Genomic DNA, 57,080 nt, shown 5'->3' on the forward strand with positions numbered 1-57,080 from the left:
TCGTGCACGAGCAGGTAGGCGATCTCTTCGAACTCGCAGGTCGTCGCGATGTCGAGAATGTCGTAGCCGCGATAGTGCAGGTCGTTGCCGGTCTTCCCGACCGTGCACAACGCCGTGTTGCCGGCCGTCACGCCCGACAGCGCGACGGACTTCTTGGGTTTGAATGCGCCGCTTTCTGGTGTTGCCGCGGCTTGTGTTGTCTCGCTCATCTCCAGCAATCTCCTGTATGCCCGCTCGTTTGTGATGCGGCGGTATGTCGATTACCTGCGGCCCGACAGTCGCGACGCTCCAGCGGAAAGTCGCGCTTCTGAATGGTTTCGTTGCTTTGATCGCTCACGACACAGCACCCACGGACGCAACAGCAGCGCCGAACAGCGGTTCAGCTTCATCCGGCACCGTGCGGCCCGTCGAGCGCGCGCGACGCAGCACCGACCAGTAGTAGCGATAGCTCGCGCGGTCGTGCAGCGTGTCGTGATGGCGCGTCGGGCCCCACTGCGCGGATTGTGCGGCCAGCAGGATTTCGGCAGCGGTGGTGATTTCTTCGTCACGCGGCGCGAACGCCGCGACGATTGCCTGAATCTGCGCCGGATGGATGCTCCACATGCGCGTGTAGCCGAATTCGTTGCGGGCGCGGCTCGCGTCGCTCGCGACGACGCTCATGTCGCGAATTTCGGTGCTGACATTGTGCGACGGAACCTTGCCATGCGCGTGGCATGCCGCCGAAATCTCGAGCTTGGCGCGCCGTACGAGCGGATGGTCGAACTGGCCGGGCGAACGCATGGCGCTGTCGGGAATCGCGCCATCGTGCGCCGAGACGAAGTCCATCAGGCCGAAGCTGAGCGCCTCGACGCCCGGCAAAGCAGCGAGATCGAACACGCGGGAAAGCGCGCCGTGGGTTTCAACCAGCAACTGAACGGAGACGGGCTGCGCGATGCCGAGTTCGCGGCGCGTGGCTTCGATGAACGCGCACATTTCGGCGGCATCGGGCACGTTGCGGATCTTCGGAAGGGTGATGTACGCCGGCGCGCGCTTCGCGGCGCGCAGGATCAGGCGCACGTCGTCGCGCCAGTGAGGATGCTGGAAATCGTGAACCCGCACGCCGACGCGGCCGAAGCGGTCATGCTCGCTGCCGAGCAGCGACGCGACCAGCTCCGCGTGTTCCGCCTCGCGGCCGACCTGTGCGCCATCCTCGCAATCGAGCGTGATGTCGAATACGGGCCCCAGCTCCTGCTGCAAGGCGAGCGATTTCAGCATCAGCTTTTCGCTGCCGGCGTAGTGATCGCAGGCAGGTAGAACAGCGGGTGGCGCTTCGCCTTCGAACAACACTTCGGCGGGGGAAAGGGCGCGCATCTTCGGCGTCAGGGGCGTGGGTGTCTGTTGATCAAACTGATTCGGGCGCGCTCTGCGGGACAGAAGCCCGGCAAAACGCGTTCGGATCAGGTGCGAAAGCCGGGATTGACGCTGGGTTGGAACAAGCCGTCATTCGCGCATCCGCACGTGAAAAAACCGGAACCCGTCGCACTGCAACGGAGTTCCGGTTCGTCTGCATCAGCGATTAACCAAGCAGATGCTGCACGCCGTCGCGCTCTTCGAGCAGCTCGTTCAGCGTGTGATCCATCTTTTCGCGCGAGAAGGCGTCGATGGCGAGGCCTTCGATACGCTTGTACTCGCCGTTTTCGCACGTCACCGGCACGCCGTAGATGATGTCTTCCGGAATGCCATACGAACCATCCGACGGAATACCCATCGTGACCCACTTGCCGTTCGTGCCCAGCACCCAGTCACGCACGTGATCGATCGCTGCGTTCGCTGCCGATGCTGCCGACGACAGGCCACGCGCTTCGATGATCGCCGCGCCGCGCTTGCCGACGGTCGGGATGAACGTGTTGCGGTTCCATTCCTCGTCGTTGATCAGCTTGGTCAGGTCCTGACCTTCAGCCGTTGCAACGCGGAAATCCGGGTACATCGTCGGCGAGTGGTTGCCCCACACAGCGAGCTTTTCGATCGAAGCGACCGGCTTGCCCGACTTCGCGGCCAGTTGCGACAGCGCGCGGTTGTGGTCCAGACGCAGCATGGCGGTGAAGTTCTTCTTCGGCAGATCCGGCGCCGACTTCATCGCGATGTATGCGTTCGTGTTGGCCGGGTTGCCGACCACCAGCACCTTGACGTCGCGGCTCGCCACTTCGTTCAGCGCCTTGCCCTGAACCGTGAAGATTTCGGCGTTGGCGGACAGCAGGTCCTTACGTTCCATGCCTTTCGAACGCGGACGGGCGCCAACCAGCAGGGCGACGTCGGCATCCTTGAATGCAACCTTCGGATCGTCGGTGATCACGACGCCCGACAGCAGCGGGAAGGCGCAGTCATCCAGTTCCATCACGACGCCTTTGACGGCGGCTTGCGCTTGCGGCAGGTCCAGCAGTTGCAGGACGACCGGCTGATCCTTGCCGAGCAGATCGCCATTGGCGATGCGGAATAGCAGGGAGTAAGCGATTTGACCTGCGGCGCCGGTGACGGCAACGCGCTTTGCGGGCTTAGCCATTGAGAATTCTCCAGGACGATGCGTTAGACGCTAAGGGAAAACGCCATTCTATATGCGCGTTGCTCGAAGCGTCGGTTAAACACAGCGGAATTCGCAGCGCGCGTACAGCCTGTAATGAAGCTGGAAGGCGTGCTGCGGCGAGACCACCATGCCGGAAAACCTGTGCCTGTACGGCCGAGCGGGGAAAACGGGAAGCGGCGTGCGCTGCATCTGGCCGCTGCATGACGCGGGCCCTGCAACAGCGTGTTCCGGAAGCGTCTGACGAAGCACTGACGACGGGCGAATCGAAACCTGAACTGCGTGAGGGAACGGCGTGGTGCAGGGCGGCTTTCACAGCGCGGCGGTCATGCAAAAAAGCGTGGCTCGACCACCCGCAAACCCTTGCTCGACAAGGAGTGTAGGAGTCGGGCGACGCAAAGTCAACATTATCTTATGTCTTATATAAGACATAAGTATTGCTGGGAAATCTCTGGACGAGGAGCGGCGCTTTATGATGAAATGTGTAAATGACTTCGAACCCGGCGAGCACCGCGAATCCGATCGGCCCGGCCGCGGCTGGCCCGGGTGCGCCTGCTTCTGTGTCCGCTTCTGTGCCTGTCTCCGCGCCGGCTTCGTCGCCCACGTTCAGTCCACTCTACCAGCAGATCAAGGGGCTCATTACGCAGAGCCTTGAATCCGGCGAGTGGAAGCCTGGCGAGATCATTCCAAGTGAAGTCGAACTCGCGGCACGTTACAAGGTGAGTCAGGGCACCGTGCGCAAGGCGATCGACGAACTCGCCGCTGATAACCTGCTGGTCCGCCGTCAAGGCAAGGGCACCTTTGTTGCAACGCACAACGAAGACCGCGCCCAGTTTCGCTTTCTCAGATTGCTGGCTGATGACGGTGTCGAGCATCCGCACGTCAGCCGTCTGCTCGAATGCCGGCGGCTCCGCGCTTCGGCCGATATCGCCCGCCAGCTCGACCTGAAGCCGGCCGACCCGGTCGTGCTCATCAAACGCCTGCTGCAGTTCGACGGCGAAACCACTGTACTCGATGAAATCTGGCTGCCCGGCGGCGTGTTCCGCGGGCTGACGCTCGAGCGTCTTTCCGAGTACAAGGGCCCGCTGTACGCGATGTTCGAAACGGAATTCGGCACGCGCATGATCCGCGCGACGGAAAAGATCCGCGCAGTTGCCGCAGACCCGTCGGTTGCGGACCTCCTGCACGTGCCGGCCGGCTTTCCGCTACTCTCCGTCGAACGCGTTTCGTATACCTATGGCGATCGTCCCGTCGAAGTGCGGCGCGGATGGTATGTCACAACCGGGTATTACTATCAGAATGACTTGAACTGAATGACGGCGCTGCGCCGCGCGCGCAGCCCGTATGAAGACGCCTTTATCGCGCGTGTCGCAACAGTGTTGAGCGTTGTTACGCTGCAGCGCGAAAAGAAAAGGCGCTAAAATCGCGGATTAGTGTGACTACAAGTAGGGGTCTAGCATGGCTGAAGCCGTAAAAAAACCGAGGCCGGAGTTCCGGAACATCGGTATCGGGCAGATACTGACGGCATATCGTCTCCCACTAGCGGGGCGCGTGTCGATCCTGCACCGCGTGAGCGGTGGGCTGCTTTTTGTTTTTCTTCCGTTCCTGCTGTACCTCTTCGATCAAAGCCTCACCTCAGAACTCAGCTTCGAAGTCTTCAAGGGTTTCCTCTCCAACATCATCGTCAAGCTCATCACGCTCGTTCTCGCGTGGGCCTTCCTGTTTCACTTCTGCGCCGGTATCCGTCACCTTGTGATGGACATGCACTACGCAGTTTCGAAGGAAGGTGGCAAGCAGACGTCGGTCGTCGTGCTGGTTGTGTCGTCGCTGCTCACGATTGTGTTTGCGGCAAAACTGTTTGGAGCGTTCTAAAAATGGCAGCCAATAACCGGATCGGCTCGAAGCGTCTCGTCGTCGGCGCGCATTACGGCCTGCGCGACTGGCTCGCGCAGCGCATCACTGCCTGCATCATGGCGGTCTATACCGTCGTCCTGCTTGCGCTGTTCTTCGGCGCACACGATTTCTCGTATGACGGCTGGGCATCGATCTTCGCGATGCAATGGATGAAGCTCGCCACGTTTGTCACGCTGGTGTCGCTGTTCTATCACGCGTGGGTTGGCATCCGCGACATCTGGATGGACTACATCAAGCCCACGGGCCTCCGTCTGTTCCTCCAGGCGCTGACGATTGTCTGGCTGCTCGGGTGTGCAGGCTACGCTGCGCAGATTCTCTGGAGAGTGTAAAAGAATGGCTGCAATCAAAAATTCTCTGCCGCGTCGCCGTTTCGACGTGGTTATCGTCGGCGCGGGCGGCTCGGGGATGCGCGCTTCGCTGCAACTCGCGCGCGCGGGCCTCTCGGTCTGCGTGCTGTCGAAGGTGTTCCCGACGCGTTCGCACACGGTGGCTGCCCAGGGCGGCATCGGTGCATCGCTCGGCAACATGAGCGAAGACAACTGGCACTATCACTTCTACGACACGATCAAGGGTTCCGACTGGCTCGGCGACCAGGACGCGATCGAGTTCATGTGCCGCGAAGCACCAAACGCTGTCTACGAACTCGAACACATGGGCATGCCGTTCGACCGTAACGCGGACGGCACGATCTACCAGCGCCCGTTCGGCGGCCACACCGCGAACTACGGCGAAAAGCCGGTGCAACGCGCCTGCGCGGCGGCTGACCGTACCGGTCACGCGCTGCTGCACACGCTGTACCAGCAGAACGTCGCGGCGAAGACGCAGTTCTTCGTCGAATGGATGGCGCTGGATCTGATCCGCGACGCCGATGGCGACGTGCTCGGCGTGACCGCGCTGGAAATGGAAACCGGCGACGTCTACATCCTCGAAGGCAAGACCACGCTGTTCGCCACGGGCGGCGCAGGCCGGATCTTTGCGGCATCGACCAACGCGTTCATCAACACCGGCGACGGCCTCGGCATGGCGGCCCGTTCGGGCATCGCGCTGCAGGACATGGAATTCTGGCAATTCCACCCGACCGGCGTGGCCGGCGCGGGCGTGCTGATCACCGAAGGCGTGCGCGGCGAAGGCGGCATTCTGCGTAACGCGGACGGCGAGCGCTTCATGGAGCGCTACGCACCTACTTTGAAGGATCTGGCGCCGCGCGACTTCGTTTCGCGTTCGATGGACCAGGAAATCAAGGAAGGCCGCGGCGTGGGTCCGAACAAGGACCACGTGCTGCTCGACCTGTCGCACATCGGCGCCGACACGATCATGAAGCGTCTGCCGTCGATCCGCGAAATCGCGCTGAAGTTCGCGAACGTCGACTGCATTAAAGAGCCGATCCCGGTCGTGCCGACCATCCACTACCAGATGGGCGGCATTCCGACGAACATCAACGGCCAGGTCGTGGGTACGTCGAAGGGTCACGAAGATCCGGTCAACGGCTTCTACGCTGTCGGCGAATGCTCGTGCGTGTCGGTCCACGGTGCGAACCGCCTGGGCACGAACTCGCTGCTCGACCTCGTGGTGTTCGGCCGTGCGGCCGGCAACCACATTGTCAAGCACGTGAAGGAAATCAAGGAGCACAAGCCGCTGCCGGCCGATGCTGCTGACTTCGCGCTATCGCGTCTCGACAAGCTGGAGAAGTCGTCGTCGGGCGAATACACGCAATCGGTCGCGAACGACATCCGTTCCACGATGCAGGCGCATGCCGGCGTGTTCCGCACGTCGAAGCTGCTGGCCGAAGGCGTCGAGCGGATTCGCGAAGTGGCTGAACGTGTAGACAACATCCACCTGAAGGACAAGTCGAAGGTGTTCAACACCGCACGCGTCGAAGCGCTCGAAGTGGCGAACCTGATTGAAGTGGCCCGCGCCACGATGGTCTCCGCTGAAGCGCGCAAGGAAAGCCGCGGCGCGCACGCACAAAACGACTTCGAACATCGCGATGACGAAAACTGGCTGCGCCATACGCTGTGGTTCAGCGAAAGCGACCGTCTCGACTACAAGCCGGTTCACATGCAACCGCTGACCGTCGAATCGGTGCCGCCGAAAGCGCGGACCTTCTAAGGCACAAGTCAAAGGAATTCAAAAATGGCCAAGCGTACATTTGAAATCTACCGCTACGATCCGGATAAGGACGCGGCTCCGCGCATGCAAACGTACGAGATCGAAATCGATTCGCACGAGCGCATGCTGCTCGACGCGCTGCTCAAGCTGAAAGCTGTCGACGAAACGCTGTCGTTCCGCCGTTCGTGCCGCGAAGGCGTGTGCGGTTCGGACGCGATGAACATCAACGGCAAGAACGGTCTCGCGTGTCTGCAGAACATGAACGATCTGCCGCAGAAGATCGTGCTGCGTCCGCTGCCGGGCCTGCCGGTTGTGCGCGACCTGATCTGCGACTTCACGCAGTTCTTCAACCAGTATCACTCGATCAAGCCGTACCTGATCAACGATACGCCGCCGCCGGAAAAAGAGCGCCTGCAGTCGCCGGAAGAACGCGACGAACTCGACGGCCTGTACGAGTGCATTCTCTGTGCAAGCTGCTCGACGTCGTGCCCGAGCTTCTGGTGGAATCCGGACAAGTTCGTGGGTCCGGCGGGCCTGTTGCAAGCCTATCGTTTCATCGCAGACAGTCGCGACGAAGCGACGGGTGAACGCCTCGACAACCTGGAAGATCCGTACCGTCTGTTCCGTTGCCATTCGATCATGAACTGCGTCGATGTGTGCCCGAAGGGCCTCAACCCGACGAAGGCGATTGGCAAGATCAAGGAATTGATGGTTCGCCGCGCTGTCTGAGATGGACGGATTACCGCATCAGTCCGACCCTCTTCGCCGCGCGCGCCTTCGCTGGCGCGCGCGGCGCGGTTTGCTGGAAAACGATCTGATCTTCGAACGTTTTTTCGGCCGATATGAGCATGACCTCAGCGATGCCGACGTAGGTGCACTTACGCGTCTGCTCGAGCTGAGCGATAACGACCTGATGGACTTGCTTCTCTCGCGCAAGGAACCAGAAGGCGACCTTGCCGACCCGGATATCAAACGGGTGCTGGAGCTGCTGCGCGCTGTGTGAGCGTCACGCGCGTGCGCACGGTTGTTTTATCCCGGCGTGCAATTATCGAAACCCTGTTTCCATACTTCGATTGAGGATGTGCTATGACCCCGTCAGATGTTAAAGCCACGCTATCGTTCAGCGACAATTCGCCGAGCGTTGAAATGCCGATTTACAAGGGCACGATGGGCCCGGATGTAATCGACATCCGCAAACTGTACGGCCAGACCGGCAAGTTCACGTACGACCCGGGCTTCATGTCGACGGCGGCGTGTAATTCGGCGATCACGTACATCGACGGCGACAAGGGTGAACTGCTGTATCGCGGCTACCCGATCGACGACCTCGCACAGAACGCCGACTTCCTCGAAACCTGCTTTCTGCTGCTGAAAGGCGAACTGCCCACTGTCGCGCAGAAAAAGGAATTCGTCGACACCGTCACGAAGCACACGATGGTGCACGAGCAGATGCACTTCTTCTTCCGTGGCTTCCGTCGCGACGCGCACCCGATGGCGGTGCTGGTTGCAGCAGTTGGTGCGCTGTCGGCGTTCTATCACGACTCGCTGAACATCAACGACCCGCGTCACCGCGAAGTGTCGGCGATCCGCATGATCGCAAAGCTGCCGACGCTCGTCGCCATGGCGTACAAGTTCAGTATCGGCCAGCCGTTCGTGTATCCGAAGAACGATCTGTCGTACAGCGCGAACTTCATGCACATGATGTTCTCGAACCCGTGCGAAGAATACAAGGTCAACGACGTGCTGGTGCGCGCGCTCGACCGTATCCTGATCCTGCACGCTGACCATGAACAGAACGCATCGACGTCGACGGTTCGTCTGGCTGGCTCGTCGGGCGCGAATCCGTTTGCGTGTATCGCGGCTGGTATCGCGTGTCTGTGGGGCCCGGCGCACGGTGGTGCGAACGAAGCCGCACTGAACATGCTGGAAGAGATCGGTTCGGTCGACAACATTCCTGAGTTCATCAAGCAGGTGAAGGACAAGAACTCGGGCGTGAAGCTGATGGGCTTCGGTCACCGCGTGTACAAGAACTACGATCCGCGTGCGAAGCTGATGCGCGAAACGTGCCATGAAGTGCTCGAAGAACTGGGCCTGCACGACGACCCGCTGTTCAAGCTGGCCATGGCGCTCGAAAAGATCGCGCTGGAAGACGAATACTTCGTGTCACGCAAGCTGTACCCGAACGTCGACTTCTACTCGGGTATCGTGCAACGCGCGCTGGGCATTCCGACGTCGATGTTCACGTGTATCTTCGCGATGGCACGTACGGTCGGCTGGATTGGCCAGTGGAACGAGATGATCGCCGATCCGGAACAGAAGATTGGCCGTCCGCGTCAGCTGTTCATCGGCGAAACACCGCGCGAAGCAAAGCCGATCGAAAAGCGTTAATCGGCAGGTCGTACCGGCTGCAGCGGATGGCTATTCGCTGCATCGCACACAAAACGCCCCGACGGAGTTTCCGTCGGGGCGTTTTGTCTGGTGGCGCGTGACGCGACGCGATTGCGGCGGCGCTAGAAATCGTAGCGTGTGCCGATCGTGCCGCTAAAGCCGCTGACGTTTCCGCCGAGCACTGCCCCGAGCTGGGCGCGCACGCGCCAGCGGGCGTTAAGGCGTCCGTTCAGTCCGACGTTGATATCGGCGAGATTGCGCGAGCCGTCGACGGAAACCGTCCGGTTGTTCATCGCGAGCTGCGTCTGTCCGCGGGCATAGCGCCAGGCGGCTTCGATGAACGGCGCGACGCGCGTTGTCGCGGACGTATCCAGCGAGCCGCCAATCCGGACGCCCAGCCGCGTCACGATGCCGTTAGGACTGGAAAAACTCACTGTCGTGCCGGTAGCCTGCTCGAACACTGTGTGGTCGAAATAGCCATTCCAGATGAACTGCGCGAGCGGGGTGACGACAATGCGTCCTCCGCTAAATGGACCAAGCGCGTAACCGCTTTCGAGCGATGCCGACACGGTCTGCGAATGGTAGGACTGGCCGGGAAGCGCGTCGCCCTGCACGCTGTTGTTCTGCGTGCCATAGAGCAGCCAGCTGTCGACATAAGCGCCGAGGCGGCGCACGTCGTCCTGAAACCACGTCGCATAAAGGCCGGCTGCATAGCTGTCGACGCCTCCGGTCGCGCGGTTCACGTTGTCCGCAGCGGTCGCGCGGGTGTCGACGTGGCCATAGCCCGCCATCGCGCCAAGGTGGATGCGGTCGTTGTCACCCCTAAGCGGCCACACGCCGATATCCGAGCCGAGATGCAGCAGCCATCCCGTATCCGACAGATGGACACGGCCGCTGGCGGCATCTGTGGATTGGCCGCTACCCTCGATCCGGACCCACGCGCTCGATGGATGACGCGCGTTTGAGTCCGTATCGGTCGTGTCTGCCATGTCGGCTGTGTCGCCGATCCGGTCGTGCAGCGCATGATTGAAGAGCGTCGCGGCCGCGTGCGCGTTGCTCAGGTAAGCGCCAATCTCAGGTCGATAACGAGGCTGCGGCGGACCGGGCGGCTGCGGCGGTTCGGGTGGAGTTGGCGGCGCCGGTGGCGTGACCGTCGAGCGCAGATACCATTGCCCATCGGATGCATCACGTTCGAGCGCGTACTCGTAGAGACCGGCGACCGCGCGGCCCGCGAGCACGAATGCGGTCGACGTCGATGCCGCACCCTGCGCCAGCGCGACAACGCGAATGCCTACATTCGTCACATCACCGGCGCCGCCGACGTTCGAAACATGCACGGCGGTGCTGCCAGCCGCCTGAGCGCCACTTCCGCTGATGAACAACCGGTCACTCGGCGAGTCATCCCCGCCGAGTCGCGTGTTCAGCAGCAGGTTGCCGGTGCCGGAGTAACCTCCGCCAACCAGCAGACGATTGCCGGGTTGTGCGCCGCGCAGATCGATGGTGCCGTCGTTTCGCAGCGCGCCGGTGATGGTCAGTGTTCCGCCGCCCTGGCCGCGCAACGACGGCGCGGCGTCGGCGGCTGTGAGCGTGCCGAGATTGAGCACGTCCCCCGTGACGAAGCCGTATCCGCCGAGCGTGCCGCCCGCGGCGATCGCGACGCCCGTCGCGGTGACAAGCGAAGCGGCCGGATGCGCGGCATCGCCGACCAGCAACGTCCCGCCGCCGTCGATCAGCACGCCGCCGGGATCGACCTGCACCGTGCCAGTCAGCCGTAGTACGCCCTGCTGGACAAGCAGCGCGTCGGACGCGCTGCCGGTGAGCGTCACAAGTCCGGAGAGTGTCCAGTCATTGCCCACCATGACGAGCGAGTCGAAGCCCGATATCGCGCTGTTTTCGCTGCCACTGTCGGCGAGTGCCAGCTGGTTGCCAGAACCGTTGCTGACGAGCGCTCCGTTCACGACCGAGCCGGGGCCGACCACAAAATGCCGAGCTTCGGCAAATTGACATCCTTGCCGAGGGCGATCAGGTTGTTGTCGCCGGAAAGCTGGATTGCTGTTGTGCCGCCCGTCAGCGTGCCGACGTTGTAGATAGTGTTGTCGTCGCCGGTGAGTGCGAGCGCAACACCGGCATCCATACCGGCGATGATGCTGCCCGCGTTGACGATCACGTTGCCGTTGGCGCTCGCGGATATCGCCGTGCCTTGCGGATTGCGAATCACGCCGTAGTTGAGCGTCTGACTTTGGGCGGCGCTCTTCAGCAATACGGCGGGCTTGCTGGTACTGCCGCCTTCGATAACGCCCGTGGACGTATTGATGATCGAGTAAAGACCGCTGCCGAAGAACCAGATCGCGTAACTGGACGTCGAGATCAGACCAGCGTTCAGCAGGGTGACGTTAAATGCGCCGTTAGACACGACGCCATACGTGCCATTGAGGACGCCCGTCGCGCGGTTCTGGACCCGCGCGCCCTGGCCCGTATAGACGGCGGAAGACAGCGTGCCGGTAATCTGGCCTTCGTTGTAGACATCCATCGACGCCACATCGGTATGCACCCCATCCGGGCCGGAGATGATGCCGCCAGCGTGGTTGTAGATCACGCCTCCGTTGGTGAACTGAACGCCGGAGGGTCCATTGGCGCTGGACGCGTTCGACTGGATCACGCCGAAATTGTCGACGCGCGCGCTACCGGGATCCAGGCTGCCCAGCTTCAGGGCGCTGCTGGGGGGTGTACCTGTTGTGACGAGCAGCGTTCCGTAGTTCGTCAGTTGCCAGTTCTGCGTGGCGCCGCCCGTTATGACTGGCCCTGTGTTGTCGATCGTGGTGCCTGGCGGGACCATGAAGACGGCTTCGCCCGGCCAGGTTGCATCGAGATTGACAGGTATGCCGCTGCTGGCAGGTAACGTCACCGTTGCGCCGACGGGCGCGGCGGCGACCAGAAGCATCAGATACACGTAGTGCCGCCTGCAGCCCGACGCCGGTGCAGACCCTGGTTCGGCCTGCCGGCCGGCGGCTGTGATCGCGAACAGATGCATAGCAACGCCACGCTGTACGTCCGCAGCGGGCGTGGGTCCGTCCGCCTGAACGAAGCCTGGGGGAGGAGCCGGTGAGCCCGTTGCGGAGCTATCTGGAGTTTGTGTTTGCGTCCTGTTGTGCGTTATAGCTCAGGGAGCGATGGCTGTCGACCGGCGCCATTCAGCCGCGTTTCGCCCGCCGCTCCAGCGAAGGCGAGCGCCTGTCCAGCGCCACCGGCGCTTCAGGCTCCGGCGCACGCCCGTGCATTTCGAAGAAGCGTCGCCAGGCGCTCGGTGTCATGCCGCGCGCCGCAAGAAACTGCCGGTTGAAATTGGCGAGGTTCGGAAAGCCGGCTTTCGTCGCAATCATCGCAACAGGCCAGGTCGTCTCCGTGAGTTGCCGCGTTGCATAACCGAGGCGCAACCGGATCAGATAGCGACCGACGCTCTCGCCGACATGCTGGACGAAATATCGATGCAGCGAGCGCTCCGAAAGACTCGCGACTGCGCACAGTTCCGCGATGCGAAGCGGCTCGTTGAAGCGGCGATCGAGCAGATCGAAAACGCGGTTCAGTCGCTCGGCTTCGGACGCCGTGCCGGATGCAGTCACGCGCGCTGACGTGTTCGCGCGGATATGCGCAGAAGACGACGCAAGCGGCACGGCGTCTTCGTCATCGGCGAGTTCGGCGAGCGTGTCCAGCACGGCCGAAAGCCGCGTGCGAGGTGACGCATCGAGCAGCAGAGGCAGCCTCGCGCGCATCGCCGCGGCGCACCCTGCGCCGAAGCTCAAACCCGGCGCGCCGCGTCGCAGCAACTTGCGCAGTGCCGCATACTCCGGGCAGCAATCGGCCATCCGCCGGACCCAGTCGCCGCTGAACCATATGACGAGCGCGACCAGCGGCGCGCGTGTGTCGATGGGTTCCGTCGACGACCACGTGTGCGGCATATCGGGCGGCACGAGCACGAGATCGTCGCCTTCGTAACGGGCGACGTGGTCGCCGATAAACCGCTGGCCGCGGCTGTTCATCGTGAGCGTCAGTTCGTACTCCGGGTGGTGATGCCACTCGAACGGAATCTGCGCAAGCTGCCGGTGGTATACGCGCACGGAGCAGCCGTCGGGAATCGTGACGCGTTCGTATTGCGGCTTCATCGATCGAATCCGGTCACGGTCAAAGACGCCGGGAATGGCTGGATTGTATCGGTAACTGGCCGGATAGCACATCCCGCATTCACCCAGGACGCCTAATCTGGCGGGACACAATCGATAAACCCAGGAGACAGGCCATGCCCCTCATCATCGACAACCTGCCGGACGCGATCCGCTCAACCAAACGCACGCTGCGCGCCGCACTGCCGAACTACCGGCAGGTATTCCAGGAAGTAGAAGGCGCGATGAAGCAGCAGATCGACGCCATCGTGAGCGAGCGTGAGTGCGGTATCGGCACGATCCCGACGCTCGACTATGCGGCGATCGCGGCTGGCAATGTGGATCCGCACATCGTCGCGCAGATCCGGTCGCGTGGCGCATGCGTGGTGCGTCGCGTGTTCGATCCACGGCAGGCGGGCGACTGGAACGATGAAATCGGCCAGTACGTCGAGCGCAATAACCTCGACGAGCGGCTCGCCAATCGTGCGGAAGACAAGTACTTCGGCTCGCTTTCGTCGAGCAAGCCGCAGATCTACGGTGTGTACTGGTCGAAGCCACAGGTCGAAGCGCGGCAGTCGCAGGAATTGACGCGCACGCGCGTGTTTCTCAATCGACTGTGGCGCTCCGAAAGCGAAGGGCGTCAACATTTTGATCCTGAGCGCGTGCCCGTCTACGCCGACCGGTTGCGTCGGCGGCCGCCTGGATCGGAATCGCTGGGGCTTTCGCCGCATACGGATGGCGGCTCCGTCGAGCGCTGGCTCGATCCGAATTTCCGGCAGGTGTATCGGCATGTGCTGTCAGGCAACTGGCGCGAATACGATCCGTTCGATGCTGCGTTTCGTCCTGACGTGCAGGAAATTCCTTCGCCGGCCGTGTGCTCGATGTTCCGCACCTTCCAGGGCTGGACAGCACTGACGCCGCAAGGTCCGGGCGATGGCACGCTTCAGTTGATCCCGATTGCGAATGCGATGGCGTACGTCGTGCTGCGCGCGTTGCAGGACGATGTACCTGACGACGAACTTTGCGGCGCACTACCGGCCCGCGCGCTGTCGATCAATCCGCAGTGGCATGGCCTGCTGCTCGAAGCCGTGACGCCGGTTCCACACATGCAGGCCGGCGACGCCGTGTTCTGGCACAGCGACGTCGTGCATTCGGTTGAAGACGCGCATCGCGGCACGGGTTACAGCAACGTCATGTACATCGCCTCCGCGCCGTGGTGTGCGAAAAACGAGGCCTATCTGAAGCGTCAGTTGCCGAGCTTTCTGCGCGGCGAAAGCCCGCCCGATTTTCCGGCCGATCACTTCGAAACGGATTTCATTGGGCGCGCTCAGGAAAGCGATCTGACGCCGATGGGACGCGATCAAATGGGCTTCGACCGGTAGCGGGTTTGTTTTTACTTCATTGAACCGTCGAGATCGGCACTATCGAGCAAGGCGACAAAGACGGGCCGCATCGCTGACGGCCCGTCATCCCGGGTGTCGCTATCGATCGTCTTTTGTGACCAGTTGCAACGGCGTCTCGATGAATCGGGATAATTCGCGCTGCTTGCGATTTTCGGTAATAGCCTTGAGCGCGAAATCAACGCCGAACACGGCCTGTCTGTCGGCGAACTGGTTCATCGTTGCAACGACAAGGCCCTTGCGAAGCAGGGGCTTTATGGCATCGATATCGTTGTAGCCGGTGATGTACACACCGCCCGTTCTGCGTGCACCACGAACGGCGTCGACCGCCCCCATTGCCATATTGTCGTTGCCGCATAGAAGCGCCCGAAGCCGCGGGTAGGCGTTCAGAATTCTCGACGCGGCCTCGTTACCGTTTCGGTATTCCCAGGCGCCGGATTGTATGGCGACGATCCTGGCGCCCGCCGCGCTCATCGCATCTTTGTAGCCGGCCGTGCGCTGCTGCGCGTTGCGGTCAGCGGATATGCCTTCGATGATCCCGACTTCGTCGCCCGGTTTGAGTTTTGTCGCCAGATAGTCCCCGACTATCCTCGCGCCCTTTCTGTTGTCAGGTCCGACGAAAGGGACCGGGATGCCGGCAGCGTCATCGAAGGGGTTGTCGATCGCAATCACGATGATTCCGGCGTTGATGGCGCGGGTTGCCACAGGTATCAGCGCTTTCGAATCGGTGGGGGCGATGACGATGGCGCTCATCCTGGCGTCGATCAATTCATCGAGGATGCGCATCTGCGCGGAGGTGTCGGCTTCTGTTGTGGTCCCCCGCACGGTAAGGTCAAGTTGCGATGAATAGTGCTTCTGATAGTTCTGCGCGCTGTTTGCCATCGCGACGGTGAACGGGTCGGCGAGCGACTTCAGCACAAGGGCAATCGTCACCTTGCCGACCTGCGTCGCCTGGGCATCTCTTGCCGATATCAGACCGGCCGCTGCGAGCGTGCCAGCGACGAGCATGCGCCGGCGCATCCTCTGAGCCATGGATCCTTTCTCCTCCAGCGCGAAGCCGACTGTACGGCACGCGCATTCGTACACGCGCTTCCCTGTAGGGTCACACGGGCAATCCTGCTCATATTCTTCCATAACGCGTGGGTCACCAGATCGGCTGCGCAATTAACGAGTTCGCGAGGAACCTGAGGAAATGAATCGACCGTTCGAGGCCTCCGCAGTCTGTCGAAGGCGTATGTCGACGGAGCCTGCACGCTGAGGCGACAGAACAGGCTTCATTTGCCAGGAACCAGATCGCCGCAAAGCCTTGCCGGGTAACGTCGATACAGGTATCGACACTACCAGCCAACTCCATGTTTTTTATCGGTTTTCTTCGCGCCTGTGAGCATCGGGTGTCATCTGCGTGGCATAATTGACCGGACACGGATTGCCCTCGCAGTTATTACTACCCCGCATACCATGGCACAGACTCTCTACGACAAATTGTGGAACACGCATGTGGTCCACACGGAAGAAGACGGCACGACGCTTCTCTATATCGACCGTCACCTGCTGCACGAAGTCACGAGCCCGCAGGCGTTTGAAGGCCTGAAGCTGGCTGAGCGTCCGGTGTGGCGCATCAGCGCGAATCTGGCCGTGTCCGACCACAACGTGCCGACCACGGATCGCAGCCACGGCATCACTGATCCGGTGTCGAAGCTGCAGGTCGATACGCTCGACGCGAACTGCGACACGTACGGCATCACGCAGTTCAAGATGAACGACCTGCGTCAGGGCATCGTGCACATCATCGGGCCGGAGCAGGGCGCCACGCTGCCGGGCATGACGATTGTCTGCGGCGATTCGCACACGTCGACGCACGGCGCGTTCGGCGCACTGGCGCACGGCATTGGCACATCGGAAGTTGAGCACGTTCTCGCGACGCAAACGCTCTTGCAGAAGAAGAGCAAGAACATGCTCGTGAAGGTCGAAGGTGCGCTGCCGCGCGGCTGCACCGCGAAGGACATCGTGCTCGCCATCATCGGCAAGATCGGCACGGCAGGTGGAACGGGCTATGCCATCGAATTCGGCGGCTCGACGATCCGCGCGCTTTCGATGGAAGGCCGCATGACGGTGTGCAACATGGCGATCGAAGCGGGCGCGCGCGCCGGCATGGTCGCCGTCGACGACACCACGATCGAATACCTGAAGGGCCGTCCGTTCTCACCGGAAGGCGTCGAGTGGGATCAAGCTGTGGAATACTGGAAGCAGTTCACTTCCGATGCCGACGCGAAGTTCGATCGCGTCGTCGAACTGAATGCCGCTGAGATCGTGCCGCAGGTCACATGGGGAACGTCGCCAGAAATGGTGACGTCGATTGACGGTCGCGTGCCGGATCCGGAACGCGAAAAAGATCCGGTCAAGCGCGACGCGATGGAGCGCGCCTTGAAGTACATGGCGCTCGAACCGAACCTGCCGATTGAATCGATCAAGCCGGACAAGATCTTTATCGGCTCGTGCACGAATGCACGCATCGAAGACCTGCGTGCCGCTGCATATGTCGTAAGGAAGCTGGGCCGCCGGGTCGCACCGAATATCCGTCTCGCGATGGTCGTTCCGGGCTCGGGTCTCGTGAAGGCGCAGGCCGAACGCGAAGGCCTCGACAAGGTGTTTCTCGATGCCGGCTTCCAGTGGCGCGAACCCGGCTGCTCGATGTGTCTGGCGATGAACGCCGACCGGCTCGATCCGGGCGAGCGTTGCGCTTCGACCTCGAATCGCAATTTCGAGGGTCGTCAGGGTGCGGGTGGCCGCACCCATCTCGTGAGCCCCGCGATGGCCGCCGCCGCGGCGATCGAAGGGCATTTCGTCGATATTCGCAAGCTTGGATGAATCGCATGATGAACAGTATCAATCGCCTCACGTTGTTGCGTCGCCTCGCGCTGGGTTCGCTGGTGGCCGTGTTGCTAGGTCTTACGGGCTGCAACACGGTGCACGGATTCGGCGAAGACATGTCGCATCTCGGCAACTCGATCAGCAATCACGCTGAGAAATAAGCGGATTTTGATTTTTTCCGGCGATGGCCTGGCTGCTCTGCGGCCACGCGCATCGCCCGCTTTTGAACAGGCGCAAGCGTCATGGATAAATTCACTGTACACACCGGCGTCGTGGCGCCACTTGATCGCGCGAACGTCGATACCGACGCGATCATTCCGAAGCAGTTCCTGAAGTCGATCAAGCGCAGCGGCTTCGGCCCGAACGCGTTCGACGAATGGCGTTACCTCGATCACGGCGAGCCGGGCCAGGACAATTCGAAGCGCCCGCTGAATCCGGACTTTGTGCTGAACCAGGCGCGTTACCAAGGCGCTTCGGTGCTGCTGACGCGCGAGAACTTCGGCTGCGGCAGCTCGCGTGAGCACGCACCGTGGGCGTTGCAGCAGTACGGCTTTCGCGCGATCATCGCGCCGAGTTTCGCCGATATCTTCTACAACAACTGCTTCAAGAACGGTCTGCTGCCGATCGTGCTGACCGAACAGCAGGTCGACCATCTGTTCAACGAAACGTACGCGTTCAACGGCTTCAAGTTGACGATCGATCTCGAGGCGCAGGTTGTGCGCACGCCGGATGGCGGCGCCGGGTATCCGTTCGAAGTCGCGGGCTTCCGCAAGTACTGCCTGCTGAACGGTTTCGACGATATCGCCCTCACGCTGCGTCACTCGGACCTGATCCGTCAGTACGAAGCGGAGCGGCTTGCAAAGCAGCCGTGGCTGAATCACCGCATCGTCGGATAAAGCGTAAAGCGTCTGGCTGGCGCGCTGATCGATCTGAGTGATCTGACGATCGATCGGGTACGCCTGCGCACTAACGAACACAAGGAATTCGCATGAAGATCGCAGTGTTGCCGGGTGACGGCATTGGTCCGGAAATCGTCAAGGAAGCCGTGAAGGTGCTGAACGCGCTCGACGAAAAGTTCGAGCTCGAAGAAGCGCCGGTTGGCGGTGCGGGTTATGAGGCGCAAGGCCATCCGTTACCGGAATCGACGCTCGCGCTCGCGAAGGCATCCGACGCGATTCTCTTCGGCGCCGTCGGCGACTGGAAGTACGACAAGCTCGAACGCGCGCTGCGTCCGGAGCAGGCGATTCTCGGTCTGCGCAAGCACTTACAGCTGTTTGCGAACTTCCGTCCGGCGATCTGCTATCCGCAACTGACAGGCGCTTCGTCGCTGAAGGAAGAAATCGTGTCGGGCCTCGACATCCTGCTCGTGCGCGAACTGAACGGCGACATCTACTTCGGCTCGCCGCGCGGCGTGCGTGAAGCGCCGGATGGTCCGTTCGCCGGCGCGAAGGAAGGCTTCGACACGATGCGCTATTCGGAACCGGAAGTGCGCCGTATTGCGCACGTCGCGTTTCAGGCGGCGCGAAAGCGCAGCAGGAAGCTGACTTCGGTGGACAAGGCCAACGTGCTCGAAACGTCGCAGTTCTGGAAGGACGTGATGATCGACGTGTCGAAGGAATACGCGGACGTCGAGCTGTCGCACATGTACGTCGACAACGCGGCGATGCAGCTGGTGAAGGCGCCGAAGTCGTTCGACGTGATCGTCACGGGCAACATGTTCGGCGACATCCTGTCGGACGAAGCCGCGATGTTGACGGGCTCGATCGGCATGCTGCCGTCGGCTTCGCTCGACAAGAACAACAAGGGCTTGTACGAGCCGTCGCACGGCTCCGCGCCGGATATCGCCGGCAAGGGCGTGGCGAATCCGCTGGCGACGATCCTGTCGGCCGCGATGATGCTCCGTTATTCGCTGAACAGGGCGGAACAGGCTGAGCGCATCGAAACCGCGGTGAAGAAAGTGCTGGAGCAGGGTTATCGCACCGGCGACATTCTCACGCCGGGTTGCAAGCAGGTCGGTACGGCAGCAATGGGCGACGCGGTGCTCGCAGCGCTGTAAGCCGTATTGACGCGTGGTATCGCGTAGTACAGCGCAGTAAAGGGCTAACGGGGCGCGAAGCGGCCCGTTAGCCTGCAAAACAGCGGGATTTGCGCGGTTTGGCGCCAGATTGCGATTTTCGTGTATATTCATGCGATGGCGAAGTTTCCTCAAATCTCCTCGATTTCGAACCTCCACGGCAAAACGGCCCGTGCGGTTGAGTTCGCCATTACCATCAAAACGCTCGTCAAAACGATTACCCCGAAAACGATCACGAAGCGCTGATCGTCCGTTGTGCCCGCCCGTCTTCCCCGCGCGGTCACTGCGGGCAAAGTTGCGGGGAAGCCTCCACTCGAAGGGTATGAAGTCATGAACGTAGGTCTCGTAGGTTGGCGCGGTATGGTCGGCAGCGTCCTGATGCAACGTATGCAGCAGGAAGGCGATTTCGATCTCATCGAACCGGTGTTTTTCAGCACCAGCAATGCGGGCGGCAACGCGCCGTCGTTCGCCAAAAACGAGACGAAGCTCAAAGACGCGTCGAGCATCGACGACCTGAAGAAGTGCGACGCCATCATTTCCTGCCAGGGCGGCGACTACACGAACGAAGTCTTCCCGAAGCTGCGCGCAGCGGGCTGGAACGGCTACTGGATCGACGCGGCTTCGTCGCTGCGCATGAAGGATGATGCGGTCATCATTCTCGATCCGGTCAACCTCGACGTGATCAAGAACGCGCTGGTCAAGGGCCAGAAGAACTTCATCGGCGGCAACTGCACGGTCAGCCTGATGCTGATGGCGCTCGGCGGCCTGTTCCGCGAAAACCTCATCGACTGGATGACGGCCATGACGTATCAGGCCGCATCGGGCGCGGGCGCGCAGAACATGCGCGAACTGCTGCAACAGATGGGCACGCTGTACGGCGCCGCGAAGGAAGACCTCGCGAATCCGTCGTCGGCGATTCTGGATATCGACCGACGTGTGCTGGAAGCGATGAACAGCGACCGCATGCCGACCAGCAACTTCGGTGTGCCGCTCGCCGGCTCGCTGATTCCGTGGATCGACAAGGATCTCGGCAACGGCATGTCGAAGGAAGAATGGAAGGGCGGCGCGGAAACCAACAAGATTCTCGGCAAGCCGGCCATGGGCGAAGCCGGTTCGATTCCGGTCGACGGCCTGTGCGTGCGGATCGGCGCAATGCGTTGCCACTCGCAGGCGCTGACGATCAAGCTGAAGAAAGACGTCCCGCTCGACGAAGTGAACAGCATCCTCGCGTCGGGTAACGACTGGGTCAAGGTCGTGCCGAACGAACGCGAAGCATCGATGCGCGATCTGTCGCCGGCAGTCGTGACGGGCACGCTGACGGTGCCGGTCGGCCGTCTGCGCAAGCTCGCGATGGGCGGCGAATATCTGTCGGCGTTTACGGTCGGCGACCAGCTGCTGTGGGGCGCGGCGGAACCGCTGCGTCGGATGCTTCGCATTCTGCTCGACAAGTAAAGTAAACTACGCGGTTACGACGCGTAGACATTCAGAAAGCGTCGCGCTTGCGCGGCGCTTTTTTCATTGTGTGCTCCGAATTCCTGTCACCATCCAACCCTAAACATGGGCAGCGCGAAGCCGCGCCAGAGCTCCCGATGACCGTTCGATTTCATTCCCTTCCCGCTATGGTTTCCAGTGTTCGCGCGGGCCGTCTGGCGGCCGCCGTTGCCTTTGCATTTGCATTGAGTGGTGCCGGCGCGGATATCGCGCGCGCAGCGACGACGGACGCGGCCAGCGCGCCTGCCGTCGTCGAGTCCGACGCGCAATACACGGTGCGTCCGGGTCAGTCGCTGAACGACATTGCGATTGCGCTCACGCAGTCGCACGATCGCGCGACTTTGGCGCGCGCGTCGAAGGCGATCTTCGATGCCAACCCGAATGCGTTCATGGGACACGATCCGAGCCGCATGCGGCTGGGTGCGGTGCTGAATGTGCCGTCGCTGGATACGTTGGGTGTCGTGGCCAGTGCGCCGGTTGCCGGGTCGGCTATCGCTGGGGCGTCGGGTTCGGTTGCAGGTTCGGCTTCCGCTGCGGCTTCTGCGGTGTCTGCTTCGCCGGCTTTAGCGGCTTCGGCGTCCACGTCCGCCACGATTACGCCGCCTTCATCGGCGAGTCAGGCCGCTGTGGCGAATACCGCGACTGTGAACGGTGCGAGCGTGCCGACGGGCGCGAGCGCGGCTGTGGCTTCGTCCGTAGCGGCGACCGGGGCATCGCAGCCCGCTGAACCGTCCGCGCAACCGCTTTCGACGGCGAGCGGCGCGCACGTGTGGACCGGGGCGATCCAGTCGGCCAGCACGCCGTCTGAAGGCGCGTCCGCCGCCGTGGCGCCCGCGACGACCGCTGTTGCGCCGCAGGTGGCGTCGCAGGCACGCACGTCGGTTTCCAGTCTCCAGCAACTGCTCGCGCTGAAGAACCGCGTGCTGATGGAATTGCAGAAGCACGGCATCGTGCCGGTAGTGAAGGCACCGCAAGCGGGCGGTGCGGCCGCTGCGCCGGCGAATTCGACGCAGCAGGGCAACCCCGGCGCGGCTTCCGCAAGCGCTGCGACGGCCAGTTCGGCCGTTGTGGCCGGCAACGTCGGCGCGGGTGCGGAGGGAATGTCGCCGGAACTGGTCGCAGGGATCGCGGCTGCAGTGGCGGCGGTCATCGCGCTGATCCTGAGTCTGACGGTGTGGCGCCGGCGTCGGCCGGCAGCGAATGCCGCCGGTGCGTCGCCGGTCGAAAGCGGGGTAGCCCCCAGCCGGGGCGCGGCACCGGCCGCGCCGCGTGCAAAAGAAGATGTGCAGGCCCAGGCCTTCCCGCCGGTGCCGCATGACACGCTCGAAGGCGCAACGGGCTCAGCGAGTCTCGCTGCCGCAGCCGGACTGGGCGCCGAAGCGTTGCCGCTGGAACAGATCGATCCGGCGTCGCATGCGCTGGACGAGGACGAAGGCGCGCGATACATCGGCTCCGGCGCGCGCGACGATGCGGCGTACGACACCGAAGCGGCAGAAGAGGCCCCGCAGCACATCGCGGCTGTTCTGCCAGCCGAAACCGCTCACGTCGAAGCGCCCGGCGAGCACATCGAGCCGGCGGCGCACGCGGAGCCCGTACAACCGGTCCTGGACGCACCGCCTCGTCACGCAGCGGCTGCTCATGCCGAAGCGCCGGCATCGCCGGTTGCCGAACCGGACGCACGCGTCGCACCGGACATGCATCATGACGCGCCGATCCAGCATGCTGCGCACGATGAACCACCGGTCGACCACGAAGCGGCTCGCGCTGTCGACGTAGGCGCACATGCACCGCTGGCCTCTGCGGAGGCCGCCGATTTGGCGCGCGCGGAGCCGCAGTTCGAAGAGAAGCCTTTCGGGTCGCAGCCGCCGGTCCCTGAACTCGACGTCGCTTCGTCGCCGACCTCGCAAACGCCGTTCGACGGTCTGCCGCACGCCACCGAATTCCCGCGCGCCGCTGCAGCGGCGCTCGGCAGCCTCGATATGTCGCTGCCGCCGCGCACGGAACCGTCGTCATCGCAGGCGCCGGCCGCAACCCAGCCGGTTGCGGAGCCGGAAGCCACGGCCCGACAGGCCTTTGCCTCGCCGCCCGTAGCGCCACGTGTCGCAGACGAAATCGGGGCCGGCACGGCTGGCTCCGCCGCGATCGCAGGGCTTGGCGCGATGCCGTTCGGCGCGCTGAAGCTCGATTTCGACCTCGAATTGCCGCCGGGCCCTGCGCAGTCACTTCCGGCGTTCACACAGGAAGATCTCGCGAAAATCGCGCGCAACAAGCTTGAACTCGCCGCCGAGTACATCGAACTCGGCGATCTGTCGGGCGCCCGCGCGCTGGTCCACGAAGTGATCGAGTCGAACGACGCCTCGACGCGCAACGAAGCGCGCGCGCTCCTGTCGACGCTCGCGCCGCTTTCGTAATGCGCATTGCTCTCGGCGTCGAGTACGACGGCACGGCGTTTTACGGCTGGCAGTCCCAGCCGCATGGCAAAACCGTGCAGGACGAACTCGAACGCGCACTGCGCGAATTCGCGCAGACACCGTTGCAGACGGTCGTCGCGGGGCGCACCGATACAGGCGTGCATGGGCTCGGTCAGGTGGTCCATTTCGATACCGGACTGGAGCGCGCGCCGTTCTCCTGGGTGCGCGGCACGAACGCTTTCCTGCCGAAAACGGTCGCCGTGCAATGGGCGCAGCCGATGCCGGACACGTTCCACGCCCGTTTCTCGGCGTTCGAGCGCACGTACTATTACGTGTTGTATGTGCATCCGGTCCGTTCGCCGATGCTGACGGGCCGGGCCGGCTGGATCCACACGCCGCTCGATGTCGACGCGATGCGCGCCGCGGCCGCCTGCCTGATCGGGGAACATGATTTTTCGGCGTTCCGTTCGTCGGAGTGCCAGGCAAAAACGCCGGTCAAGCATCTGTATCAGATCGACATCCGCCAGCAGGGCGACTTCATCCACTTCCGTTTTCGCGCCAACGCGTTTCTGCATCACATGGTGCGCAACCTGATGGGATGTCTTGTCGCGGTTGGCCGTGGACGTCATCCGGCGAGCTGGCTGGCCGACGTGCTCGCCAGTCGCGACCGGAATAACGCGGCGCCGACCTTCATGCCCGATGGCCTCTATCTCGCGCAGGTCGGCTATCCTGAGGCATTCGCGGTGCCGGCCGCGCACGCAGGCAGCGTGCCGTGGAGCACCGTATGGACGCAACCTGAATCATGACAACTCTCCCGCACGACCAGGCTGACCAGGCCAACCCGGCGCAGGCGCCAGACGCCGCGCTCCAGCATCGAACGCATCGCACACGCATCAAGCTGTGCGGCCTCTCGACGGTCGAGCACATCGCCCACGCGATCGATCTCGGCGCGGACGCGATCGGTCTCGTGTTCTATCCGGCCAGCCCGCGTTCGGTGAGCGTCGCGCAGGCCGTCGAACTCACCCGCGATATTCCGCCGTTCGTGTCGGTCGTGGGGCTGGTTGTGAACGCATCGCCGGAATGGATGCGTGAGGTCGCCGCGAACGTGCCGCTGACGATGCTTCAGTTCCACGGCGACGAGACGCCGGAGCAGTGCGAATCGCTCGCGAACATTGCGGGTTTGCCTTGGTTGCGCGCGATACGCATCGGGACCGATACTCAGCGGGCCGATTTGGTAGAATCGGCGCTTAACTATTCAGCAGCCAGCGCCCTCCTGCTCGACGCACTCGTCGACGGTTATGGCGGCGGCGGACAGGTTTTCGATTGGTCACTTATTCCTCCAGAGCTCGCGCGTCGGGCCGTTTTGAGTGGTGGGTTGAACGCGCAAAACGTCAGTGATGCGATTCATCGCGTGCGCCCGTACGCGGTCGATGTCTCAAGCGGCATCGAAGTACCGGGCGCGAAGGGCGTGAAAGATCACGCCCGGATGGCGGCCTTCGTACGCGCAGTGCGCGAAGCGGACGCCGGGTGATTCAGGTAGTGCTCCGGCTCGCAGAGCCGCGAAGCGCTCCATTCTGAGAAGAGTGACGCAATGTACAACTTGCCCGATGAAAGAGGCCATTTCGGCCAGTATGGCGGCGTGTTCGTCGCAGAGACGCTGGTTCATGCACTTGATGAACTGCGCGCAGCTTACGAGAAATTCCAGAAAGATCCCGACTTTATCGCCGAATATGAGCGCGAATTAAAGTATTATGTCGGTCGTCCTTCCCCGATTTACCATGCGCAGCGCTGGAGCCAGATGCTTGGCGGCGCGCAGGTGTTCCTGAAGCGCGAAGATCTGAACCACACGGGCGCCCACAAGGTGAATAACGTGATTGGCCAGGCGCTGCTCGCCAAACGCATGGGCAAACCGCGCGTGATCGCGGAAACCGGCGCAGGCCAGCACGGCGTGGCGACGGCGACGATCGCAGCGCGCTTCGGCATGGAATGCGTGGTCTACATGGGCTCGGAAGACGTGCGCCGTCAGGCCGCCAACGTCTACCGGATGAAGCTGTTGGGCGCGACCGTCATTCCGGTCGAATCCGGCTCGCGCACGCTGAAGGACGCGCTCAACGAAGCAATGCGCGACTGGGTCACGAACGTCGAAAACACGTTCTATATCATCGGCACCGTGGCCGGACCGCATCCTTATCCGATGATGGTCCGCGACTTCCAGCGTGTGATCGGCGACGAATGCAAGGTGCAGATGCCGGAACTGGTCGGCCGTCAGCCGGACGCGGTGATCGCATGTGTCGGCGGCGGATCGAACGCGATGGGCATCTTTTATCCGTATATCGACGACAAATCCGTGCAGTTGATCGGCGTTGAGGCCGCTGGCGATGGCATCGATACGGGGCGCCATGCGGCGTCGCTGATCGGCGGCAGCCCGGGTGTGCTGCACGGCAACCGCACGTATCTGCTGCAGGACGAAAACGGCCAGATCATCGAGACGCATTCGATTTCCGCGGGCCTCGACTATCCGGGCGTCGGCCCCGAGCACGCATGGCTCAAGGACGTTGGCCGCGCGCAATACGTCGGCATCACCGACGAAGAGGCGCTCAAGGCGTTCCACGACTGCTGCCGGATCGAAGGCATCATTCCCGCGCTGGAGTCGAGCCACGCGCTCGCGTACGCAGCGAAACTCGCACCGACGTTGCCGAAGGACAAATACCTTCTGGTCAACCTGTCGGGTCGTGGCGACAAGGACATGCATACGGTCGCTGAGCGATCGGGCATCAAGTTCTGAGCGCCGCGACGATGCGCGACGAGTTCGACGAGCCGCAACCGACCATCGAAGCCCGCGCGGCTGACCTGGTCGGTGCGCCAGCAGCTTTGCCGCAGGTGCCTTCTGCACCGAAAGGCATCGACGTGTTGAACCGCGATTTTCTGACCGATGCAGCGAACCTGCCGGATGGATCGATCGATCTGATCCTCGCCGATCCGCCGTATGGGCTCGGCAAGGACTACGGCAACGATTCGGACATGCGTTCCGGCGAGGATTTTCTCGCCTGGACGCGCGAATGGCTGGATCTGGCGATTCCGAAGCTGAAGCCGTCCGGTTCGCTATACATTTTCTGCACCTGGCAATACGCGCCGGAAATTTTCGTTTTCCTGAAGTCGCGGCTGACGATGGTCAACGAAATCGTCTGGGACCGGCGCGTGCCCAGCATGGGCGGCACGACGCGCCGTTTCACGTCGGTGCACGACAACATCGGTTTCTTCGCGGTATCGAAGGATTACTATTTCGATCTCGATCCCGTCCGCATCCCGTACGATGCCATCACGAAGAAGGCGCGTTCGCGTAAGTTGTTCGAAGGCAGCAAGTGGCTGGAGCTTGGCTATAATCCGAAGGATGTCTGGTCGGTATCGCGGTTGCATCGGCAGCACGCTGAGCGCGTCGATCATCCGACCCAGAAACCTCTGGAAATTGTCGAGCGGATGGTGCTGGCGAGTTGTCCACCGGGCGGGCGCGTGCTCGACCCGTTCATGGGCAGTGGCACCACCGCAGTCGCCTGCGCCCGTCAGCGGCGCGAATTCGTCGGCTATGAGATCAATGAAAGTTACTGCGCGATAGCGCGCGAACGCGTCAGCGCGGTCGTGCCGGTTGCGCCGGTCAAGCCTGCTGCTGCGGCAGCAGCCACCTGAAACGGCCCGGCCACACGATCAATGCGCAGACAACGCGCAGTTAGTGCGCAGTTAGCGATTTTCGAGAAAATTCCATGTCCCGTATCAAGAACACATTTTCGGCGCTCGCCGAACAGGGTAAGAAAGGCCTGATCCCGTTCATGACGGCAGGTGATCCCGATCCGGCCCGCACGGTCGAATTCATGCACGCGCTCGCCGCCGGCGGCGCGGACGTCATCGAACTCGGCGTGCCGTTTTCCGACCCGATGGCCGACGGCCCGGTGATTCAGGCGTCGTCGGAACGTGCATTGGCGAAGGGCGTATCCCTGCGCACTGTCCTCGCGGACGTAAAGCGTTTCCGCGAGAAGGACGATAAAACGCCCGTCGTGCTGATGGGATACGCAAATCCGATCGAGCGCATGGGCGCCGATGCGTTCGCCACGGCAGCAAAGGACGCAGGCGTCGACGGCGTGCTGGTCGTCGATTACCCGCCTGAAGAATCGGCGACGTTCGCCGAAAAAATGCGTGCTGCAGGCATCGATCCGATCTTTCTGCTCGCGCCTACATCGACCGATGACCGCATCGCGGAAGTCGGCAAGATCGCGAGCGGCTATGTCTATTACGTGTCGCTCAAAGGGGTCACCGGAGCGGCAAATCTGGACGTTTCCAGCATCGCAGGTAAAATCCCGGCCATCAAGTCGCGCGTTCCCCTGCCGGTGGGCGTCGGTTTTGGCATCCGGGACGCCGAAACGGCGCGTTCCGTGGCCGAAGTCTCCGATGCCGTCGTGATCGGCAGCCGGATCGTACAGTTGCTGCAACAGGCGTCGCCTGAAACCGCTGCCGACACGCTGAAACGCTTCATCGCGGAAGTGCGTCAGGCGGTCGACAGCATCAGCACGGTCGCGCGATAACAACTACTTTTGTCGTCTTTCGCAAGGCGGCGGGTTCGTCCCGCTGCCTTGCGCATACAAGAAGACCTATGAGGGATAGAACATGAGCTGGCTCGACAAACTGCTGCCGCCGAAAATCAAGCAAACCGATCCGAAGAACCGCAAGGGGATTCCGGAAGGGCTGTGGATCAAGTGCCCGTCGTGCGAAGCGGTGCTGTATCGCAACGACGTCGAGGCCAATCTGCACGTCTGCCCGAAGTGCGACCACCACATGCGCATCGGCGCGCGTGAGCGGCTCGACGGTTTGCTCGATCCGGAAGGTCGCTATGAAATCGGCCAGGAAATCCTGCCGGTCGACGCGCTCAAGTTCAAGGACAGCCGCAAGTACCCGGACCGCCTGAAAGAGGCGATGGAAGATACCGACGAAACCGACGCCATGGTCGTCATGGGCGGTGCGATTCACACGCTGCCGGTGGTGGTGGCGTGCTTCGAGTTCTCGTTCATGGGCGGCTCGATGGGCTCGGTGGTCGGCGAGCGCTTCGTGCGCGGCGCGCAGAACGCGCTCGAACAGCAGGTGCCGTTCATCTGCTTTACCGCTTCGGGCGGCGCGCGGATGCAGGAAAGCCTGCTTTCGCTGATGCAGATGGCGAAGACTACGGCGATGCTCACGAAGCTGGCCGACGCCAGGTTGCCGTTCATCTCCGTGCTGACCGATCCGACGATGGGTGGCGTGTCGGCGAGCTTCGCGTTCCTCGGCGACGTCGTGATCGCAGAACCGAAGGCGCTGATCGGCTTCGCCGGCCCGCGCGTGATCGAGCAGACCGTGCGCGAAAAGCTGCCGGAAGGTTTCCAGCGCGCCGAATTCCTGTTGACGAAGGGTGCGATCGATATGATCGTCGACCGTCGCAAGCTGCGCGAGGAAATCGCCCAGCTGATGGCGCTGCTGACGCGCCAGCCGGCCGACGCCGTTGCCTGATCCGGGTTGAATCTGCAGTAGCCGTCGGTGCCTCTTGCGATATCGCGAAGAGGCTCCGCAAATGTAAAAAAGAAGCGCGCCGCGAGAGCAATCAAGCGGCGCGCTGTCGTTTCCGGGATAATGTCGGCCTTGCTGGTTAACCTGCCTTGTCCGGCTGCAACCGATGACCTCATTCTCGACCCTCGACGCGTGGCTCACGCACCTTGAATCCGCGCATCCTGTCGGCATCGACATGGGTCTTGGCCGCATCAACCAGGTGCGCGACGCGCTGCAGCTTTCGTTTGCCTGCCCGGTGATCACGGTCGGCGGCACGAACGGCAAGGGCTCGACGTGCGCGATTCTCGAGTCGATCCTGCTGCGCGCGGGTTACACCGTCGGTTGCCATACGTCGCCGCATCTGCTGACGTTCAACGAGCGCGCTCGCCTGAACGGCCAGAACGCCACCGACGCCGAGCTTCTGCCGCACTTCCACGCGGTGGAACAGGCACGGAAGAGCCTGCCTGAGCCCGTTTCGCTGACGTACTTCGAATTCACGACGCTCGCGATCATGCACCTGTTCGCGTCGCGCGGGCTGGATGTGGTGATCTTTGAAGTCGGCCTCGGCGGCCGGCTGGACGCGGTCAATATCCTCGATACCGACTGCGCGATCATCACGAGTATCGATATCGATCACACCGACTACCTCGGCGATACGCGCGACAAGATCGCCTTCGAAAAGGCCGGCATTTTCCGCGCGGGCAAGCCGGCGATCTGCGCCGATCCGATTCCGCCGCAGACGCTGATCGATCACGCCGAAAAGATCGGCGCCGATCTGTGGCTATTCGGCCGCGATTTCCGCTACGAAGGGCAGGCGGGCAGCGAGCGGCAGCAATGGAGCTACGTCGGCCGTACGATGCGGCGCTCGGCGCTCGCGTATCCGGCGCTGCGTGGCGCGAACCAGTTGATCAATACCTCGGCGGCGCTGGCCGGGCTTGAAGCGTTGCGCGACCGCGTGCCGGTTTCCGCGCAGGACATCCGGCTCGGGCTTGCGAACGTCGAGCTGCCGGGCCGGTTTCAGGTGTTGCCGGGCCAGCCGGCGATCGTGCTCGATGTCGGCCACAACCCGCACGCGGCCGCCGTGCTTGCGCAAAATCTCGGGAACATGGGCTATTTTCCGTACACGTACGCGGTATTTGGCTCGATGCGCGACAAGGATATCGCCGGGATCCTTCAGCATCTGAAAGGTGAGATCGACCACTGGTGCGTGACCGATCTGCCGACGCCGCGCGGTGCGTCCGCTGTCGAGCTCGAGGCGGCTCTGCGCGAAGCAGGTGTCACAGACGGCCCGGATAGCAGCGTAAAACGCTTCGATTCGCCCGCCGAAGCTTTTCAGGACGCACGAAAACGTGTCGCTGACAATGGTAGAATCGTGGTTTTCGGCAGTTTCTATACGGTGGCGGGTGTGATGGCCTACCGTAAATCGCAGCAACACTGAACGCGCGCAGCCTCGAACCAGGCCATTCATGGGAATTTTCTCGTTCGGTAAGAAAGACGACGCGCCCACCCGGCGCGGCGCAAACTCCAGTTCAAGCAAGGCTACCCGTGGCGAGCGGGTGGAGCGGCGAACCCGCCGCACGGAGCGGTCCAGCGAAGCGGATGCGATGCTGCTCGACCCCACACTTCCTGAGAAGCAGCGCGCACGGCGCCGGCTGGTCGGCGCGATTGCGCTGGTCGTTGCCGCGGTCGTCGTGCTGCCGATGGTGCTCGATTCGCATCCGAAGCCCGTCACCGACGACATCTCGATCGATATTCCGAGCCGTCCCGCGCCCAGGGCGAGCGCGAGCAGCGAAGACACGCAGGCTGGCGTCGCGCCGGACAATCCGCCGGCTGATACGACCGTCGCCGCATCCGGGCTGACGCCGGCCGAACCCAGGACAGATTCCGTCGCCAAAACGCCCGCTACGGCGATTGCGTCCGTCACACCGGTTGCGCCTGTCACGCCGGCTGCGAAGCAGGCTGCAACGGAAGACACGAAGCCCGCACCGGTCGCGAAGCCAGTGAAGCCGCAGGCGAATCCGGCGCCCGCGCCCGCGCCGCAGACAAAACAATCGACGAAATCCACGCAGACAGCGGACAACGCACTCCAGACCGCCGCAGCAGCGGACGCCGATTCTGGCACGCCGGCAGCGCCGCCTGGCAACCGTTTCGCGGTACAGCTCGGCTCGTTCCCGGACGACGCCAGCGCGCATGGTTGGGCGACGAAGTTGAAAGCGGCAGGTGTGCCCGCATATACCGAGCGTCGGAAGCAATCCGACGGTTCGATGCGTACCTTGCTGCGCGCCGGCCCGTTCGCGGACCGCGCGGCGGCATCGGCGGCGATTGCGAAGGTGCGTGAAGCGGGCCTGACGTCGGGCGCGAACAACGGCGCTGCACAGTAAGCCGCCCATGTTCACTGCCTTCGACTACGCTGTAATGGCGGTCATCGGCCTGTCGGCGCTACGCGGGACGTGGCGTGGGTTTCTATCCGAAGTATTCGGGCTGATTGGCTGGATCGCCGCATTTTTGATTGCATGCCGCTTCGTCGGCTATGTCGTGCCCTATATCCCGGCCACGTGGCCGGGCGGCCCGCTGACCCAGTGGCTGATCGCCTTCGCGGTGATCGTGATCGGCGTCGTGCTGGTGGCGAGTGTGGCGAATGCGCTGCTCAGCCGGCTGGTGCAGGCGACGGGCCTCTCCGGCGTCGATCGCTCGCTGGGTTTGATGTTCGGCCTCGTGCGCGGGGTCATTCTGGTGCTGATTCTGGTCGCGCTCGCGGGACTGACCGAACTGCCCCAGCAGCAATTCTGGCAACATGCCTTGCTGCGGCCCTACGCCGAGAAAGGTGTGCAGGAACTGAAACCGCTGCTTCCTGAGACGCTCGCTGCCTACGTCCGTGTGTGACGCTCAAGGCGAATGTCGACGAAAGCCCGCAGCACTCCGGCGTAGTCCGACTGCTTTCCCGGCATCGGTCGCCGCCGTCACGAATTTTGTACCTTTGAAGGACATGCCATGTGCGGCATCGTAGGCGTAGTTTCTCAATCCCCGGTCAATCAGCTGATCTATGACAGCCTGCTGCTCCTGCAGCATCGCGGTCAGGACGCCGCCGGCATCGCGACGGCGAACGGCAGCAACTTCCACATGCACAAGGCCAACGGCATGGTCCGCGACGTGTTCCGCACGCGCAACATGCGCAGCCTGCCGGGCAACACCGGCATCGGCCAGGTGCGTTACCCGACGGCCGGTTCCGCGTCGAGCGAAGAGGAAGCCCAGCCGTTCTACGTGAACGCGCCGTTCGGCATCATCCTTGCCCACAACGGCAATCTGACCAACTGGCAGCAGCTGAAAGACGAGATGTTCCGCGTCGATCGCCGCCACATCAATACGAACTCCGACACCGAAGTCATGCTGAACGTGCTTGCGCACGAACTGCAACTGTCGAGTTCCGGTCTGCAACTTGATCCGGCAGCGCTCTTCAAGGCGGTGTCGGGCGTGCATCGCCGGGTGCGCGGCTCGTACGCGATCGTTTCGCTGATCGCCGGCTACGGGCTGCTGGCATTCCGCGACCCGTTCGGTATTCGTCCGCTGTGTCTCGGCAAGCAGGAAACGCCGGAAGGCGTCGAGTGGATCCTGGCTTCGGAATCGGTGGCTATCGAAGGTATTGGCTTCGAGTTCGTGCGTGACGTCGAGCCAGGCGAAGCGATTTTCATCGACCTCGAAGGCAATCTTCACGCACAGCAATGCGCGACGAACCCGAGCCTGAACCCGTGCATTTTCGAACTCGTGTATCTGGCCCGTCCGGACTCGGTGCTCGATGGCGTGCCGGTCTACAACGTGCGTCTGCGCATGGGCGACTATCTCGCGGAGAAGGTCAAACGCGAACTGCCTGACGTTCCGATCGACGTCGTGATGCCGATTCCCGATTCGTCGCGTCCGGCAGCGATGCAGGTCGCGAAGAAACTGGGCGTCGAGTATCGCGAAGGCTTCTTCAAGAACCGTTACGTTGGCCGCACGTTCATCATGCCGGGCCAGGCCGTACGCAAGAAGTCGGTGCGCCAGAAGCTCAATGCGATGGGCATCGAGTTCAAGGGCAAGAACGTGCTGATCGTCGACGATTCGATCGTCCGCGGCACCACCTCGCATGAAATCGTGCAGATGGCGCGCGATGCGGGCGCGAACAAGGTGATCTTCGCTTCGGCGGCGCCGCCGGTGAAGTTCCCGAACGTGTACGGCATCGACATGCCGACGCGCGGCGAACTCGTCGCCCACGGCCGCACGGACGACGAAGTCGCGCGCATGATTGGCGCCGACCATCTCGTTTATCAGGACGTTGACGCGCTGAAGCAGGCGGTCCGCGATATCAACCCGGCGCTGAAGGAGTTCGAGGCTTCGTGCTTCGACGGCAACTACATCACCGGCGATATCACGACCGAGTACCTCGATCGCATCGAACGGGCCCGTCTCGCGCCGTCGGCGCAATCGGACCGCGATGCGGCAAGCGAAGCGATCGACGGCGGCACGGCGCGCTCGCAACTGCATCTGCAACTGTCGGTCGAGTAAGGTTGCACGCGTGGCGCGATTGCCGGATTCACGGTGCGCGCCGCGCGTGTTAGCATGATGGCTTGCGTCGATTTGAACTCAGCTTGCGGACGCGGGGCAACCCAAAACAGCTAAAGCGAACGGTGGAAAGGTAGTCAATCGCCATCGACGCTCCAGCTTTCCCCCGCACATGAAGCCCGCTTATGCCGACGCAAAGCGGGCTTTTTTGTCGCTGTCGTTGGTCGCTTCGACTTGTCTGGAGCGCTCAATCGCGGCCTGAAAAAACGGAAACAGAAAGAACATGGACGACTCCCTCAACTTCGACACCCTGGCCGTGCGCTCGGGCACGCTACGCAGCGAATTCAACGAACATTCGGAAGCGATCTTCCTGACGTCGAGCTTCTGCTTCACGAGCGCCGCCGAAGCCGCCGACCGCTTCAAGAATTCCGAAGACTATTACACTTACTCGCGCTTCACGAACCCGACCGTGACGATGTTCCAGGACCGTCTGGCCGCGCTCGAAGGCGGTGAGGCGTGCATGGCTACGGCTTCGGGCATGGCCGCGATCATGTCGGTGGTGATGTCGGCGTTGCAGGCGGGCGATCACCTCGTCAGCTCGCAGAGCCTGTTCGGTTCGACGCTCGGCATGTTCTCGCAGATCTTCAGCAAGTTCGGCATCACGACGACCTTCGTCGATCCGACGGATCTCGACGCGTGGAAAAACGCTGTGCGTCCTGAGACGAAGATGTTCTTCCTCGAGACGCCGTCGAACCCGCTCACCGAAATCGCCGACATCGAAGCGATCGGCAAGATTGCGAAGTCGGTGGGCGCGCTGTTTGTTGTCGATAACTGTTTCTGCAGCCCGGCGTTGCAGCAGCCGCTGAAGCTCGGCGCGGACGTCGTCATGCACTCGGCGACCAAGTTCCTCGACGGTCAAGGGCGTGTGCTTGGCGGCGCGCTGGTCGGCACGAAGCAGTTCATCATGGAAAAGGTGTTCCCGTTCGTGCGCAGCGCGGGGCCGACGCTGTCGGCGTTCAACGCGTGGGTGCTGCTGAAGGGCATGGAGACGCTGTCGTTGCGTGTCGAGAAGCAGTCCGCGAATGCGCTTGAAATCGCGCGCTGGCTTGAGTCGCATCCGGCGGTGAATCGTGTCTTCTATCCGGGTCTTGAATCGCATCCGCAATATGAGATCGCGAAGCGTCAGCAGACAGCGGGCGGCGCGATCGTGTCGTTCGAGTTGAAGGGCGATACGCCGGAAGCGATGCGCGCGAACGCATGGCGCGTGATCGACAGCACGAAGATTTGTTCGATCACCGGCAATCTCGGCGATACGCGCACGACGATCACGCATCCGGCGACGACCACGCACGCTCGTGTCACGCCGGAAGCACGCGCGGCAGCGGGCATCACGGAAGGGCTGATCCGTCTCGCGGTGGGCCTCGAAAACCCGGCTGATATCCGTGGCGATCTGGCGCGCGGTCTGGCTGGGTGACCGTGTTGTGATCTGGCGTTAGCGCGTGGGGTTTGAACCACGCGCTGCGCTGCGTCTCGCTCAGGCGCTGCACTCATGCCAGGGCGTTGACCAGGTCGCGTGACGGCTGGCCTCAACGGCGCGCATGCGCCCGGTCAATGCCGAAGCGCGCGCCACTGCCCGGGCGCAAGCCCAAAACGCCGCGTGAAAGCGTGCGTGAACGCGCTCTGATCGCCGAAGCCGATGTCGAGCGCGATATCCGTCAGCGTGTAACGCGGATCGGCCAGCAGCGTGAGCGACGTGTCGAGCCGCAACCGTTGCAGATAACGATGTGGCGTCTCGCCAAACGCTTCGATAAAAAGCTGATGAAAGCGCCGCATGCCGAAACCGCAATGCGCGGCGAGATCGGCGATGCGCAGCGGTTCGGACAGATGTGCACGCAACCAGCGGTCGATACGCGCGAAATCGAGCCCGAGGGCGGGCAGTTGATCTACGCCGACGCCTGTCGCCCCAGCGTCCGACAGAATCGCCGCACAGAGCCGTGCGGCGGCATCCCAGTTGAACCGACGCATCCAGGCTTCATCGTCCACCTGTGTGCTGCCCGCTGCACTGGCTGCAACGTTGCGTACGAGTTCGGTCAGCGATCCATCGATTTCCACGGCGCGTGCCCGGTCGAAGAGCCTTTCCGGCACGGCCAGCGAGGCAGCCGGCAGATCGAGTACAAGTTGCCGGTTCTCGCCGATGCCCGCGTAATCATGACGTGCACCGGCGGGAATCAGCCAGGCCGAACGGCGGTCGATCTCGCGACCGACGCCATCCACGGCCATCACCATCGTGCCATCGAGCCCGAGCACGACCTGATGAAAGTCGTGCACGTCCGAGGCTTCGACCGCGCCGTAGCGGCGCAACGAAACCGTCGGCGTGGTGACAGCAGCGTGGTGGTCCATCTTCAGAACGCGATCAGACGTCCAGCAGTTCGACTTCGAACACGAGCGTTGCATTCGGCGGAATGACACCGCCCGCGCCGCGTACGCCGTAGCCGAGTTGCGGCGGAATGGTCAGGCGGCGCACACCGCCGACCTTCATGCCCTGCACGCCTTCGTCCCAGCCCTTGATGACCATGCCGCCGCCGAGCACGAAGGCGAACGGGTCGTTACGGTCCTTGCTCGAATCGAACTTCTGGCCGTCCGTGAGCCAGCCGGTGTAGTGGACGCTGACCGTCTTGCCGGCCTGCGCTTCGGCGCCCGTGCCTTCGGTCAGGTCTTCGTATTTCAGGCCGGATTCGGTCGTGACAATCGACATAAGGAACTCCTCGATACAGATCGTTCAAAACCGACATTGTAGGCGCGATGACCGCATGCCCGCCAGCCAGCCGTCCGGCCTATGTCATCGGGCCGAGGGCCTTTCGTGGCGGACGTGGCGTTGCCCGTGCCTATAATGTGGCTTTGTTTCCGCACATGCATCGCACACCAGGATTTCGATTGTGACAACGTCTTCCAGCGGCAATCCGCAACCGGCTCCGGGCGTTCCAGCCTCCCCGGACAGTGAACGTACGGCGCGCCTGTGCGCCGAGACGGCGCTTTTCATGCGCGATCATGTGTTGTCCGTTGTGTCGCACGATCTGCGCAGTCCGCTGAATGCGATTCACAGCTGGGCCTATGTGCTGGAGCGCAAGCTCGAAGCTACCGATGCCACCGCAGAGCGCGCCATCGTCGGTATCCGCAACGGCGTGGAGCAGCAGGTGAAGCTGCTGGAGACGATCGTCGACGCGACGCGCGCCGAAACAAAAGCGCTCACGCTTGCCCGCGTGCCGTTTGCGTTGCGTCCGCTGGTCGATGCGACGGTCGCTGAAGTACGTGCCGCGCTTGCGGATTCGCGCGGGGTGACCATTGCGGTCAATTCAACGCCCGCGGATCAGACGTTCAGCGGCGACGCAGAGCGTCTCGCGCAGGTACTGTGGCTGATGCTGACATTCGCCGTGGAGGCCAGCGCGCGCGAAGCCAGTGTCACGCTCGAAAGCGCCGTCGACGGCACAACGTGGCACACAACAGTCACGTTCGCGCCGACACCCGCCGCGTTCGGCGACGCCACGCTTCCCCATCTGCTCGAAGCGTTCGCACGTCGACAGGCGCAGGAGCCGCGCGAAGCCGGACGCATTGCGTGGGTGCTGGCGTTGTGCAAACGCATCGCCGAAGCGCACGGCGGGAAGTTCGAGCAGAACGATGTGTCGCTTGTGCTGCGCGTTCCGCTCGCCGCCGCATGATCGAATTCGCACGCATCCTGCGAGGGATCTGCTTTCATAAAGCTTGCAACCTCTATACTGGCGACTTTTGTTTCTGGAGCTTTCTGCCTTGATTCAGGTCGTCGCCATTATTGGTGCGCTGCTGCTGGTTGCACTCAACGGGTTTTTCGTCGCGGCCGAATTCGGGCTGGTGAAGCTGCGGCAGACGCGCGTGCAGACGCTCGCGCAAAAGCACGGCATGCGCGGCAAGCTGCTCGCCAAGGTGCACGGCCGCCTCGATGCCTATCTGTCTGCGTGTCAGCTCGGCATTACGCTGGCATCGCTCGGCCTTGGCTGGATCGGTGAGCCCGCTTTCGCGGAACTGCTCCATCCGCTCTTTGGGCTGCTCGGTGTTGAATCGCCGCAGCTGATTCACGGCATTTCGCTCTTCTTCGCGTTTTCGGTTATTTCGTTCCTGCATATCGTTGTCGGCGAACTGGCGCCGAAGTCGCTGGCCATCCGGCAGGCTGAGAAGATCGCGTTGTGGGTCGCCATGCCGCTGTACGGTTTCTACTGGGCGATGTATCCGGCGATCTGGGTGCTGAATACGAGCGCGAACGCTGTACTGCGCATCGCCGGTCTGACGGCCGATCACGGCGGCGACACGCATTATTCGAACGAGGAACTGAAGCTGATTCTGCGCGGTCGCCGCGAAGGCGCCGCAGGCGGCATCGCGGCAGCAGCGGCCGCGGCATATAGCCAGGACGAGTGGAACACGTTTGCCCATTCACTCGACTTTTCGCGGCTGACCGTTTCCGACCTGATGCGTCCGGCGCACGAGATGGTCGGGCTGCGGCGCGATTTGCCGTTGCGCGACAACATGCAGGTCGTCGCGCGTCACCGGTTCAGCCGGTACCCGTTGTTCGAGGACGCTTCGGGCGAACGCGTCGCGGGCATGATCCACCTGAAGGACCTGCTGCTCGCACGTCAGGCCGGCAGCGTGCTGGAAGATCTGTCGCCCTACACCCGGCCCGTGCAGTACGTGCAGCCGAACATGCCGGCGCTGGAACTGTTTCGCCGGTTCCGCAAGGGCGCGCCCCATCTTGCGCTCGTCGGACACAAGGGCGAAAAGCCGATCGGCTTTCTCACGCTCGACAACCTGCTCGGCGCGCTGGTCGGACAGATTCATGACGAGTTTCGTCAGGGCGACGCCGACTGGACGCGAATGGACGACGCCACGCTGATGGGCAAAGGCAGTCTGCCGGTGGTATCGCTGGAACGGGCGCTTGGTATCGATATCGACGAAGGGCGAGCGGAATCCGTCGGCGGCCTTGTGATTCAGGCACTGAACGATCTGCCGGTCGAAGGCCAGCGGGTATCGTTCGACCGCTTCGATGTCGTCGTCAAGAAGATGCGAGGGCCGCGGATCGTGCTCGTGCGCGTCTATCCGAAAGACTTCGAGGATGAAGGCGGCTGACCTTCAACAAACGGCGAGGCAAACTGCTTTCTCGCTTGCCCACGAATAGAAGGGCATCGATCACCTGAACGGTCCCTTCCGCTCATTCGCCTCGGGCAGCTGGCGCGATTCCCGCACCGAACGCGGATGCCACAGCTTTGCTCCGCCTTCGATGCCTGCCGCGTTCGAAACAATCGCCACGTTCGCCGGCAACCCGATCGTCAGTCGCGCGGCGTTGCCGCCGCCGATCCACAGCTTGTCGTAGTTCACGAGCGAGGCAAGGATGCCGATGATCTTTGCCACGCGCCTGTTCCAGCGCTTGTTGCCCGCCTTCGCGCGCGCGGCGTCACCGATGTATTCGTCGTATGCGCGGCCCTTGCTGACCGGATGGTGGGCCAGTTCGAGATGAGGCATTAATTCGCCATCGCGAAAGAGGGCGGTGCCCGCGCCCGTGCCGAGTGTCAGCACGAACTCGATGCCTTTGCCTTCGATCGCCGCGAAGCCCTGCATTTCGGCGTCGTTGATCATGCGCGCGGGCAGTCCGCCCAGCCGCGAAGCAAGCGACTCCGCAAGCGGAATATCGTGCCAGCCGACCGCGCCGAAATGCGGCGCCGTCAGGATGCGGTTATTGCGCACGAAGCCCGGAAAGCCGATCGAGATCTGCGTCGGTGGATACTGCGCGACGATCGGCGCGACAAGTGTGACCAGCGCATCGACAAGCTGATCCGGCGTGCACGGATGTGGCGTCGGCACGCGCACGCGCTCCGACTTCATATGCCCGTCTGCATCGATGATCGCCGCTTTCAGCCCCGTGCCACCGACGTCGATGGCCAGAATCTGCTCCACTGTGCTTTTGATTTTCGGCTTGCGTGTCGCCACGTTTTTCCCCTGATAGAACGTCGTGTTGTGTGAGCGCCGTTACTTCTTCTCACCCGTTGCCTTCGTCGCAATGCCCGAAGCAAGCGGCCGCCACGCGCGTCCGTCACGCGCGAGCAGGGCATCGCTTTCCGCCGGACCTTCGCTGCCGGCTGCATAACCGTGCACGGGCAGCTGCCCATCCTTCGGATGCAGGACGTCTTCCACCGCGGCCCAACTCGTCTCGATGCTATCCGCGCGCTGGAACAGCGTTGCGTCGCCGAGCATGCAGTCGTACAGCAGCGTCTCGTAGCCGACGTTCGCGCGCTCCGCAAAAAAACTGGAATAATCGAACGCCGACTGCACCGGGCCGATCTGCATCACGGGCCCCGGCACTTTCACATTGAAGTCGAAGCGTGTGCCATGCGCGGGATCGATGCGCAGCGTCAGCACGTTCGGCGTCAACGCATCGACGGGCGTGTCGCGAAAGAGGCGAAAGGGCACCGCTTTCAGTTGCACGGCAATCTCCGTACTACGCGCGGCCAGTCGCTTTCCTGTACGCAGATAAAACGGCACGCCAGCCCAGCGCCAGTTTTCTACGAATACACGCGCTGCTGCGTAGGTCTCCGTGTGACTATCCGCAGCAACGTCGGGTTCTTCGCGATATCCCGGCCCGGCGGACCCTTTTTCATACTGACCGAACACGACATCGCTCGCGTGTAGCGGCTGGATCGCATCGAAGATATCGGCCTTCTTGTCGCGCACGGCTTCGGCGTCGAACGAATTCGGCGGTTCCATCGCGACCATGCCGAGCAGCTGGAAGAGGTGATTCGGCAGCATGTCGCGAAACGCGCCGGTCTGCTCGTAGAACTTGCCGCGCCCTTCGACGCCGATGGTCTCTGCCGCTGTGATCTGCACGTGATCGATGTACTCGCGTCGCCAGACCGGCTCGAAGATCGCGTTTGCAAAGCGGACGGCGAGAATGCTCTGCACCGTGTCCTTGCCGAGAAAATGGTCGATGCGATAGATCTGCGATTCCTTTGCATAGCTCAGGATGTGCGCGTTGAGATCGCGCGCCGAGGCGAGGTCGGTGCCGAAGGGCTTCTCGATGACGAGGCGTCGAAAGCCGCTGCCTTCCTCTTCCTTCAGCAGGCCCGCGCGGCCAAGATGCTCGACGATCGGTTTGAAGAAGCGCGAGGTCACCGCGAGGTAGAAGATCACGTTGCTGCCTGGCGCGGCATCGATTGATTGCTTGAGGTTCGCGAACGCATCGTCGGCTTCGAATTCGCCGGCCATGTATTGCAGCCGTTGCTCGACCCAGTTCCACGCTTTTTCATCGAGCTGTGCGGTGTGGAAGGTGCTGGCCTTGTCGGCGGCGAACTGTTGCAGGGATTGCTTCAGATCGTTGCGCCACGCTGAAGTCTCGCGCTCGCCGTGATTCACGCCGATGATCTTCATGCCCTGATCGAGCAGACCATCCACCGACAGGTTGTAAAGCGCCGGCATCAGCAGACGTTTCGTGAGGTCGCCGCCCGCGCCGAAAATCACAAGCGTGCACGGCGGCGCGGGATGCTTCCCCGCGGGCGAGGGCGCCGTCGCCGTTGGCGCGGAGTCCACCCTGGCGCTGACATGGGTATGTGCAGCGGACATCGCAGGCGGCGTTTCATTCGTTTCGTTCGACATGAGGTTCATTCCGTTAAGCCGTGCATCGGACGTGGCGAACTACTTCGTGACGAGTTCTTCCTCGACTTCTCCCGCGACCGGAACGTTACCCGAAGGCCCCATCTCGCGCGGTTGCAGGAGCAACGCCACGAGCCCGCTCCAGCCTGTTTGATGCGATGCGCCGACGCCGCGCCCGTTGTCGCCGTGAAAATACTCATGAAACAGCACGAGGTCGCTTGAACGCGGATCGGCCTCCAGCAACGGATATGCCGCCATGACGGGACGCAGCCCATCGCGGTTCTTCAGAAACAGTGTAGTGATGCGCCGCGCAAGCTCATCCGCGACTTCGTTCAGCGAGAAGCACTGGCCGGAGCCCGTCGGATACTCGACGCGAAAATCGTCGCCGTAATAGCGATGGAATTCGTAAAGCGATTCGATCAGCAGATAGTTGACCGGCATCCAGACCGGTCCGCGCCAGTTCGAGTTGCCGCCGAACACGCGTGAATCCGATTCTGCCGGCAGATACTTGATGCAGAAGCTCTTGCCGTTGTGCTCGTACACGAACGGATGGTCGCAATGCACGCGCGACAAGGCGCGCACGCCGTGATCGGAGAGAAATTCGGTTTCGTCGAGCACGCGCCGCAGCAGCGCTTTCATCCGGTGTCCGCGCAACAGCGAAAGCAGCAGGCTGTTGCCCTTGCCTGGTTCGTTCCAGCGCGACACGAGCCGCGCCAGATCGGGCCGATGTTCGAGGAACCACACGAGCCGGTCGCGCAGGCCAGGCAGGTCGCCGTGCAGACGCTGTTCCAGCACATGCACGGCAAAGAGCGGAATCAGGCCGACGATCGAGCGGATGCGCATCGGCACCATCGTGCCGTCGGGCAGTCGCAGTTTGTCGTAGAAGAACTGGTCCTGCGAATCCCACAGGCCGGTGTCGCAACCATCTTCGCAACTGACGGCTTCGGCGATATACAGGAAGTGCTCGAAAAACTTCACGCCGATGTCGACGAATACGTGATTCGCGTAAGCGAGTTCGAGCGCGATGCGCATCAGGTCGAGCGCGTACGCGGCCATCCACGCGGTGCCATCGGCCTGATCGACACGGCCGCCGGTCGGCAGCGGCGACGAACGGTCAAAGATGCCGACGTTGTCGAGCCCGAGGAAGCCGCCCTGGAAGATGTTGTGACCGTCGGCGTCCTTGCGGTTCACCCACCACGAGAAATTGAGCAGCAGCTTGTGGAAGACCAGTTCGAGGAAATCGCGATCGGCTTTGCCAGTGATTGCACGGTCGATTTCGTAGACGCGCCACGCCGCCCACGCATGCACAGGTGGATTCGCGTCGCTGAATGCCCATTCGTAGGCGGGCAACTGGCCGTTCGGGTGCTGATAGCGATCCTTCACGAGCAGCAGCAACTGCCGCTTCGCGAACGCGGGGTCGATCAGCGCGAAGGCCGCCGCATGAAACGCGAGATCCCACGATGCGTACCACGGATATTCCCACTTGTCGGGCATCGACACGATGTCTGCGTTGCACAGATGACGCCAGTCGGCGTTGCGTCCGTGTTTGCGGCGCGCGGCGGGCGCGGGCTGCGCCTGATCGCCGTCCATCCAGCGCTGGATGTCGAACTGGTAGTACTGCTTTGACCACAGCATGCCGGCGAGCGCCTGGCGTTGCACAAGGCGAGCATCGGGGTCGTCCATTTCGTGCTGCAGGGCCGCATAAAATTCGTTGGCTTCGGCGATGCGTTTCGCAAAGAGTGCGTCGACATCGAGTGGCACGGCGTCCGGCCCCGACTCGTGACGCCAGCGCATGAACACGATCGCGCGTCCGTGGGCTTCGAGGTCGAGATGCACATGCGCGCCGGCCTTCGTGCCAGCGTCATGACGCACTGCATCGGCGTCGCCGTGCACGAGGTAATCGTTAAAGCCATCCTTGAACGGTCCCGTGCCATCGATGTTGAAGAGCCGCTTGACGTTCGTCTCGTTCTCGCAGAAGAGCCAGTTCACGTCGGGCGTAATCGTCGTACCTTTCGAGGGCTGAACCCACGCGGTGACGACGAGCGGGTCGTGTCCCTGCAGGCGGCCGACCAGATGCGGCGTGCTGTGCGAATCGGGGCTTCTGGCGAGCGACGGTTTGTCTTTCAGACCCTTCCACGACCACTTGTTGCGCGCCCAGATCTGCGGCAGCACGTCGAGCGATGCCGCTCTTTCCGCGCGGTTCTCGATGGTCACGCGCATGACGATGTCATCGGCGGCGTGCTTCGCGTATTCGACGTCGACGTCGAAGTAGTAGTTGTCGTCGAACACACCGGTATCGAGGATTTCGTATTCGGGCACGTCGGCGCCGCGTCGCGCGTTTTCCTGAATCAGGTCGTCGTAGGGATACGCGGCATGCGGATACTTGTAGAGCATGCGCATGTACGAATGCGTCGGCGTGCCGTCGACGTAGAAGTACAGCTCCTTCACGTCCTCGCCATGATTGCCCTGCTCATTCGTCAGGCCGAAGAGGCGTTCCTTGAGGATCGCGTCGTGGCCATTCCAGAGCGCGAGCGAGACGCACCAGCTGAGCGTGTCGTCGCCGAACCCGGCAATGCCGTCTTCGCCCCAGCGGTACGCCCGGCTGCGCGCATGGTCGTGCGGAAAATAGTCCCAGGCGGTGCCGTTCTCGCTGTAATCCTCGCGCACGGTGCCCCATTGCCGTTCGCTGAGATACGGGCCCCAGCGTTGCCAGTGGGCGCATTCGCCGGAGTGCAGACGGCGGCCTTCGACGGTGTCGAGTACATTGACGGCGCGCAGCGGTGACATGGCGTTGTCCTTTAGCTTTGGCCCAGGCGGTCAGACGCACATCGTAGCGCGGTTTGGCTACGTCCGGTCACACGCTTGCAAGCAACTGCTCCAGCCGCAGCAGTTCGCCTAGCGACCACGCCTGGAACGGCGTGCCGCCGGGCGTGTGCGGCGCGTCGCCGTCGGCGACTTCGGAGACGTGATCGAGACCCGCGTGATCGAGATGGGCGTGGAGCGGCGCAAGGAAGCCCGCATGGGCTTCCGCACGGCTCACGCCATTCATGCCGTGCACGCGCAGCCATGCTTCGACAAACGGGCCGAGCAGCCACGGCCACACGGTACCCTGGTGATACGCGCCGTCGCGCTGAAGCGGACCGCCGGCATAGTGGCCGCGATATGCCTGATCAGAGGGCGCGAGTGTGCGCAGACCGATGGGCGTCAGCAGATGCGTTTGCACCTGCTCGACGACCGCACGCGCGGGCGCACCTTCGAGCAGCGCAAAAGGCAGGCCGCCGACCGCAAAAATCTGGTTCGGTCGTAGCGAGCGGTCGACAGTGCCCGCGACATGATCAACGTCGACGACATCGAACAGCGCGCCCGTCGACGCATCGATGAAGCGCGCGTTGAACGATTCCGACGCGCGCGATGCCAGGTCCTCCCATTGCGTATTCCATGTTGACGCAATGCGCAACGCGTTGATCCACAGCGCCTCGATTTCCACCGGTTTGCCGATACGCGGCGTCACGACCCAGTCGCCGGCTTTGGCGTCCATCCATGTTAGTTGCATGCCGGGTACGCCTGCGCGCAGCAGGCCGTCGGTATCCGCTGCGATGCCGAAGCGCGTGCCTTGCGAGTAGCCGGTGAGGATTGCATCGACCGTTTGCTGAAGACGGGTGCGCGTCGCAGCGCTCGCGTGACCGGTCGCGAGATAGTCGTATACGGCAATGGCGAACCACAGCGACGCATCGACGGAGTTGTATTCCGGCGCGTTGCCGTAGTCGGGGAAGCGGTTGGGCAGCATGCCTTCGGAAAGTGTGCTGGTCCATTCAAGCAGGATCGATTCGGCTTCCGCGAGGCGGCCCGATGTGATGAGAAGACCGCGCATTGCGATGAACGTATCGCGTCCCCAGTCGGTGAACCACGGAAAGCCGGCGATGATCGTACGGCCTTCGTTGCGCGATACCACGTAGGCATCGGCTGAGCGTTGCAGACGTGAGCCGAACGCGGCGCGGCGTTGCCGTTCGAGGTCGGCGAGTTCGCTCGTGCGTTGCGAGGGGTTCGTTAAGGCTTCTGTGGTTTGTGTCCCGGCGCCAAGGACCATGAGCGCTTCGCCGCTGGCGAGATCGAAGGAGAACACGCCGGGCGTGGCGAGGTCTTCGGTGAAATCGAGCCCGCGTTCCCGCTCGCGCACGTAGCAGAAGTTGCGATACCAGTCGGGCGCGTGTGTATACGTGCCGTTCGTCGACGCGTGAATCGACGGCAAATCGCCATACGGCTGCCAGCTGACCCGCGATTGATCCTGCTGCGCGCTGAAGTTGAACGCGCCATTCTCGTGATGCAGCGCGTGATAGTCGCGGCCGGACATCAACGGCCGTACCTTCAGGATGAGATTGCCTGACGCCTGACTGCTTTGTTGCAACCGCCAGCGAAGCACGGTTTCGCTGGTTGCTTTCGCAACGAATATCTCGACGCTCAACACGGTGCCCACATCGATCTGGAAACGCCATGTGGGCCATGGCTCGGTGTCGAAGCCCAGGATGCTCGCGGCGATGTCGGGATAAACGAGGTCAGGCGCATAGCGCTGCATCGTCAACGGATAACGCTGGCCATTGCCTTCGAGCCACGCTTCGATGCCGTTGACGAGCACGACGCGCCCCCGCGCCGACGCACTCAACAGCAGCGCGTGATAACGGCGCGTACGCATTGTGCCGACCGTACCCGATGCGAAACCACCGAGCGCGTCGGTCTCAAGCCATTCGTCTTCGAGGCTTGCGGTATCGATGGGTCTGTCGATGCGGGTCATCGGTTCACGAATCATCGTTGTTCATCGAAGTCATGTCTTGCGGCAGACGCATCGATCGGGGCAGTGTCCGATTTTATCGGCTTGAGTGCGCGCGTGTATGCAGTGTGCCGCAAGCCGGATTCATCTGCTTTTCCTTTCTTTAATCTTTCGATGTGCAAACGCAGCACACATTCTTATGCGGCTCGCAAACGTTTCACAATTTTTTCTTCAACTAACTGGACACTTCATTCCCGATAGCGAATGACCTTCGATTGCCCGAAGTTGTCGTTGCCGAACCCGTTCGAGACAGGGATGTCCAGATGACTGCTCATACCGCCTTATCCACGCTGACGGCCTCGCTTCTAATGATCGCGGTGACCACGCTCAGCGCTTGTGGTGCGGGCGATGCAAGCTCCCCAGGCAATGCGCAAAGCGACACACAACGCGACGCGCAGGGCGCTGGGTCGCGCGATTCTTCGTCGGCATCGCCGCAGTTGCAGAACGCCGGCGGCGCCGTTGCAGAAGGCGCGTCCGCATCATTCGCCGCCTTACCCGACGCAGCGTCAGACGGCGCGGTCGCCGACGTGCAGGCGAGCCTCGCCGCCGACAACCGTCAGGTTGCGCCCGTGCTGCGCTACGCACCGGGCGACAATAGCAACTAGCCGCGCCACGTTGTGGCTGAACGCGCGCGCCTTGAACACCGTCCCCCTTTACCCCCAAGACGAAGGTGATCAACAATGACTTCGAATAGCCGTCGCCGTTTCCTGCAAACCGTCGCGACGTCCGCTGGCGCGGCCGCCGCGATGACTGCGTTACCCGAATCGATCAGAAACGCGCTTGCCGTACCGGCGGCATCGCGCACCGGCACGATCCGCGATGTGGAACACATCGTCGTGTTCATGCAGGAGAACCGTTCGTTCGACCACTACTTCGGCCATATGCGCGGCGTGCGCGGCTATAACGACCGCTTCCCGATCCCGCTGCCAGGCGGCAAGCCGGTGTGGTATCAACCGTCGAAGGCCGATCCAGCAAAGCCCGTGCTACCGTTTCACCTGAACACGCAGACGACGAGCGCACAGTGTGTCGGTGACCTCGATCACTCATGGTACAAGACCCACGCCGCGATCGACGGCGGCCGCTACGACCAGTGGCCGGCCACCAAGACCGACATGACGATGGGCTATCACCTGCGCAGCGATATACCGTTTCACTACGCACTCGCCGACGCATTCACCGTGTGCGACGCGTACTTCTGCTCGCTGCCTGGCCCGACGCACCCGAACCGGTCCTATCTGATGACGGGCACCGTAGACCCGACCGGCACGATGGGCGGGCCGCTTCTCGACAACAACGATTACGTCGACGGCGACGGGCCGCCGAACTATCAGCTGCTGTCGTGGACGACCTATCCGGAACGCCTGGAAGCCGCGGGCATTTCGTGGCAGATCTATCAGCAGGGCCTGACGGGCGCTGATCCGCTGAACGGCAACTATGGCACCAACGTCCTGCAGAACTTCGCGAACGTGATCAACGCGCCGCAGGGCTCGTCGTTGCAGCAGCGCGCGAATGCCGTGCGCACGCTCGACGATCTGAAGGCCGACGTGCTCGCGAACAAACTGCCGCAGGTGTCGTGGCTGTGTCCGCCGGCCGCGTTTTCCGAGCATCCGAAATACACGCCGGCTTACGGCGCTGAATACACGTCGCAGATTCTCGATGCACTGACGGCAAACCCCGAAGTCTGGAGCAAGACTGTTCTCTTCATCATGTACGACGAGAACGACGGTTTCTTCGATCACCTCGTGCCACCGCAGCCGGCAACTTCACGCGTGCAGGGGCTTTCGACGGTGACGACCGACGGCGAGATTCATAACGTTGTGAATCCGGGCCGCGGCGGCAGCTATACGGCCGACAACCTGCCGTACGGCCTCGGCCCACGCGTGCCGATGACAATCGTGTCGCCGTGGAGCAAGGGCGGTTTCGTGTGCTCGCAGGTATTCGATCACACGTCGGTGATCCGCTTCATCGAAGCGCGCTTTGACGTGCATGAGCCGAATATCACGCCGTGGCGTCGCGCGGTGTGTGGCGATCTGACGGCTGCGTTCGATTTCCGCACGCCCGATGCAAAGATGCCGCCGCTGCCTGACACAAGCAACTACAAAAGCATCGCCGACAACCAGTGTGCAACGCAGCCGCCGCCTTCGGTGCCGGCTACGCCGGGCCCGATCGATGCGCAGGAACCGGGGATCCGTTTTGCCCGCGCGCTGCCTTACGAGCTTCATGTGAACGGGCACGTCGAGGGGAAACAGAACAGTCTTGTGCTTGAGTTCGGCAACACCGGCGATCAGGGCGCGCACTTCTACGTGTATTCGACGAACCGCACCGATGGCCCGTGGCGTTATACCGTCGAAGCAGGCAAGTCGTTAAAGGAAACGTTCGATCTCACATCGACGGCTGGCGTGTACGCGTTCACGGTGTATGGGCCGAACGGTTTCGTACGCCAGTTTGCGGGCAACGCCGCGGCGCAGGCGCAGGATCAGACGCAGGGCAACAACCGGCATAACAGGTCCGCGCAGATCGAGGTCAAGACGCACTACGACGTCGCGAACGGTAACGTGTTCCTGCGCTTCACGAATCATGGTGACGGGTTTGCGCGGCTCTCGGTGGTCGATAACGCTTATGGCGCGCATCCGCGTCCCGTCATCGTTCCGCCGGGCGGCCAGATCGAGGAGCCGTGGATTCTCGCGGCGAGCCATCATTGGTACGACCTGACTGTCACAAGCAATGACGACGATGTCTTCATTCGACGTCTTGCGGGACACGTGGAAAACGGCCGGCCGAGCATCAGCGATCCGGCGGCTGTCGCACCGGTCATCGCGGCAAGCTGAATGTCGCGTTGCTGGGTTGATTGCAGGTGATGGCGTGCCCCGGGGCGATGTCTTGATGCTCCGGGGCTGTAGTGCCTTCGTCAGCGCTGCTGCTAGTCCAGAAAGACGTAGTCGGCGAGATAGGGGCTGCGACCTTCCTGACCTTCCTGCGTACAGGGATGAAGCGGCGCGACGCCGCCACGCGTGTTCCAGCGCTGGACATAGCGCACCGAGGCGAGCTGGCCTGGTCCGCCTGCATTGGTCGCCTGCAACAGCAGCAGCGGAATGCTGCCTGGCTGTTGCGTATTCGGCGCCTGCTGCAGCACCTTACCGGTGATCCTGCTGCCATCCGGTGCTTCCCAGCTCGGGCCCGCATAGTGCTTTACCACCAGCTTTCCGGATCCGTCGTACAGGTCAGCCTGCGGCGCCTTGAAAGTCCACGCCAGATGATTGTTTTGATCGGGCTTGCACACGTAGATCTGCACACCGGATGCGCTGAGCGACGCAACCACATGCTGCGCGTCGGCGGGTTGAAGCGCGGGTGGCTCGGCTGTCTGTGCTATCGCGATGCAACAGGCCGTGAGCGCTGTGCAGCCGATGGCAAGACGAACCAGCCGGTCCGGTTGATGAACGCTGCGTGGCATATGTCCTCCGTGGCGAAGGTCGGATAAGTGGTTTGCGGGCAGCAGGGCGCCGGGCTGCCCTGGCCTGCAGCGCGATTCGAACGGTCAGCCGCGCGCGGAACGGGCGCGCCAGATTGCGAGTCCGCGTCGTGCCTGTTTGCGTATCGCGCCCTGGATAAGGGGCGTCCACCCCAGCAGCGTACCCTTGATTCCCAGTGCCTGCCGTGTCCATCCCCACAGATCGAACGTGTCGCGCTGCTCGACAATCTTCCCGTCGCGAAAGCGGAAGCGCGACCGGACGTGATTGACCACCGGCCGGCCGCTTTGCGTAAATACGTAACGCGCCACCCAGTTTGCGCTTCCGTCGAGGTCGGTGGCTTCGACCTCGCTGAAGGAAATGGCAAAGTCTTGCGCACGTTCGGTGAGCATGCGCCACATGTCTCCGGCCTCGCTGCCGTGCAGCTCGCCAAATACGGGGTCGCTGAATGTGATGTTTTCGGCGTAGCAGGCGCTCATCGCTTCTGCGTCCCTTCGCTGGAACGCCTGATAGAAGCGCTCGATCAGTGCTGCGTTGGCATGGTTCATTTTTATGATCTCCCCGTGTGTCCCTGGAAAATTCGGCACGCCGTGTCTGTCAGGCTACAGGCCGCAGAAAGTGCATCGTCGGGCCTCAGGGTGCCTGCAACCACGATGCCTGTCCAGCGACAGCCAGCGTGCTGAGGGAATTTACCGTTATTCGTTATATCCGTTAGTATACAACGGTGCGCCTGTCGAACCGGATTTGCTCAGGGCGGCGAAAGGTGAACATCAAGTGGAGGTGGAGATTGGTCCGCAGCCGGCACGCGGTTTTTGAACGATCGATCCATCCCGGCCAGCCGTCGGGCGATATTTCGTCGACTATCACGGCGCAAAAGCCGGCATCGGACCTCGAACGCGCCGAGTTGATCCGGGACGTCGTGGATGCTTTCCGGCGGTTGCAGAACAGCGTGCTGCGTTTTGTCCGCATGTTCGCTGAAGAAGGCGATGCGCAACTGGCCGCCGGGGCCGATGCGCTTGCATTGCACGAACTGCTCTCGATCCTTTCGCGACAGGCCGAAGGGGCGGGATTCGATCGCCTTCGCGAACTGAGAACCGCGATCAGGGATGCGCGATTGGCAGGACAGCGTCGCGACGTCATTTTCTCGGCTTCGCTGAGCCTGAATGCCGAGGCGATGCACAAGGTCATCAACGAGTTCGAACGGCTCGACGCGACATTTGTTGGTCTCTGCGTCGACCATGTGCTGAAACAGCATTTTCCAGCGCGTCTTCCTGATCGCGTTTCGCAAACGTAAACCACCGCCGATGCACGCCTCTATTGCGCAAGGCAGACAATTTTGAGTCGTTATATTCGGTAGTATATTTCGATGCCATGAAGTCGCACGGTGGAGACGCGTTATCGATCGCGTGAAAACCGCCGTGGAACCCGAACAGGATTCGAGGTCATCATGCACGCTCCTCCGTTTCGCCTCGCTCGCGCACCGGGCATCGGCCAGCCCGGTGAAGACGCTGGAAGCTATCCGCGGCCGGGCGACGTCTGCTGTCAGTCGACCAGATCGCAACTCACCCGCCCAGGGCGCCGCACCCGTCTTGCGGAACTTGATTCGCATCTGCATTGCTCGGTCATTGGCACCTGCCTGACGACGCACGAACTACGCAAGCTGGTGCCGAAATTTGTCGATCTCGACCGGCAGCGCGCAAGTGACCTCGAGATTCACCACGCGGCGGTCGAGCTGGCCATCGAGGGCGGTGCAGGCGGCAAGGCGCTGCACAAGGCGCTGGATGAGCGCTACGCTGGCGCGATACGTCGCTTCGACAAGGCGCGCGACGAGGAAGCCGTGCTTGCGATGTGGGGTGAAGCGCTTAGGAGCGGCGATATTCCGCCCGCGTACTGGGCACTGATGACGCATCCACAAGCCTCACTACACGTGCGGCAGGTGGCGTTCGGCGAGCTTCACATGCTCTCGCATCTGGTGGGCGCGGCGAACCGCGCGGATATCCGCCGGCTTGTCGCGCTGGAAGAGGAAAACGCGACGCTTCGTGACCGGGTCGAACGGCAGCAGAAGCGTTTGCATGAAATGAGCATCCAGCGGGACGCGTCGATTCGCGATCTCGCGTCGCAGATTGCCCAGCTGACCGCTCAGGTCGAGCGACGGAAAGAACCGGACCAGGCCGGTCTGCAAGCCGAAGTATCGACACTGCGCGACGCGCTTGCTGCGCGCGACGCGCGTCTCGCGCTTCATACGAGCCGGCGTGAAGCGGCCGCGCAACGCGCGGCGAAGGAGCAGGAGCACGCACAGGCGCTCCGTGGAAGTCTCGACGAGACGCTCGCACTGCTCGACGTCGTGCAGGCTGAAGCGAGCGCAATGGAGCGAACGATGCAACTTTCCGCCGACGAACCCGACGCGCACCAGGCGCTGCTCGACGCGCTAAACGGAAAGCGGGTTGTGTACGTGGGTGGACGTCCGGGATCGAACGCGGCGCTCAGGCGTATCGTTGAGTCGGCTGGCGGAGAACTGACGTTGCACGACGGCGGCGTGGAAGACCGCAAAGGCCTGCTCGCCGCCGCGTTGCCGCGCGCTGACATGGTGGTATTCCCGGTCGACTGCGTGGACCACGATTCGATGAACACGCTCAAGCGCGTGTGCGAGCGGCATCAGGTGACGTATTACCCATTGCGCACCGCCAGCATAGCGAGCTTTGTCGAACTGGTGACGCGCATCCATGCGGCGTCTTCAGGAACTGCGGCTACACCGCGCGCGTCGCGATTCTGCCTGCGGCACGGCTGAATCGCTAACGAGTTTTGACGTGCAGCAGGTCAGCGCTTGACGAGCTTCGTCAGCGCGGCGATCTGTCCGGAACAGGCGGCGGCCGCCTGCGCTTCGATGTCGCGATACAGGCGGATGATTTCCTCGCCGACGGGTGTCAAAACGCTGCCGCCGCCGCTCTGGCCGCCGTGCTCTGAAACCGTCGCGGGTGATTTGAGCGAGCGGTTCAGTTCGTCCATCAGCAGCCACGCGCGCCGATACGACATGTTGAGGCTGCGCGCGGCCGCCGAAATCGAGCCGTGCTCCTGCACGGCTTCGAGCAGCGATACCTTGCCGGGGCCGAGCGCGATCGTGCCCGCCTGCTGGATGCGCATTCGAAAGCGCACCTCGGGCCGGGCTTTTGCCGGAGTCTTCATTTCATTTGCGGGTTTAGCCATGCGCGAAAGCATACACGATGGCGATGCGCGTTCGCGCATGACGGGGCGTCAAATGGCGCGTGGAAAACAGTAGCCGAAATCTTCGCAGCCGGGGCAACCTGGTGCCGGGCCGGGTTCTGTTCCTGTCGCAAGCGCGAGTTCAAGTGCGAGAAACTTCTTCCATCGCAGGTTCGTCGAATTGCGAGTGACAAGCGTCGGGAAAAACCGCTCAAGCATCGATGTCACGTCGTCGCGACCGCTTAGCCCGAGGTCACGCCACAGATGATCCGGCCTCAGGCAGGCATGCGCGATGATGGCCGCGAGGCAACGCGCGTCGTCTTCATTCACCGACTGGCTTGCGTGCTTGAGCAGCAACGCGGTGAGCATGTCCACGAAATGCTGGTGCGCGGGAGAGGGCAACGTAGCCGGCAACCCGGGAATCCGCGGCGGCGTAGCGTCGCTTGTGAAATGCCGCTTGAAGAGTCGATGTAGTTCGCGCTCTGCGATGCCAAGCAGCGCCATTTCGCCGCGTAAGTCACGCGCCGCAATCAATCGGGCAAACAATCGTCCGTCCGCAGTGCGCCGTGCGGCGCAAGCCTCGTCGAGGCTTGACGCGCCAGCCGCCGTGTTTGGCGATGGCAGGTCTTCCTGGGGCAAGTGGTCGGTCATGATAGCGACACAGCGCGCCTAAGGCCTGAGCACCCGCGTTTCGATACGCGCGAGCCGCTTCACGTGACGCGGCGCGGGCAAAATGTCCGCTCCTGAAAAAAGCACCGGCGCGCCATGATCCGCATCCAGCGGCTTGCCACCACATTCGTATGCCACCAGCACCTGTTCACCTACCGGTGTATTGAACAGTTCGTGCCACGAAAACGTGACCGCATATCCGTCGTGGGCGCTCGCGATGAATACCATCCGCTTGAAGTCGCCCGGCGAATCGCAGCGCAGGCCCGCCAGGTTGATTAGCTCTCTCAGCAGCACACCGCGATAACGATCGACCGTTCGAATAAAACGGTTCGTCGTGAAGCACCGCAGGTCGAATGGATCGGCGAGCACGTTCGCGCGTGCCTTCAGTTCTTCCACCGATAGCGACATTGGACGCAATACGTCGCCGGTCAGCGAAATCGTGCCTTCGGTTGTGTTCGCCGCAAATGCCGCCGCTGTATCTGCCGTGCCCATCCTCGTTTCCTCCGTCGGCCGATCCGGCTTGACGTCGCTATATCTCTACGTATATTACGCTGCGATCGTGTACGGAGGCACGTGAGATTGCACGATATGCATCATATCCGCGGGCATATTCTGATCTTTGCGCGTATGTCGTCGATCGCGCGGCGTCGGGCGGGACGCGCTACGTGCGCACGTTTCCGCTCAGGTGAAACGCGACGTCGACCACCCCTGCGGCGGCCGACGTGAACGAAAAGAGGCGATTACTGATCCACGCCGACAATCACGCTCGACGCCTTGAATATCGCCGCCGCAGCCTTGCCGCTGGCGAGGCCGAGCCGGTCGACGCTATCGTTGGTGATGATCGCCGCAATCTGGGCGCCACCTGCCGCCGCAATGATGACCTCGGCGTTGACCGCGCCCTTGTTCACGGAAGACACCGTGCCGGCGACGAAGTTGCGCGCCGACACCTTGCTGCCGTCGACGTCGACCACCACGAGCACCGATGAAGCCTTCACCAGTGCAAAGGCCGGTTTGCCAGCCTCCAGACCCAGCGCTGCGGCGCTGCCGTGCGTGATGACGGCGACGATATCGAGGCCATCCTGCGTGCGCAGCGAGATTTCGTCGTTGACGGCGCCGGCCTTGACGCTCGTGACCCGACCAGAAAAATGATTGCGGGCACTCGTGCGCATTTCTGTCTCCGTGTGAAAATCCCGTCGAAGCGATCACGGGAGGTCGGGTTTAGGAAGCTGCCCAAGTGTACCTGAGGAAACCAGGGTTACACCGATGGCACGCCTTCTTCCACAAGCATCGCAACTGGCATCGCCACCAGCGCATCGCGCAGGTAAAGCAGACCCGATTCATCGACCTTCGGCGCGCCTGGACTCAACCAGTCGAACAGCGCGCGCGAAGCCAGCGCCTCCGGCGTCTCGACGGCCGTATCGCCCCATCGTTCGGGATCGACAAGCGGTGTACGGGCGCTCGCATCGAGCAACGTTGCGGCAAGACGCGTTGCGATGACGATGCCATACGCGTTCCCATAGCGGCGCGCGAACGCGATGACATGCGCGGCCCGGCTGCCACGAATCTGCAGCGGCATGTAGACGCCCTGATCCGGCAGCGCAGGCAGATGTGCGCGCAACGCGAGCATCCGCTGCACGACACCCAGCTTCACGCGACCGTCGCGCCAGTTGGCGAGTTGTTCGGACGGCGGCGTCGCGACGAGCCATTTTTGCCGCTGCGCGAAATCGACAGGCCGTCGATTGTCGGGGTCAACGAGACTGAAGTCCCACAATTCCGTGCCCTGATACAGATCGGGCACGCCGGGCGACGCGAGTCGAAGCACTGTCTGTTGCAGGCTGTTGATCGCACCCGCCGCACTGATCCGTTCGACAAACGCATGCAGTTCGCGCAGAAAGCCATCACGGCGTTGCGGCGCGAGAATGTCGAACAGAAACTCGCGGCAGGCGTTTTCGTATGCTTCGTCGGGCGCGAGCCAGTTTGTGCGCAGCTTCGCTTCGCGCAGCGCCTTCAGCTGCCATTGCGCGACGCGTTCGGCCAGCGCCTTCACGCCTGCTTCATCACCGGGCGCGAGTTCAGTCGGCCAGCAGCCAACCAGTGTCTGATACAGCATCGCTTCTGCGTCGGGGCCTGGCGCCCACGTATGCGCAGCCGGGGCGCCGGTAACGTCGCTGTTGCCTTTCAATTCACGACGATGCGGCGCGTTCAATGTCGACCAGCCACGCAACGTAGCGCCCCATTCCTGAGGAATTTCGCTCAGCACGGCAAGCCGCGCGCGCACATCTTCGCCACGTTTATGATCGTGCGTCGCGGTGGCCAGCATCGCGTGTGGAAAGCGCCGCGCGCGTTCGAGATTGCTCGCGTGAAACTGCTCGACGGTCAGCGCGAACTCGCCCGGATCTGCGCCGACTTCATTGCGCGACAACAGACGCCCGTAGCGATAGCACGCCGTGTCTTCGACGGCCTTTGCGGCCACCGGCGCGGTGAGCTGCGAGAAGACCGTTTGCGCAGTGCGTCGCGACGATCCCGAATGACTCGATGCGTTACTGCCGTTGCTTCCCTGCTGCACGGTTTGTGCACGTGCAGCGCCACCGCTGCCTTCATCTGAACTTGCACCGCCAAGCCATTCGCCGATGCGTTCCAGCACGACGTGATCGCCGCGCGCCAGCGCGCGCCTTGCAGCGTCGAATGCCTGATTGAAATAGATCGTGTCGACTTCGCTGCGCACGCTGTTCTGCGGATAGATGCGATACACGGGGAAATGCACGACCAGTTCGGTCAACGCGCGCCGGATCGCGGTAAAGGTGAAATCGCGTGTCGAAAGCTGGTCGCGCGCGATGCGATGCAGCGCGCGTGCCGCACGATCCAGTTCGGCCGCAAGATTCTCAGCAAGCATCTTGCGACGAGCGATCAACGCCTCGTCCGCGAACGAGGCGCTACGGCCCGTCAGTTCCGCCCAAGTCGCGGCCAGCGGCTCAGCGCCTTCCGGATCATGCAGTAACGCGCCGACATCGTTCATGAAGTCGTAACCGGTCGTGCCATCGACGGGCCAGTCATCGCGCAACGGCTCGCCCCGGGCGAGAATTTTCTCGACGACGAAATACGGATTGCCTTCACGCAGTTCGTTAAGCCGCTGACGCAACCGCTGACAGTATTCGCGTGGCTCGGCCAGTCCATCGACATGATCGACCCGCACGCCATCAATGACGCCTTCCGCGTACAGCCGGAAAATCAGCGCATGCACTGCGTCGAATACTTCGGGGCGTTCGACGCGCACACCCGCGAGCGTGCTGATGTCGAAAAAGCGCCGCCAGTTGACTTCGTCGGCGGCGGTGCGCCACCACGCGAGACGATAATGCTGTCGTTCGAGCAGGCGATGCAGCCGCTCCCGTGTCACCGGATCGGCCGGATTGAATGTTTCCAGCGCGAGTTCGATCGCCGGCAGACCGTTCTGCGCGACGAACTCACGTAGCGCATTGATGCCTTCGGCGGCGCGTGGCTGGTCGGCGGGCTGCGTGGTGAGGCCGCTGAAGCGGTCCGCGAGCGCGACCAGATCGGCGCGTTCCACAGCCTTCAGGATGCTCGCGTATTCGATCGGGCAGACCGGGAACACGTGGTCGTGATACGCGATGAAAAAGCGGCCCGTATCCGCGGAAAAGCGCAACGCGATGTGACCAGACGCAAGCTCGTCGCCATACGATGCGCCGAGGCAAGGCAGCAGCACCTTGCCGCGCAACGCAGGGTCAGGCGAATGCCAGTCGACGTCGAAGTACCGCGCGTACG

The 57,080-nt window shown here is 62.6% G+C and carries 51 protein-coding genes (1 of these 51 running past the window's edge); 30 read left to right on the top strand and 21 right to left on the bottom strand.

Annotated elements, in window-relative coordinates; all coding sequences use genetic code 11:
- From P3T16_RS02595 to P3T16_RS02605, 3 genes are all read right to left on the bottom strand, one after another.
- Positions 1–209, bottom strand: a 209-nt coding sequence (locus P3T16_RS02595) for a citrate/2-methylcitrate synthase (RefSeq protein WP_429341065.1), incomplete at its 3' end; no start/stop codon positions are given.
- A gap of 124 nt (positions 210–333) precedes the next feature.
- On the bottom strand, positions 334–1,350 hold the full coding sequence (locus tag P3T16_RS02600; protein ID WP_429254082.1) for an HpcH/HpaI aldolase/citrate lyase family protein: 1,017 nt from the start codon (positions 1,348–1,350) through the stop codon (positions 334–336).
- 205 nt (positions 1,351–1,555) lie between these two features.
- Positions 1,556–2,539, bottom strand: a complete 984-nt coding sequence (locus P3T16_RS02605) for a malate dehydrogenase (protein ID WP_429341066.1) — start codon at positions 2,537–2,539, stop codon at positions 1,556–1,558.
- A gap of 506 nt (positions 2,540–3,045) precedes the next feature.
- On the opposite strand from P3T16_RS02605, the gene P3T16_RS02610 reads away from it, so the two are divergent.
- The 7 genes from P3T16_RS02610 (at position 3,046) to gltA (ending at position 8,968) form a co-directional block, all read left to right on the top strand.
- Positions 3,046–3,870, top strand: a complete 825-nt coding sequence (locus P3T16_RS02610; protein WP_429341067.1) for a GntR family transcriptional regulator — start codon at positions 3,046–3,048, stop codon at positions 3,868–3,870.
- 145 nt (positions 3,871–4,015) lie between these two features.
- The gene (sdhC, locus tag P3T16_RS02615) at positions 4,016–4,429 is read left to right on the top strand and encodes a succinate dehydrogenase, cytochrome b556 subunit (RefSeq protein ID WP_429254085.1); all 414 of its coding nucleotides are present in this window, start codon (positions 4,016–4,018) and stop codon (positions 4,427–4,429) included.
- Positions 4,430–4,431: 2 nt separating this feature from the next.
- On the top strand, positions 4,432–4,800 hold the full coding sequence (gene sdhD, locus P3T16_RS02620; protein ID WP_429254086.1) for a succinate dehydrogenase, hydrophobic membrane anchor protein: 369 nt from the start codon (positions 4,432–4,434) through the stop codon (positions 4,798–4,800).
- Positions 4,801–4,804: 4 nt separating this feature from the next.
- Positions 4,805–6,580: a succinate dehydrogenase flavoprotein subunit gene (gene sdhA / locus P3T16_RS02625; RefSeq protein ID WP_429254087.1), complete on the top strand. Its 1,776-nt coding sequence runs from the start codon at positions 4,805–4,807 to the stop codon at positions 6,578–6,580.
- A 24-nt stretch (positions 6,581–6,604) separates the two neighbouring features.
- Positions 6,605–7,309, top strand: coding sequence for a succinate dehydrogenase iron-sulfur subunit (locus P3T16_RS02630; RefSeq protein WP_090536777.1), 705 nt, complete (start codon positions 6,605–6,607; stop codon positions 7,307–7,309).
- A 1-nt stretch (position 7,310) separates the two neighbouring features.
- A complete protein-coding gene (locus tag P3T16_RS02635; protein WP_429254088.1) occupies positions 7,311–7,583 on the top strand; it encodes a succinate dehydrogenase assembly factor 2 in 273 nt (90 codons plus the stop codon).
- Positions 7,584–7,666: 83 nt separating this feature from the next.
- Entirely contained in the window at positions 7,667–8,968 is a 1,302-nt protein-coding gene (gltA, locus tag P3T16_RS02640) for a citrate synthase (RefSeq protein WP_429254089.1), read from the top strand.
- Positions 8,969–9,090: 122 nt separating this feature from the next.
- On the opposite strand, the gene P3T16_RS02645 is transcribed toward gltA, so the two are convergent.
- The 3 genes from P3T16_RS02645 to P3T16_RS02655 form a co-directional block, all read right to left on the bottom strand.
- Complete coding sequence (locus tag P3T16_RS02645; protein WP_429341068.1) at positions 9,091–10,926, bottom strand: autotransporter outer membrane beta-barrel domain-containing protein; 1,836 nt, start codon at positions 10,924–10,926, stop codon at positions 9,091–9,093.
- Complete coding sequence (locus P3T16_RS02650) at positions 10,923–11,999, bottom strand: hypothetical protein (RefSeq protein ID WP_429341069.1); 1,077 nt, start codon at positions 11,997–11,999, stop codon at positions 10,923–10,925. The genes P3T16_RS02645 and P3T16_RS02650 overlap by 4 nt, the downstream gene beginning before the upstream one ends.
- A gap of 160 nt (positions 12,000–12,159) precedes the next feature.
- Positions 12,160–13,128 (bottom strand): helix-turn-helix domain-containing protein, encoded by a 969-nt coding sequence (locus P3T16_RS02655; protein WP_429341070.1) that lies wholly within the window; start codon positions 13,126–13,128, stop codon positions 12,160–12,162.
- Positions 13,129–13,262: 134 nt separating this feature from the next.
- Between P3T16_RS02655 and P3T16_RS02660 the strand changes: the two genes are divergently transcribed.
- Positions 13,263–14,507 (top strand): DUF1479 domain-containing protein, encoded by a 1,245-nt coding sequence (locus tag P3T16_RS02660; protein ID WP_429341071.1) that lies wholly within the window; start codon positions 13,263–13,265, stop codon positions 14,505–14,507.
- 99 nt (positions 14,508–14,606) lie between these two features.
- Here P3T16_RS02660 and P3T16_RS02665 read toward each other — a convergent pair whose 3' ends face one another.
- Positions 14,607–15,557, bottom strand: coding sequence for a substrate-binding domain-containing protein (locus P3T16_RS02665; protein WP_429341398.1), 951 nt, complete (start codon positions 15,555–15,557; stop codon positions 14,607–14,609).
- 426 nt (positions 15,558–15,983) lie between these two features.
- Here P3T16_RS02665 and leuC point away from each other — a divergent pair, with 426 nt between their 5' ends.
- The 17 genes from leuC (at position 15,984) to P3T16_RS02750 (ending at position 34,947) form a co-directional block, all read left to right on the top strand.
- Positions 15,984–17,393, top strand: coding sequence for a 3-isopropylmalate dehydratase large subunit (leuC, locus tag P3T16_RS02670; RefSeq protein WP_429341072.1), 1,410 nt, complete (start codon positions 15,984–15,986; stop codon positions 17,391–17,393).
- A gap of 5 nt (positions 17,394–17,398) precedes the next feature.
- Entirely contained in the window at positions 17,399–17,557 is a 159-nt protein-coding gene (locus tag P3T16_RS02675) for an entericidin A/B family lipoprotein (RefSeq protein ID WP_429341073.1), read from the top strand.
- Between the two features lie 81 nt (positions 17,558–17,638).
- Complete coding sequence (leuD, locus tag P3T16_RS02680; protein WP_429254095.1) at positions 17,639–18,292, top strand: 3-isopropylmalate dehydratase small subunit; 654 nt, start codon at positions 17,639–17,641, stop codon at positions 18,290–18,292.
- Positions 18,293–18,384: 92 nt separating this feature from the next.
- Positions 18,385–19,452 (top strand): 3-isopropylmalate dehydrogenase, encoded by a 1,068-nt coding sequence (gene leuB, locus P3T16_RS02685; protein ID WP_429254096.1) that lies wholly within the window; start codon positions 18,385–18,387, stop codon positions 19,450–19,452.
- A 348-nt stretch (positions 19,453–19,800) separates the two neighbouring features.
- Positions 19,801–20,922 (top strand): aspartate-semialdehyde dehydrogenase, encoded by a 1,122-nt coding sequence (gene asd / locus P3T16_RS02690; RefSeq protein WP_429341074.1) that lies wholly within the window; start codon positions 19,801–19,803, stop codon positions 20,920–20,922.
- Between the two features lie 137 nt (positions 20,923–21,059).
- Positions 21,060–23,372, top strand: a complete 2,313-nt coding sequence (locus P3T16_RS02695; protein ID WP_429341075.1) for a FimV/HubP family polar landmark protein — start codon at positions 21,060–21,062, stop codon at positions 23,370–23,372.
- The gene (truA, locus tag P3T16_RS02700; protein ID WP_429341076.1) at positions 23,372–24,178 is read left to right on the top strand and encodes a tRNA pseudouridine(38-40) synthase TruA; all 807 of its coding nucleotides are present in this window, start codon (positions 23,372–23,374) and stop codon (positions 24,176–24,178) included. Before P3T16_RS02695 ends, truA begins: the two co-directional genes overlap by 1 nt.
- Positions 24,175–24,903 carry a phosphoribosylanthranilate isomerase gene (locus P3T16_RS02705; protein WP_429341077.1) on the top strand — a complete coding sequence of 243 codons (729 nt, stop codon included), beginning with the start codon at positions 24,175–24,177 and terminating at the stop codon, positions 24,901–24,903. Before truA ends, P3T16_RS02705 begins: the two co-directional genes overlap by 4 nt.
- A 60-nt stretch (positions 24,904–24,963) precedes the next feature.
- Positions 24,964–26,157: a tryptophan synthase subunit beta gene (gene trpB / locus P3T16_RS02710; protein WP_429341078.1), complete on the top strand. Its 1,194-nt coding sequence runs from the start codon at positions 24,964–24,966 to the stop codon at positions 26,155–26,157.
- An 11-nt stretch (positions 26,158–26,168) separates the two neighbouring features.
- Positions 26,169–27,056 carry a DNA-methyltransferase gene (locus P3T16_RS02715; RefSeq protein WP_429341079.1) on the top strand — a complete coding sequence of 296 codons (888 nt, stop codon included), beginning with the start codon at positions 26,169–26,171 and terminating at the stop codon, positions 27,054–27,056.
- Between the two features lie 74 nt (positions 27,057–27,130).
- The gene (gene trpA, locus P3T16_RS02720) at positions 27,131–27,946 is read left to right on the top strand and encodes a tryptophan synthase subunit alpha (RefSeq protein WP_429341080.1); all 816 of its coding nucleotides are present in this window, start codon (positions 27,131–27,133) and stop codon (positions 27,944–27,946) included.
- An 82-nt stretch (positions 27,947–28,028) separates the two neighbouring features.
- Positions 28,029–28,901 carry an acetyl-CoA carboxylase, carboxyltransferase subunit beta gene (accD, locus tag P3T16_RS02725; protein ID WP_429254104.1) on the top strand — a complete coding sequence of 291 codons (873 nt, stop codon included), beginning with the start codon at positions 28,029–28,031 and terminating at the stop codon, positions 28,899–28,901.
- A gap of 163 nt (positions 28,902–29,064) precedes the next feature.
- The gene (folC, locus tag P3T16_RS02730) at positions 29,065–30,375 is read left to right on the top strand and encodes a bifunctional tetrahydrofolate synthase/dihydrofolate synthase (protein WP_429254105.1); all 1,311 of its coding nucleotides are present in this window, start codon (positions 29,065–29,067) and stop codon (positions 30,373–30,375) included.
- A gap of 28 nt (positions 30,376–30,403) precedes the next feature.
- A complete protein-coding gene (locus P3T16_RS02735; protein WP_429341081.1) occupies positions 30,404–31,318 on the top strand; it encodes an SPOR domain-containing protein in 915 nt (304 codons plus the stop codon).
- Between the two features lie 7 nt (positions 31,319–31,325).
- Positions 31,326–31,820 (top strand): CvpA family protein, encoded by a 495-nt coding sequence (locus P3T16_RS02740; protein ID WP_429341082.1) that lies wholly within the window; start codon positions 31,326–31,328, stop codon positions 31,818–31,820.
- 108 nt (positions 31,821–31,928) lie between these two features.
- Positions 31,929–33,476: an amidophosphoribosyltransferase gene (gene purF, locus P3T16_RS02745; RefSeq protein ID WP_429254108.1), complete on the top strand. Its 1,548-nt coding sequence runs from the start codon at positions 31,929–31,931 to the stop codon at positions 33,474–33,476.
- A 280-nt stretch (positions 33,477–33,756) separates the two neighbouring features.
- Positions 33,757–34,947 carry an O-succinylhomoserine sulfhydrylase gene (locus P3T16_RS02750; RefSeq protein WP_429341083.1) on the top strand — a complete coding sequence of 397 codons (1,191 nt, stop codon included), beginning with the start codon at positions 33,757–33,759 and terminating at the stop codon, positions 34,945–34,947.
- Positions 34,948–35,081: 134 nt separating this feature from the next.
- On the opposite strand, the gene P3T16_RS02755 is transcribed toward P3T16_RS02750, so the two are convergent.
- Together P3T16_RS02755 and P3T16_RS02760 are read right to left on the bottom strand one after the other, a co-directional pair.
- Entirely contained in the window at positions 35,082–35,873 is a 792-nt protein-coding gene (locus tag P3T16_RS02755) for a helix-turn-helix domain-containing protein (RefSeq protein WP_429341084.1), read from the bottom strand.
- 13 nt (positions 35,874–35,886) lie between these two features.
- On the bottom strand, positions 35,887–36,228 hold the full coding sequence (locus tag P3T16_RS02760) for an FKBP-type peptidyl-prolyl cis-trans isomerase (protein ID WP_133665834.1): 342 nt from the start codon (positions 36,226–36,228) through the stop codon (positions 35,887–35,889).
- 181 nt (positions 36,229–36,409) lie between these two features.
- On the opposite strand from P3T16_RS02760, the gene P3T16_RS02765 reads away from it, so the two are divergent.
- A complete protein-coding gene (locus P3T16_RS02765) occupies positions 36,410–37,189 on the top strand; it encodes a sensor histidine kinase (RefSeq protein ID WP_429341085.1) in 780 nt (259 codons plus the stop codon).
- A gap of 88 nt (positions 37,190–37,277) precedes the next feature.
- On the top strand, positions 37,278–38,624 hold the full coding sequence (locus tag P3T16_RS02770) for a hemolysin family protein (protein WP_429341086.1): 1,347 nt from the start codon (positions 37,278–37,280) through the stop codon (positions 38,622–38,624).
- 60 nt (positions 38,625–38,684) lie between these two features.
- Here the strand turns inward: P3T16_RS02770 and P3T16_RS02775 are convergent, their stop codons facing one another.
- The 4 genes from P3T16_RS02775 to P3T16_RS02790 form a co-directional block, all read right to left on the bottom strand.
- Positions 38,685–39,482: an ROK family protein gene (locus tag P3T16_RS02775; RefSeq protein ID WP_429341087.1), complete on the bottom strand. Its 798-nt coding sequence runs from the start codon at positions 39,480–39,482 to the stop codon at positions 38,685–38,687.
- Between the two features lie 39 nt (positions 39,483–39,521).
- Positions 39,522–41,108, bottom strand: coding sequence for a glucose-6-phosphate dehydrogenase (gene zwf / locus P3T16_RS02780; protein ID WP_429341399.1), 1,587 nt, complete (start codon positions 41,106–41,108; stop codon positions 39,522–39,524).
- A 72-nt stretch (positions 41,109–41,180) separates the two neighbouring features.
- The gene (locus P3T16_RS02785; protein WP_429341088.1) at positions 41,181–43,925 is read right to left on the bottom strand and encodes an MGH1-like glycoside hydrolase domain-containing protein; all 2,745 of its coding nucleotides are present in this window, start codon (positions 43,923–43,925) and stop codon (positions 41,181–41,183) included.
- A 67-nt stretch (positions 43,926–43,992) separates the two neighbouring features.
- Positions 43,993–45,927: an amylo-alpha-1,6-glucosidase gene (locus P3T16_RS02790; protein ID WP_429341400.1), complete on the bottom strand. Its 1,935-nt coding sequence runs from the start codon at positions 45,925–45,927 to the stop codon at positions 43,993–43,995.
- A 299-nt stretch (positions 45,928–46,226) separates the two neighbouring features.
- Between P3T16_RS02790 and P3T16_RS02795 the strand changes: the two genes are divergently transcribed.
- The gene (locus P3T16_RS02795) at positions 46,227–46,568 is read left to right on the top strand and encodes a hypothetical protein (protein WP_429341089.1); all 342 of its coding nucleotides are present in this window, start codon (positions 46,227–46,229) and stop codon (positions 46,566–46,568) included.
- Positions 46,569–46,643: 75 nt separating this feature from the next.
- Positions 46,644–48,791 carry a phosphocholine-specific phospholipase C gene (locus tag P3T16_RS02800; RefSeq protein WP_429341090.1) on the top strand — a complete coding sequence of 716 codons (2,148 nt, stop codon included), beginning with the start codon at positions 46,644–46,646 and terminating at the stop codon, positions 48,789–48,791.
- A 92-nt stretch (positions 48,792–48,883) separates the two neighbouring features.
- On the opposite strand, the gene P3T16_RS02805 is transcribed toward P3T16_RS02800, so the two are convergent.
- The 3 genes from P3T16_RS02805 to P3T16_RS02815 form a co-directional block, all read right to left on the bottom strand.
- The gene (locus tag P3T16_RS02805) at positions 48,884–49,414 is read right to left on the bottom strand and encodes a DUF3455 domain-containing protein (protein ID WP_429254119.1); all 531 of its coding nucleotides are present in this window, start codon (positions 49,412–49,414) and stop codon (positions 48,884–48,886) included.
- 84 nt (positions 49,415–49,498) lie between these two features.
- Entirely contained in the window at positions 49,499–49,978 is a 480-nt protein-coding gene (locus P3T16_RS02810; protein WP_429341091.1) for a nuclear transport factor 2 family protein, read from the bottom strand.
- Between the two features lie 200 nt (positions 49,979–50,178).
- Positions 50,179–50,685 carry a hypothetical protein gene (locus P3T16_RS02815; RefSeq protein WP_429341092.1) on the bottom strand — a complete coding sequence of 169 codons (507 nt, stop codon included), beginning with the start codon at positions 50,683–50,685 and terminating at the stop codon, positions 50,179–50,181.
- Positions 50,686–50,877: 192 nt separating this feature from the next.
- Between P3T16_RS02815 and P3T16_RS02820 the strand changes: the two genes are divergently transcribed.
- Positions 50,878–52,218: a DUF2325 domain-containing protein gene (locus P3T16_RS02820; RefSeq protein ID WP_429341093.1), complete on the top strand. Its 1,341-nt coding sequence runs from the start codon at positions 50,878–50,880 to the stop codon at positions 52,216–52,218.
- A 29-nt stretch (positions 52,219–52,247) separates the two neighbouring features.
- Here P3T16_RS02820 and P3T16_RS02825 read toward each other — a convergent pair whose 3' ends face one another.
- From P3T16_RS02825 to treY, 5 genes are all read right to left on the bottom strand, one after another.
- On the bottom strand, positions 52,248–52,571 hold the full coding sequence (locus tag P3T16_RS02825) for a winged helix-turn-helix domain-containing protein (protein WP_429254507.1): 324 nt from the start codon (positions 52,569–52,571) through the stop codon (positions 52,248–52,250).
- A 111-nt stretch (positions 52,572–52,682) separates the two neighbouring features.
- Positions 52,683–53,282, bottom strand: coding sequence for a nitrogen fixation protein NifQ (locus tag P3T16_RS02830; RefSeq protein WP_429341094.1), 600 nt, complete (start codon positions 53,280–53,282; stop codon positions 52,683–52,685).
- A gap of 18 nt (positions 53,283–53,300) precedes the next feature.
- Positions 53,301–53,792 carry a molybdopterin-dependent oxidoreductase gene (locus P3T16_RS02835; protein WP_429341095.1) on the bottom strand — a complete coding sequence of 164 codons (492 nt, stop codon included), beginning with the start codon at positions 53,790–53,792 and terminating at the stop codon, positions 53,301–53,303.
- Positions 53,793–54,040: 248 nt separating this feature from the next.
- On the bottom strand, positions 54,041–54,469 hold the full coding sequence (locus P3T16_RS02840) for a TOBE domain-containing protein (protein WP_429341096.1): 429 nt from the start codon (positions 54,467–54,469) through the stop codon (positions 54,041–54,043).
- A gap of 86 nt (positions 54,470–54,555) precedes the next feature.
- A protein-coding gene (gene treY / locus P3T16_RS02845) for a malto-oligosyltrehalose synthase (protein ID WP_429341097.1) crosses the window boundary here: on the bottom strand, positions 54,556–57,080 show its 3' portion. It continues 340 nt past the right edge of the window; only the last 2,525 of its 2,865 coding nucleotides appear in the window; its start codon lies off the right edge, out of view — the gene reads right to left on this strand; it ends in the stop codon at positions 54,556–54,558.

Source organism: Paraburkholderia sp. GAS42, from assembly GCF_050436565.1.
Classification (GTDB): domain Bacteria; phylum Pseudomonadota; class Gammaproteobacteria; order Burkholderiales; family Burkholderiaceae; genus Paraburkholderia.

Excerpts from the sequence above, each read along its gene's own strand:
- P3T16_RS02600 (WP_429254082.1), bottom strand. The coding sequence starts at position 1,350 with ATGCGCGCCCTTTCCCCCGCCGAAGTGTTGTTCGAAGGCGAAGCGCCA.
- P3T16_RS02605 (WP_429341066.1), bottom strand. The coding sequence starts at position 2,539 with ATGGCTAAGCCCGCAAAGCGCGTTGCCGTCACCGGCGCCGCAGGTCAA.
- P3T16_RS02610 (WP_429341067.1), top strand. The coding sequence starts at position 3,046 with ATGACTTCGAACCCGGCGAGCACCGCGAATCCGATCGGCCCGGCCGCG.
- sdhC (WP_429254085.1), top strand. The coding sequence starts at position 4,016 with ATGGCTGAAGCCGTAAAAAAACCGAGGCCGGAGTTCCGGAACATCGGT.
- sdhD (WP_429254086.1), top strand. The coding sequence starts at position 4,432 with ATGGCAGCCAATAACCGGATCGGCTCGAAGCGTCTCGTCGTCGGCGCG.
- sdhA (WP_429254087.1), top strand. The coding sequence starts at position 4,805 with ATGGCTGCAATCAAAAATTCTCTGCCGCGTCGCCGTTTCGACGTGGTT.
- P3T16_RS02630 (WP_090536777.1), top strand. The coding sequence starts at position 6,605 with ATGGCCAAGCGTACATTTGAAATCTACCGCTACGATCCGGATAAGGAC.
- P3T16_RS02635 (WP_429254088.1), top strand. The coding sequence starts at position 7,311 with ATGGACGGATTACCGCATCAGTCCGACCCTCTTCGCCGCGCGCGCCTT.
- gltA (WP_429254089.1), top strand. The coding sequence starts at position 7,667 with ATGACCCCGTCAGATGTTAAAGCCACGCTATCGTTCAGCGACAATTCG.
- P3T16_RS02650 (WP_429341069.1), bottom strand. The coding sequence starts at position 11,999 with ATGCATCTGTTCGCGATCACAGCCGCCGGCCGGCAGGCCGAACCAGGG.
- P3T16_RS02655 (WP_429341070.1), bottom strand. The coding sequence starts at position 13,128 with ATGAAGCCGCAATACGAACGCGTCACGATTCCCGACGGCTGCTCCGTG.
- P3T16_RS02660 (WP_429341071.1), top strand. The coding sequence starts at position 13,263 with ATGCCCCTCATCATCGACAACCTGCCGGACGCGATCCGCTCAACCAAA.
- P3T16_RS02665 (WP_429341398.1), bottom strand. The coding sequence starts at position 15,557 with ATGGCTCAGAGGATGCGCCGGCGCATGCTCGTCGCTGGCACGCTCGCA.
- leuC (WP_429341072.1), top strand. The coding sequence starts at position 15,984 with ATGGCACAGACTCTCTACGACAAATTGTGGAACACGCATGTGGTCCAC.
- P3T16_RS02675 (WP_429341073.1), top strand. The coding sequence starts at position 17,399 with ATGATGAACAGTATCAATCGCCTCACGTTGTTGCGTCGCCTCGCGCTG.
- leuD (WP_429254095.1), top strand. The coding sequence starts at position 17,639 with ATGGATAAATTCACTGTACACACCGGCGTCGTGGCGCCACTTGATCGC.
- leuB (WP_429254096.1), top strand. The coding sequence starts at position 18,385 with ATGAAGATCGCAGTGTTGCCGGGTGACGGCATTGGTCCGGAAATCGTC.
- asd (WP_429341074.1), top strand. The coding sequence starts at position 19,801 with ATGAACGTAGGTCTCGTAGGTTGGCGCGGTATGGTCGGCAGCGTCCTG.
- P3T16_RS02695 (WP_429341075.1), top strand. The coding sequence starts at position 21,060 with ATGACCGTTCGATTTCATTCCCTTCCCGCTATGGTTTCCAGTGTTCGC.
- truA (WP_429341076.1), top strand. The coding sequence starts at position 23,372 with ATGCGCATTGCTCTCGGCGTCGAGTACGACGGCACGGCGTTTTACGGC.
- P3T16_RS02705 (WP_429341077.1), top strand. The coding sequence starts at position 24,175 with ATGACAACTCTCCCGCACGACCAGGCTGACCAGGCCAACCCGGCGCAG.
- trpB (WP_429341078.1), top strand. The coding sequence starts at position 24,964 with ATGTACAACTTGCCCGATGAAAGAGGCCATTTCGGCCAGTATGGCGGC.
- P3T16_RS02715 (WP_429341079.1), top strand. The coding sequence starts at position 26,169 with ATGCGCGACGAGTTCGACGAGCCGCAACCGACCATCGAAGCCCGCGCG.
- trpA (WP_429341080.1), top strand. The coding sequence starts at position 27,131 with ATGTCCCGTATCAAGAACACATTTTCGGCGCTCGCCGAACAGGGTAAG.
- accD (WP_429254104.1), top strand. The coding sequence starts at position 28,029 with ATGAGCTGGCTCGACAAACTGCTGCCGCCGAAAATCAAGCAAACCGAT.
- folC (WP_429254105.1), top strand. The coding sequence starts at position 29,065 with ATGACCTCATTCTCGACCCTCGACGCGTGGCTCACGCACCTTGAATCC.
- P3T16_RS02735 (WP_429341081.1), top strand. The coding sequence starts at position 30,404 with ATGGGAATTTTCTCGTTCGGTAAGAAAGACGACGCGCCCACCCGGCGC.
- P3T16_RS02740 (WP_429341082.1), top strand. The coding sequence starts at position 31,326 with ATGTTCACTGCCTTCGACTACGCTGTAATGGCGGTCATCGGCCTGTCG.
- purF (WP_429254108.1), top strand. The coding sequence starts at position 31,929 with ATGTGCGGCATCGTAGGCGTAGTTTCTCAATCCCCGGTCAATCAGCTG.
- P3T16_RS02750 (WP_429341083.1), top strand. The coding sequence starts at position 33,757 with ATGGACGACTCCCTCAACTTCGACACCCTGGCCGTGCGCTCGGGCACG.
- P3T16_RS02755 (WP_429341084.1), bottom strand. The coding sequence starts at position 35,873 with ATGGACCACCACGCTGCTGTCACCACGCCGACGGTTTCGTTGCGCCGC.
- P3T16_RS02760 (WP_133665834.1), bottom strand. The coding sequence starts at position 36,228 with ATGTCGATTGTCACGACCGAATCCGGCCTGAAATACGAAGACCTGACC.
- zwf (WP_429341399.1), bottom strand. The coding sequence starts at position 41,108 with ATGTCCGCTGCACATACCCATGTCAGCGCCAGGGTGGACTCCGCGCCA.
- P3T16_RS02785 (WP_429341088.1), bottom strand. The coding sequence starts at position 43,925 with ATGTCACCGCTGCGCGCCGTCAATGTACTCGACACCGTCGAAGGCCGC.
- P3T16_RS02790 (WP_429341400.1), bottom strand. The coding sequence starts at position 45,927 with ATGACCCGCATCGACAGACCCATCGATACCGCAAGCCTCGAAGACGAA.
- P3T16_RS02795 (WP_429341089.1), top strand. The coding sequence starts at position 46,227 with ATGACTGCTCATACCGCCTTATCCACGCTGACGGCCTCGCTTCTAATG.
- P3T16_RS02800 (WP_429341090.1), top strand. The coding sequence starts at position 46,644 with ATGACTTCGAATAGCCGTCGCCGTTTCCTGCAAACCGTCGCGACGTCC.
- P3T16_RS02805 (WP_429254119.1), bottom strand. The coding sequence starts at position 49,414 with ATGCCACGCAGCGTTCATCAACCGGACCGGCTGGTTCGTCTTGCCATC.
- P3T16_RS02810 (WP_429341091.1), bottom strand. The coding sequence starts at position 49,978 with ATGAACCATGCCAACGCAGCACTGATCGAGCGCTTCTATCAGGCGTTC.
- P3T16_RS02815 (WP_429341092.1), bottom strand. The coding sequence starts at position 50,685 with ATGCTGTTTCAGCACATGGTCGACGCAGAGACCAACAAATGTCGCGTC.
- P3T16_RS02820 (WP_429341093.1), top strand. The coding sequence starts at position 50,878 with ATGCACGCTCCTCCGTTTCGCCTCGCTCGCGCACCGGGCATCGGCCAG.
- P3T16_RS02825 (WP_429254507.1), bottom strand. The coding sequence starts at position 52,571 with ATGCGCATCCAGCAGGCGGGCACGATCGCGCTCGGCCCCGGCAAGGTA.
- P3T16_RS02830 (WP_429341094.1), bottom strand. The coding sequence starts at position 53,282 with ATGACCGACCACTTGCCCCAGGAAGACCTGCCATCGCCAAACACGGCG.
- P3T16_RS02835 (WP_429341095.1), bottom strand. The coding sequence starts at position 53,792 with ATGGGCACGGCAGATACAGCGGCGGCATTTGCGGCGAACACAACCGAA.
- P3T16_RS02840 (WP_429341096.1), bottom strand. The coding sequence starts at position 54,469 with ATGCGCACGAGTGCCCGCAATCATTTTTCTGGTCGGGTCACGAGCGTC.